This is a genomic window from Streptomyces sp. SID486 (genome assembly GCF_009865385.1).
In the GTDB taxonomy this organism is placed as follows: domain Bacteria; phylum Actinomycetota; class Actinomycetes; order Streptomycetales; family Streptomycetaceae; genus Streptomyces.
This window is the reverse complement of the sequence record NZ_WWJT01000372.1, coordinates 1-44,070: the sequence shown is the minus strand read 5'-3', so window position 1 is coordinate 44,070 and position 44,070 is coordinate 1. Positions and strand designations below refer to the sequence as shown.

Genomic DNA, 44,070 nt, shown 5'->3' with positions numbered 1-44,070 from the left:
CCAGTGTCGGCGGACTGGCGTGCGGCGCCCGTGTCCGGGTTCCGGGGCCAGGGCTGCTCTGCGAGGTCTGCTGCCTGATGCCGCAAATCCAGTGTCGGCGGACTGGCGTGCGGCGCCCGTGTCCGGGTTCCGGGGCCAAGGCTGCTCTGCGAGGTCTGCTGCCTGATGCCGCAAATCCAGTGTCGGCGGACTGACGTCCGGCGCTCCGTGTCCGGGTTCCGCGTCCACCGGCTGGTGTCCGGCGCCTGGGGACAGGTGCCCGTTTCGGGGGCTGTGCGTCGGACGGCCGGTCGGCGGGCGGTGGGGGACCGGACGGGGGATGCGTCCGGCGTGTGTCGCCGGAGTCCGGGGTACTCGGTGCACCCTGATCCCCTCCCCCTCGGCTAGGAGGGCACGAAGTGCATTCGACCAGGACGAGAACCGCCGCGGGCCTGCTGGGAGCCCTAGCGTTCTGCCTCGCGGTTCCCACGACCACGTTCGCGGACCCGGGCACGGACACGGACACGAACCGGGAGCCCACCGCGTACTGCGGCACGGACAAGGCGTCCGGGCTCGCGGTATGGGCCGCCGAGAAGGGGTCCTGCGCGACCGCCCTCCAGGTGGCGTCCGCGTACACCGAGGTCTGGCAGGGATCCACCGGCGCGTCCGTCCGCGCGGCCGGAACCACGTGGAAGTGCCGGGAACGCCAGGGGGATCCCAACCCCTACCAGGAATGCGTCAGCACGAGTGACAGCGGCCGGTGGGTCAGGCTCTCGTCCTGACCGGGAAGCCCGCCGCGGAGGTCCGCCGATGACGTTCACCCGTCCGTCGTGGCCGCCGACCCGGCCGCTCCCGCTCGCGCTGGTCACGGCCGGCACCGCCGTACTCCTCGCGCTCGCCCCGGCAGCCCGCGCCACGCCCGTCACCGCCGCGGGCGCGTGCGACAAGGCCCTGGCGGCGGCCGAGCGGGCGGAACGCGACTACCAGGCGCTGAAGAAGGACCTGGACCGCGTCACCGCCGACGGCGGGCACCCGGACGCCTCCCAGCGGCAGGCACTCGTGGACGCCGAGGCGGAGACCGTCTCCACGGCCTCGCAGGCACAGCGCGTGTGCGGCCCCTGACCCGCCCGGGGCGTGCGGCCCCCTGACCCGGCGGGGGTGTGCAGCTCCTAGGCCCGGCGGGGTGTGCGGCCCCCTGACCCGGCGGGGGTGTGCGGCCCCTGACCCGCCCGGGGTGTGCAGCCCCTTGGCCCGGCCGGCGTATGCGGCCCCCCGACCCGCCCGGCGTATGCGGGCCCTGAGCCGGCCGGGGCGTGCGGCCCCCTGACCCGCTCGGCGTGCGCTGATCGGGGGGACCGCACGGGTGTGCCCGGAGTGGCGGCCCTGGTCCCCCGGGTGTTTCCGGCATGGTCATGTGTTCATGCGACTGCGCACGTCCCTGTCCCTCGGTCTGGCCGCAACCGTCGCCACCGTCACCGCCACCATCACCACCGCCGCAACCGCGACCGCCGCAACCGCGACCGCCGCGACCGCCGCGACTGCCGTCACCGCCGCAACCGCGACCGCCATCACCGCCGCAACCACAACCGCGACCGCCACCACCGCCACCGCGACCGCCACCACCGTCACCCCGCTCCTCCCGGCCGGGGTCGCGCACGCGGTCGCCGAGGCCGCCTGCGCCGCCGCCGACGCGCGGGCCTTCCCGCTGGCCACGCGGATCCGGGGCGGTCCCGGCTCCTACGAGGCCGGCGGCGGATACGGCACCTGGTACATCGACCTCACCAACACCACCCGCACGACCTGTACCGGCATCCACCCGGTCGTGGTTCTCGTCGACGACAAGCGGGCCCTGCGGGCGGGCCAGCCCCAGCTGGACTTCTACGACGGCCCCCGGGCCCGGCCGGTGACCTTCGAGACCACCGACGAGCAGGAACTGGTCGGTGTGCTGGACGGCTCCGGCTTCGCCGGGTTCACCGTGCCGCCCGGCAAGACCGTCAGTGTCCGGGTCCGGCTCGCGCTCACCTCCGACGCCGTACCCGACCATGTCACCGTCAACGTCGCCGCCGTGCAGCGGCGGGGCGGGGACGGGGAGTGGGCGGGGGAGTCGAACGCCTACCGCTTCGCCATCGCCGGGGAGGAGGACACCCAGGACCCCCCGAACGCCCAGGACACCGAGGACACCGAGGACAACGGGGGCACCGAAGACACCCGGCAGGACGCGCAGGACGCGCAGGAGGCCCAGGACGGTCAGGCCACGGGTGACGGGCAGGGCACGAACGATCCCCCGGACCCCCGCGTCCCGCACGACCCCCACGCCTCCCCGGCCCCCCGGGGCACGGCGGACACCCCCGGTCCCCGGACCCCCGAGGACGCCCAGGAGGCCGCCGGGGTGCCCTCGGCCCCCGGCAGTGCCGTACCCACCGGCACCGGCGTCCCCGACTCGTCGCTGTCCCTCGCGAGCAAGGCGCGGGAACTGGCGCGCACCGGGCCGGGGCTCGCCCTCGGGCTGCTCGTCGCCGTCGGTGCCCTGTGCGCCGTGGGTGCGGGCGCGTTCCTGCTGGCCCGCGGCCGCCGCTGAACCGGCTCCCGCTCCCCGTCCGTCCGTCCCGTCTGCGACGATCCCTGCGTGGACTACCCGAACGACCAGGCCCCCGGCGCCCCCGTCCGCTCCGGCATTCCCGAGCACGGGCGCATCCCCAAGTACTACGCGGTGAAGGCACGGATCGCCGCGCTGCTGGAGGAGCTGGGGGAGGACAGCGTCATCCCCACCGAGCGGGACCTGGCCGAGCGCTACGACGTCGCGCGCGAGACCGTGCGGCAGGCCGTACGGGAGCTGGTGCTGGAGGGGCGGCTGCGGCGCCGGGGCCGGGGGACGGTCGTCGCCGGGCCCAAGCTGGCGCAGCCGCTGTCCCTGGCCAGCTACACCGAGGGCGTGCGCCGGCAGGGCCGGACACCCGGTCGTACGCTCGTCACCCTCGACCGGTTCCCGTGCCCGGACGCGCTCGCCGCCGAGACCGGGCTCACCCGGGGCGAACCCGTCTGGCACCTGGAGCGGGTGCTGCTCGCCGACGACGAGCGGGTCGGTCTGGAGAGCACGTACGTCTCCGTGGAGCGGGTGCCGCGGCTGGGCGCCGACTTCGACCCGGACTCCTCCTTCTACTCCTACCTCGAGGACCAGGGCATCGCCTTCGGCGACGCCGACGAGCGGCTGGAGACGGTGCTGGCCACACCCCGTGAGGCGCTGCTCATCGGCACTCCGCCCGCCCTGCCGATGCTGCTGATCCACCGCGTCTCCCGGGACACCGGGGGCCGCCCGCTGGAGCGGGTGCGGTCGCTGTACCGCGGGGACCGGTTCTCCTTCACCACCCACCTCACGGGAGGAAAAGTCCCCTCTCAGGAGTGATGCGAGGGGGTGGTGGGTGCGGAGAGAGGCGGTTTCGCCCGTTTATATATAACGGAAAGATAACGGGTCTAGCCCAAACGTGATGGGTCGTTCACGCTCTCGTTGTCAGCCGGATGTCTCCGGTTCCCGGATCGCGAGGAGCGTTGCCGTCGTGAAAGTGACAGTCGTCGGAGCCGGCGTGGTGGGCACCATGCACGCCTGGCAGGCAGTGGAGCGCGGCCACCAGGTCGTCCAGATCGAGCGTGAGGCCGAGGCGCGCGGCGCCTCCCTGCGCAACTTCGGACAGATCTGGGTCAGCGGGCGCGCCGGTGGGGAAGAGCTGGACGCCGCCCTGCGGGCGCGGGAGCTGTGGGAGGAGATCGGCGGCCGGGTCCCGGCTCTCGGGTTCCGGGCCATCGGATCGCTCACCCCGCTCCGCGGGCCCCTGGAGCTGGCCGTCGCCGAGGCGGCGGTGGCCCGCCCCGACGCCGCCGCCCGCGGCTACAAGCTCCTCACCCCGGGCGAGGCCCGCGCGCTCAACCCCGCCCTGCGCGGTGACTTCGACGCGGCCCTGTTCTGCGAGCGGGACGCGGCCGTGGAACCCCGTACCGCCCAGCTGGCCCTGCGCGAGGAACTGCTGAAGTCGCCGGACTACACCTTCCTGCCCGGCCGCGAGGTGCGCGAGGTGACCGGCGCCGGCACCGTCCGCGACGACCACGGGGACGTGCACCGGGCCGACGCCGTCGTCCTGTGCACCGGCGCCTGGCTCGGCGGGCTGGTGCGCGAGCTGGCCGGACCCGGTCTCCCGGTACGCCGGGTGCGGCTGCAGATGATGCAGACCGAACCGCTCGGCGAGCCGCTGACCACCTCGGTCGCGGACGCCGACAGCTTCCGCTACTACCCGGCCTACGCCTCTGCGGCGCTGGACGAGCTGAACGCCCGGCAGCCGCAGTCCAGGACGGCCGCCGCGCACCGGATGCAGCTGCTCATGGTGCAGCGCGCCGACGGCGCCCTGACCATCGGCGACACCCACGAGTACGAGCACCCCTTCGCCTTCGACACCGTGGAGGAGCCGTACGAGCACCTCACCGGAGTCGTCGAAGCCCTCCTCGGCCGGCCGCTGCCGCGCATCCGGCACCGCTGGGCGGGCGTGTACGCGCAGTGCACCGAACCCGGCCGGGTGGTGCACCGCCAGCAGGTGCACGAGGGGGTGTGGCTGGTCACCGGGCCCGGCGGGCGCGGCATGACCTGCTCCCCCGCGATAGCCGAGACCACCGCGAACGAACTGGGCTGGTGAGCTCCATGGACAACCCGACCGACATCCCGCAGGACATCCGTCTCGTCGTCCTCGACATGGCCGGCACGACCGTCGCCGACGGCGGACTGGTCGAGCGCGCCTTCGAGGCGGCGGCCACCGAGCTGGGCGTCGAGCCCGGCTCCCCCGGACACGCCGAGCACCTCGCCTACGTCCGCGCCACCATGGGCGAGTCCAAGATCTCCGTCTTCCGCCACCTGTTCGGCGACGAGGACCGCGCCCGGCGCGCCAACGGCGCCTTCGAGAAGGCGTACGGCGAACTCGTCGACGCCGGCCTGATCGCGGAGGTCCCCGGGGCCCGCGAGACCATCGAGCGGCTGACCGCAGGCGGCCGTACCGTCGTGCTGACCACGGGCTTCGCCCGCGTCACCCAGGACGCCATCCTGACCGCCCTCGGCTGGCGCGACCTCGTGCCGCTCACCCTGTGCCCGGCCGACGCCGGCGGGCGCGGACGGCCGTACCCGGACATGGTGCTGGAGGCGTTCCTGCGGACGAAGGCGGCCGAGGACGTACGCCAGGTCGCCGTGGCCGGTGACACCTCCTACGACGTGCTCAGCGGCGTACGCGCCGGAGCGGGCCTGGTCGCCGGCGTGCGCACCGGCGCCCACACGGACGCGGAGTTCACCGCCGCCGGCGCCACCCGTGTGCTCGACTCGGTCGCCGACCTGCCGGCACTCCTCGCGGGAGACCGGTGAGATGGGCATCCGCTTCGACTCCGTCACCGTCGCCTACGACGGCAACGTCGTCCTCGACGCTCTCGACCTGACCGTCGAGCCCGGCGAGGTCATGGCGCTGCTCGGGCCGTCGGGCTCCGGCAAGACCACCGCGCTGCGGGCGGTCGCCGGGTTCGTACGGCCCGTGGCCGGGCGGGTGCTCCTCGGCGGCCGGGACGTGACGGACCTGCCGCCGTACCGGCGGGGCATCGGAATGGTCGTGCAGAGCTACGCGCTCTTCCCGCACCTGCGGGTCGACCAGAACGTGGCCTTCGGACTGCGGGCCCGCAAGGTGCCCAAGGGCGAGATCCGGCAACGGGTCGCCGAGGCGATGGAGATGACCGGCATGGCCGGTCACGCCCGCCGGCATCCGCGCGAGCTGTCCGGGGGGCAGCAGCAGCGGGTCGCCATCGCCCGGGCGCTGGCCATCAGGCCGGACGTCATGCTGCTGGACGAACCGCTGTCCGCGCTGGACGCGCAGCTGCGCTCCGGCATGCTCGCCGAACTGGCCCGTCTCCACCGGGAACTGCCCGACCTGTCCATGCTGTACGTCACCCACGACCAGGTCGAGGCGCTGACGCTGGCGGACCGGATCGCGGTCATGGACAAGGCGCGGCTCCAGGCGTGCGGCACGCCGAGGCAGCTGTACCGGGCCCCGGCGAACGAGTTCACGGCGTCCTTCGTCGGCAACGCCAACCTGCTGCCGGTGACCGTCGGCCCGGCGGGCGTCGGTTTCGCGGCGACCGAGCTGAAGGTCGACACGGGGGAGGCGGCCGCGGGCGCGCGGGCCACCCTGTGCGTACGGCCGCATCTGGTCGGCCTCGGGGAGGGCCCCAACCGGCTCACCGGCACCGTCACCGAGATCCAGTGGCGGGGTGCCACGCACCGGCTGTACGTCGAGGTCGACGGCCACTCCGTCATGGCGGACGTGCGGGAGCTGAAGGACCCGCCGGCGCACGGCGCCACCGTGTCCCTGCACTTCGCCGCCGAGGACGCGGTGCTGCTGCCCGCGGGGGTGAGCCATGGCTGAGGCGGTAGGCAGAGCGCGCGCCGTGCCCGGCCGCACCCGCCCCCGCGGCGACAGCCGCACCGCGGACCCGGCCCCGCGTTCCCGCACGGCGCTGCTGTGGGCCCTGCCCCCGGTCGCCGCCCTCGGCCTCTTCTTCCTCTACCCTCTGGCCCTCGTCGTCCGGCAGTCCCTCCGGCCGGACACCGGGGGGACCTCGTTCCGGCCCTACGCCGACGTCTTCGCCTCCGAGGCGTTCCGGCACGCCCTGTGGACCACCGTCTGGCTGGCCCTGGCCTCCACCGCGGGCTGCCTGGTCCTGGGTTCCCTGCTGGCCCTGGTCATCGCGTTCGTGCCGTTCCCGGGGGCGAAGGCGGTGGCGCGGTTCATCGACGTGTACCTGTCCTTCCCGTCCTTCCTGATCACGCTGGCGCTGCTGTTCATCTACGGCACCACCGGCATCCTCGGGTCCTTGCGGTTCCTCACCACGCCCTGGGGCGTGCTGCTGGCGGAGATCACCTACTTCACACCGTTCGTGATGCGCCCGCTGCTCGCCGCCTTCGGGCAGCTCGACACCGCCCAGCTGGAGGCGGCCGGCTCCCTGGGGGCGCGGGCGCCCCGCATCGTGCGGCAGGTGATCCTGCCCGAGGCACTGCCCGCCCTCGCGGCCGGCGGCAGCCTGGTCCTGGTGCTGTGCCTCAACGAGTTCGGGATCGTGCTGTTCACCGGCGCGAAGGGGGTCACCACCCTGCCGATGCTCGTCTACGGCAAGGCGATCCTGGAGTCCGACTACCCGGGCGCCTGCGCGGTCGCCGTCGTCGACGTCCTGATCTCCACGGGCCTGTACGGCCTGTACCGGGTGGTGAGCCGTCGTGCTGGTGCATAGCCGCAAGGCCAGGTGGGCCATGTGGGCGGTCTTCCTCGTCCTGTTCCTGCCGCTGTTCGCGCTGCCCCTGCTGGTCCTCCTCGGCGCCTCCTTCGCCACCCACTGGTCCGGCGTCCTGCCCTCGGGGCCGACCGCCGCCAACTTCCGCACGGCCACCCGGGGCGAGGCCCTCCAGGCCCTCGGCACCAGCCTGGTCACGGCTGCCACCGCCAGCCTGCTCGCACTGACCGCGGGCACCTGGGCCGCGCTGGCCGGAGCGGCCCTGCGGGGGCGGTACCGGCGCCTGCTGGACGCCCTGTTCGTGCTGCCGCTCGCCGTGCCGTCGGTGGTGGTCGGCCTGTCCGTGCTGGTGGCGTACTCGCAGCCGCCGCTGCTGCTCAACGGCACCCGGTGGATCGTGATCGTCGCCCACACCGTGCTGGTCACGGCCTTCGCCCACCAGTCGGTGTCGGCGGCCCTCACCCGCCTGGACCCCTCCTACGAACAGGCCGCCGCCTCCCTCGGCGCCCGGCCCTCCTACGTCCTGCTGCGGGTACGGCTGCCGCTGCTGCTGCCCTCCCTCACCGCCGCCGCCGGCCTCTGCTTCGCCCTGTCCATGGGCGAGCTGAGCGCCACGATGATGCTCTACCCGCCCGACTGGACGCCCCTGCCCGTCCTCGTCCACGCGGCCACCGACCGGGGCGCCCTGTTCACCGGTTCCGCCGTCGCCGTGGTCCTCATGGCCGCGACCCTGCTCGTGCTGTCCGCCGTCTCCCGGGTGCGCACCCGGGCGTCGTACCGCTGACCCTCCTCCCCACCCCCTTACCGAGCCCAGGAGTTGGCCTCGCCATGCCCAGAAACCGCGTCGCGCTCGCCGCAGCCCTCGCCCTCCTCGCCACCCCCGCGCTGTCCGCCTGCGGCGGCTCCTCCGCCGCCTCCGACGCCGACGTCGTCACCGTCTACAGCGCCGACGGCCTCAAGGGCGAGAACGGCGACGGCTGGTACGACAAGGTCTTCGCGGACTTCGAGAAGCAGACCGGCATCAAGGTCGAGTACGTCGAGGGCGGCTCCGGCGAGATGGTGCAGCGCGCCGTCCGCGAGAAGAGCAACCCGCAGGCCGACGTGCTCGTCACCCTGCCGCCCTTCATCCAGCAGGCCGGCCGCAAGGGCCTGCTGCAGAAGTACGCCCCGCAGGGCGCCGACCAGGTCAGCGGGGCCGACAAGGCCGCCGACGGCACCTGGACCTCCGTCGTCGACAACTACTTCGGCTTCGTCTACGACAAGAAGGAGCTGAAGCAGGCGCCCAGGACCTGGGACGAACTGCTCGACGGGAAGTACCGGAACAGGCTCCAGTACTCCACGCCCGGCGTGGCCGGCGACGGCACCGCGGTGCTCGTCAAGGCGATGCACGACTTCGGCGGCAAGGACCAGGCCCTCGCCTACCTGAAGAAGCTCCAGGCCAACAACGTCGGCCCGTCCGCCTCCACCGGCAAGCTCGCCCCCAAGGTCGACAAGGGCGAACTCCTCGTCGCCAACGGCGACGTGCAGATGAACTACGCCCAGACCAAGTCCATGCCCGGCCTCGGCATCTGGTTCCCGGCCGGCCCCGGCGGCAGGCCCAGCACCTTCGCCCTGCCCTACGCGGCCGGCCTGGTCACCAGGGCCCCGCACAGCGGGAACGGCAGGAAGCTGCTCGACTTCATGCTCGGGCGCAGGCAGCAGCAGGAGGTCAGTGAGATCGGCGGCGGCTTCAGCTCCCGCAAGGACGTCAAGGCCACCGACGCCGACGCCATCGCGCTGGCCGGGCTGATGGACGGCGTCGAGGTCTTCGAGCCCGACTGGGACGACATCGACCGGAACCTGACCTCCTACGTCGAGGACTGGAAGTCCGCCACCGGCAGCTGACCCCCTCCCGAAAGCCCGGCCGCGGGTGATCGACGGGGTCAGGATCAGCCGCTCCTGACTAGGCTGGGGGCGTCGGTACGCCGTGGTTCCGGCGCCCCCGCTGCCCGCCCGTACATACGCCAGGAGACGCAACGACAATGGCAGACCGCAAGCCCATCGAGTCATGGCTCACCGACATGGACGGCGTCCTGATCCACGAGGGAGTGCCGATCCCGGGCGCCGAGGCCTTCCTGAAGGCGCTGCGTGAGTCCGGCCGGCCCTTCCTGGTGCTCACCAACAACTCCATCTACACCGCCCGTGACCTGCACGCCCGGCTGCGGCGCATGGGACTGGACGTGCCGGTGGACAACATCTGGACCTCGGCCCTGGCCACCGCGCAGTTCCTGAACGACCAGCGGCCCGGCGGCAGCGCCTACGTCATCGGCGAGGCCGGCCTGACCACCGCGCTGCACGACATCGGCTACATCCTCACCGACCACGAGCCCGACTTCGTCATCCTCGGCGAGACCCGCACCTACTCCTTCGAGGCCCTGACCAAGGCCGTCCGGCTGATCAACGGCGGGGCCCGGTTCATCGCCACCAACCCCGACAACGTCGGCCCCTCCACCGAGGGCGACCTGCCCGCCACCGGATCGGTCGCCGCCCTGATCACCGCGGCCACCGGCAAGAAGCCGTACTTCGTCGGCAAGCCCAACCCGCTGATGATGCGGGCCGGGCTGAACGCGATCGGCGCCCACTCCGAGACCTCCGCGATGATCGGCGACCGCATGGACACCGACGTGCTCGCCGGCCTGGAGGCCGGGATGCGCACCTTCCTGGTGCTCAGCGGCGTCACCGGGCCAAAGGACGTCGACCGCTACCCATTCCGGCCCTCGCAGGTCGTCGACTCCATCGCGGACCTGGTCGACCTGGTGCTGTGAGCCGCGGTCCCGCCCGGCCGAAACCCGCTGTCACCCGTTCGGAGCAGCAGGGCGCCTCCCGAGGATGCGGGGGCGCCCCGGCCGGGGGAGCCTCCTGGTAACTGGAGGTTCACGATGGGCTCACTACGCCTCACTCTCTGTACGGCAACCCTCGCCGCCGCCGCGGTCTGCGCGGCCGCTCCCGCCCACGCGGCGGACGGCGGCTCGGTCACCGTGACCCCCGCCTCCCCGGCACCGGGCACCGACGTCGCCCTGCGGGTCGGCGGCTGCTCCGGTGAGCAGGGCACCGCCACCTCGTCCGCCTTCGTGTCCGACGCCCGGCTGACCGGCGCCGAGGGCATCCTGAACCGTGCCCAGGGCGTGATGAGCGGCGAGACCCGGGTCCGTACCGACCTGGAGCCGGGCGCCTACACGGTGAAGGTCACCTGCTCGGACCGGACGATCACCGGTGCCCTCACGGTCGGCGGGACGGACGGTGCAGGGCCGGCGGAGCCCGTCGGCCCGTTCGGTTCCTCCGCCTCGCCGGTCGCCCCGGTCCCCGCGGGCGGCGGCGGCACGGCGCACTTCGCCACGGTGGCCACCAGCGGCTCAGGTCCCGACACCGGCCAGGCGGTGACCGGGCTGGCCCTCGCCGGGATCGCCGCGGTCGCCGTCGGGCTCCGCGCCCGCCGGAGCCGCGGTACCGGCTGACCGCCGATGTCCGACGACGACCAGGGGCGTACCGGCGGCGCGGGGCGGCTGGTCACCGGCCTGGCCTGGGCGGTGCTGCTGTTCGGGCTGTGGCTGTGGGGCCGCGGGGTGACCGACGGCGGCACTCCGGCCCGCCCCGCCACGGGCGACGTCCTCGCCGTCGGCGGGCTCGCCGGGCTGCCGCGCGCGGAGCGCCCCCTCGGCGACGCCGTGCCCCAGCGCGTCGACATCCCCGCCCTGGGCATCCAGGCGCCGGTGGTGGCCCGCGGCCTGGACGCCCAGGGCGCGGTCGACCCGCCGCCCTACGACCAGCCGGGCGTCGTCGGCTGGTACGGCGCCGGCCCGGGGCCCGGCGCCGCCGGGGCGGCCGTGCTGGTCGGGCACGTCGACACCGAGACCCGGCCGGCCGTGTTCTACCAGCTCAGCACCCTCAAGCCGGGCCGGCGCGTCCGGGTGTTCCGGGCGGACGGGAAGGTCGCCGAGTTCACCGTCGACGACGTGCGGGTGCTGCCCCGCGAGGGCTTCGACGCCCGGCTGGCCTACGGCCCCCGTGAGCCCGGCCGGGCCGAACTCCGGCTGATCACCTGCGGCGGCACCTTCGACCGGGCCACCCGCAGCTACACGGCGAACGTGGTCGTCTCGTCGTACCTCACGGGGACGACCGGCTGAGCGTCCGCGCTCACGGGGACGACCGGCTGAGCGTCCGCGCTCATGGGGACGACCGGCTGAGCGTCCGAGCGGCGGGTCAGCGGTAGGACACGGCCGGCCGGGTCAGGGTCAGCGGTGGGACACGGCCGGCCGGGTCAGGGTCAGCGGGGGGACACGGCCGGCCGGGTCAGGGTCAGCCGGGTGCGGACGCCGCCGAAGTGCTCCCTTATGGCCCGCTCGGCCCGCAGGGAGTCGCCGGAGCGGACGGCGTCCAGGATCTCCCGGTGCTGGCGGCAGGTGACCCTAGGGTCCTGCGGCGCGTCCACCAGGTCCCGCTGCACCCGGTGGAAGGCTTCCCAGAACGCCTCCAGCACCTCGCCCAGCAGTACGTTGTCGAGTCCCCGGTAGAGGGTGGCGTGAAAGGCGCGGTCGGTCTCGGCGAGCCCGGTCCCCTCGGCGGCCTCCCGCTCCATGCGCCGCACGAGCGCCTCCAGCTCCACGAGGTCCGCCTCCGGCAGCCGCCCGGCCAGCCGGGACACCAGCCCGGTCTCCATCGCCTCGCGCAGCTCCAGCAGCTGGAGCAGCGAGTCCTCACCACGGCAGTGGCCGGCGACGGTGCGGAAGGCCAGGCCCTCGATCATCGGTGCGAACGACATCGAGCCGACGTACGTCCCGAACCCGTGCCGGATCTCCACGATCCCCATCGCCTGGAGCGCCTTCAGGGATTCCCGCACCGAGTTCCGGCTGGCCCCCAGCAGCCGCATCAGCTCGGGCTCGGTGGGCAGCGGGGCGCCCGAAGGCAGCCGCTGGTCCACGATCAGCTTCTTGATCCGCTCCTGAAGGTCCCGGGCTGCCATGGCCAGAGGGTAACCGGCCATTCGGGGGAGGGGCAGACGAAAAGCCCCCCGCTTCCGCGAGGGGCTTTCCGGTCGGTGCGCCGCCAGGGACTCGAACCCCGGACCCGCTGATTAAGAGTCAGCTGCTCTAACCAACTGAGCTAGCGGCGCCTGCTGACAGAGAAAACTCTACCCGACCTCCGGGGGTGCTCCCGACCACCGCCGGCTGTCCTGACCGCCGGACGGGGGCCGCGTACATCGTTCGGACCGTCAAAATGCGCGTTGCGAACGCGGTTGGGAAACTGATCAACGTGCACACACGCGGACAAATCACCCCTGAATGTGAGGCAGATCGCATGACCGTTCCGGTGTTCGAGGAAGTCGACCCCGCGAGCGACTGCGACTGTCCCGGATGTGTCCACGGCCGGCGGCCGGCGCCTCGCCCGCTGTCCGGCCGCCACCGTGCGGCCCGCACGGTGGTGGTCCTGGCCGCCGCCTCCGCCGCCCTCGGCACGGTCTCCCCGGCCGCCGCCGTCACCCCCGGCCACTCCCCGCACCGCCAGGCCCTGCCCGGCGACGGCGAGCCCGAGACCCCGCAGGGCAAGAAGGCCCCGCTGCACGGTCCCGTCGGAGGGCCGGTGGGGGTCCCCGCCGTCCCCATCCCCGCCACCACCCGGACCGACATCATCAACCGGGCCAAGGTCTGGGTGGCCGCCAAAGTGCCGTACAGCATGACCGCGTTCTGGTCCGACGGCTACCGCCAGGACTGCTCGGGCTACGTCTCGATGGCCTGGGGCCTGCCGAACAACGAGTGGACGGGCAGCCTCGACCAGTTCGGGACGAAGATCGGCAAGGAGGAGCTGCAGCCCGGCGACATCCTGCTCTACCACAACCCCGACAACCCCGAGAAGGGCTCCCATGTCGTGATCTTCGGTGGCTGGACGGACCACACGCACACCTACTACAAGGTCTACGAGCAGACACCCCCGCACACCCGCAGCCAGACCACCCCCTATCCCTACTGGAGCAACACCAGCAAGTACGTCCCCTACCGGTACAAGGGCCTGCCCCAGAGCGCGGCCGGCGCGAAGGCGTCGGAGCCCTACCCCGGCGCCGCCTACTTCGGCCCCGGCGCCGACAACAGTCACGTGACCCGGCTCGGCCAGATGCTGATCGCCAGGGGTGCGGGCGCCTACTACCCCCACGGCCCGGGGCCGGTCTGGGGCGAGACGGACCGGCGCGCCACCCAGGCGTTCCAGCGGGCGCAGGGCTGGACGGGTGCCGACGCCGACGGGCTGCCCGGCCGGCGCACCTGGGACCTGCTGGCCACGGGCCAGGGCAAGGCCATCGGCCCGGCCGGCCCCGCCTCGCACGGGGTGCCCGGTTACCCCGGCCGGCAGTACTTCCGGCCGGGCGCGGTCAACGACCACGTCACCCGGCTCGGCGCCCAGCTGGTGAAGAAGGGGTTCGGCCGGTTCTACGCGGACGGGCCGGGGCCGGTGTGGGGCGAGTCGGACCGGCGGGCCGTCGAGGCGTTCCAGCGCACCCAGGGCTGGCGGGGCGGCGCGGCGGACGGCTACCCCGGCCCGGAGACCTGGCGCCGCCTGTTCGCCTGATCCCGCTCCGGGGCCGGCCGCCCGGTCCGGCCCCGGACCGTCCCCGTCCATCCGACCCCTGTTCATGACGCGTCTGGCGCGGAGGCTGGAGCACGCATGAGTACGACCACATCCCACACACCGCCCGAATCCGAGGGGCAGTCGGACGGCGCCGGTGCCGGTGCCGGCACCGGCACCCGGCAGGCCCGTCTGATCCAGAACGAGGCCACCACCGAGATCCCCGTCCACCTGCTGTTCCGGGACGATCCCGACCCGGTACAGGTGCCGCTCAGGCCGGCCGTGGTGGCCCGTCGGCAGGGCACCGGCGAGCAGCCCCGGCAGCGTCAGCCGGTGGCGGTGCGCCGCAGGCCGCTGCCGGAGGTCGACCCGGAGCTGGTGGAACGGCCCGCGCGGGTGCTGCCGGGGGCGGCCGGGCTGCTCGCCGGTGCCTGCGGGCTCACCGGCTGCCTGGCCACCACCTGGTGGGCGGGGCTGCTCCCGCCGCTCGCCGCCCAGGCGCTGGGGCTGCCCGCCCACCCGGGCGGCGGCCTCGGTCCCGCGCAGTGGGCCGCGTACACCGGAGCCGGCCTGCTCGGCGCGTTCGGCTTCGGCGGGCTGGCCCGGGGGCGGACCGGACGGGCCTGGGTGCTGGGCCTGTTCGGGCGGTACCGGGGGACGGTCCGGCGCGCCGGGCTGCTGTGGGTGAATCCGCTGGTGCTGCGCCGCCGGGCGGACGTGCGGCTGCGGCACTGGCGCAGCGAGGCGATGCCTGCGGCGGATCCCGACGGGATGGCGCTGCGGGTGGTGCTGCTGGTGGTGTGGCGGGTGCGGGACACCGCGCGGGCCCTGCTCGGTGTCGAGGACCACGAGACGTATCTGCGGGAGTGCGTGGAGGCGGCGCTGGCGAGGGTGCCGGTGGAGCCGGCGGGCGGGACGCGGGGCGGGGCGACGGCGGCGGGGGACGCGCTGACCCGGCTGGTGGCGACGGAGACCGCGCCGGTGGGCCTGGAGGTGTTCTCGGTGCAGCCGGTCCGGGTGGACTACGCCCCCGAGGTGGCCGGCGCCATGCACCGGCGCCGGATCGCCGCGCTGGACGCCCGGCAGCGGGCCACCATGCTCACCTCGGTGGTGGACTCGGTGGAGGACACGGTCACCCGGCTGACCATGCGCGGCCTGGTCGAACTGGACGACTACGAGCGCAAGGTGCTGGTCCGGGACCTGACGGTGGCGTTCTGCTCGGGCCGTGGGGAGCCGGTCTAGTCCAAGTCTCGTGATTGGTATGGACATGTTCAACACGCGGCAATAATCTGGGACTTGGTCTAGACCTACCTGCACGGCTCACCGAACTCCCCACGTTCTCCCCAGGAGCGGCAGCATGCGCACCAAGACCAAAGTGTCCGCGGTCGTGCTGGGCGCGGTCACCGCCGGAGCGTTCGCGCTCTCCACCGGCGGCGCCAGCGGCCACGGCTACACCGACCTCCCCATCAGCAGGCAGAAGCTCTGTCAGAACGGCACCGTGGCGAACTGCGGCCAGATCCAGTGGGAACCGCAGAGCGTCGAGGGCCCCAAGGGCTTCCCGGCCGCCGGGCCCGCCGACGGTCAGATCTGCAACGGCGGACTGAGCCAGTTCGCCCAGCTCAGCGCGCCCAAGACGCCGTCCGGCGCGGCATGGCCCACCACGAAGGTGACGGGTGGTCAGTCCTACACCTTCCGCTGGCAGTTCACCGCCATGCACGCCACGACGGACTTCAGGTACTACGTGACCAAGCCGGGCTGGAACCAGAACCACAACCTCTCCCGCTCGGACCTCAACCTCACCCCGTTCCTGACGGTGCCGTACAACGGCCAGCGCCCGCCGGCCACGCTCAGCCACAGCGGCACGCTGCCGTCCGGCCTGAGCGGGCACCACGTCATCCTCGCGGTGTGGACGGTCGCCGACACGGGCAACGCGTTCTACGCCTGCTCGGACGTCACCTTCTGACCCCCTCGGTGTAGGGTCCGCGTGCGCCGGTGCCGGGTCTTCCGGCAGCCGGCGCACGTATGGATCCCGCAACCGACGTACGGGGGTACAGCGCTGTGGACGCCCTGTTCGACATATCCATGCTGGGCCTGCTCGCCGGCCTGTCCTGGGCCGCCTTCGCCATCGTCCGCCGGACGCGGCAGCGGCGCTCGGCGTGGGAGAGCGGGCTGACCGCGCAGGCCCGTGTCGTGCGGGCGTGGGTGACCACCCAGGTGGTCAACAACGCGGTCCGGCGCGTCCAGTGGCACGAGTACGACTTCACCACCCTCAGCGGCGGCGCCGTCCGCTTCAAGGAGGCCGGCGGCCCGCGGGAGCGCGCCGTGGGCGACTCGGTCCGCGTCCACTACGCCCCGCACGAGCCGGACCGGGCCACCGCCGCCGAGCCGCAGCCCGGCAAGGACGTGGCCGCGGCGGCCGTCTGGCTGACGGTGATCGCCGGCTGCGCGATCTACCTCGTGCACGAGTGGGTCGAACTGTCCCGGTTCTGATACTGAGCTTCCCTTGAGGTCGGTCCCCCCGCCGGCCGGGTACGTTCCTCGCACGCCGGCCCAGCGGGGCGGGCGTGGGACCTCGGGGGGACCTCATGATCGAGCTCTGCTTCTACGTCGTGCCCGGGCTCGTGCTCGCGGCTCTGGCGTTCGCCGCGTACCGGCTGGTCCGCCGCGCGCGCCGGATCGGCCGGACCTGGTCGCACGGCCTGACCGCCGAAGCGCGCTGCCTGCGCACGTACACGACGACCAGCGGGGGCGGCGGCGACACGTCCGTGCACACGAGCTTGCACCACGTCTACGAGTTCTGTGCCCGCGACGGCCGTACCGTCCGCTTCGAGGAGGAGGGCGGCCCGGCGACCGTCCTGGAGGGCGACATCACGACCGTGCGCTACCTCCCGGAGTGCCCCGAGCGGGCCACCGCCCGGCCGCCGGCGCCCGGCAGGCTCGTCGGCGAGGCGGGCTGCGGACTGCTCTTCCTCGGCGTGGCCGGTGCCGTCTGCGTCGGCTTCATCATCCTCGCCCACGGCATCTTCGCCGAGTCGGACGGCCTGCTGCCGTGACCCTCCCTATCTGACGCACCGTCAGTTACCGTGCACACTTATGGAGGCGACACCGCGCACGGTGGCCGCGCTGGTCGCGGCACGCTGGGACGACCACCGGCCCGGGCTGTGGTGCGAGGACCGGATGCTGACGCACCACGAGGCGGCCGCCGGCGCCGCCGCCCGGGCCGCGCTGCTGACCGACCTGCTCCCGCCCGGCGCCGTACCGCACGTAGGGGTGCTCCTCGACAACACCGAGGAGTTCCCGCTCTGGCTCGGCGCCGCGGCCCTCGCCGGCGCGGCCGTCGCCGGGATCAACCCCACCCGCCGGGGCCCCGAACTGGCCCGGGACATCCGGCACACCGAATGCCCCGTCCTTGTCACCGAGCGGGCCCACCTGCCGCTGCTGACCGGGCTCGCCCTGCCCGGCGTGCGGCTGCTCGTCACGGACACCCCGGAGTACGGCACCCTCCTCGCGCCCTACTCCGGCGCCGTGCCCGACCCGTCCCGGGCGGCCCCGGCCGACCGGCTGCTGCTGTACTTCACCTCCGGGTCCACCGGCGCCCCCAAGGCCGCGCTCTGCTCCCAGGGCCGGCTGGCGGCGGCCGGGCAGGCCCTCGTCCGGCAGTTCGGGACGGGCGCGGACGACGTGCACTACGTCTGCATGCCGATGTTCCACGGCAACGCGGTCATCGCCGGCTGGGCGCCGGCGCTGGCGGCCGGCGCCGGGGTGGCACTGCGCCGGCGCTTCTCGGCCTCCGGCTTCCTGCCCGACGTACGCCGCTACGGCGCGACCTACTTCACCTACGTGGGCCGGGCCGTGCAGTACGTCCTGGCCACCGAGCCACGCCCCGACGACCAGGACAATCCGCTGCGCCTCGGCTTCGGGACGGAGGCCGGCGCGGCGGACGCGGCGGCGTTCGAGCGGCGGTTCGGGGTGCGGCTGGAGGAGGGGTACGGCTCCTCCGAGGGCGGGGCGGCCGTCCGGTGGACGCCCGGGACGCCTCCGGGTGCGGTGGGTCCGGCCGGGCCCGGTCTCGCGGTGCTGGACCCGGCCACCGGCCGGGAGTGCCCGCGGGCCCGCTTCGACGGCGCCGGACGGCTGCTGAACGGCCGGGAGGCGATCGGGGAACTGGTCAACCGCGGCCCGAACCCCTTCGAGGGCTACTGGCGCAACCCGGCCGCCGAGGCGGAACGGCGCCGGGCGGGGGCGTACTGGACGGGCGACCTCTTCTACCGCGACACCGGCGGCTACCTCTACTTCGCCGGCCGCGCGGACGACCGGATCCGCGTCGACGGCGAGAACCTGGCCGCCGCGATGATCGAGAACATCGTCGCCCGGTACCCGGGCGCGGACGCCGTCGCCGTCTACGGGGTGCCGGACCCGGTCACCGGCGACCAGGTCATGGCCACCGTCGCCGGGAGCTTCGACCCGGCCGAGTTCGCCGCGTTCCTGCGGGCCCAGCCGGATCTGGGGACGAAGATGGCGCCCCGGTTCGTGCGGGTGGTGGAACGCATGCCGGTGACGGCGACGAACAAGATCGAGCGGGCACGGCTGCGGCGGGAGGGCATCGCGTGCGCGGACCCGGTGTGGTGGCGGCCACCGGGGGAGGAGGGGTACCGGAGGCTGACCCCCGGGGACGCCGAAGGGCCCCCTCGCTGAGGCGAGGAGGCCCTTCGATCACGTGCGCCGCCAGGGACTCGAACCCCGGACCCGCTGATTAAGAGTCAGCTGCTCTAACCAACTGAGCTAGCGGCGCATGACTCTCGCCGACCGCGGCTTTTCGCTTCCGCGGCTGGCGACGAAGAAAATACTACCTGGTCCCACGGGGTGCTCGTGACCACCCTCCGGGTGGCGCCTACAGCGTCAGCGACAGCAGGACCGGCGCCGCGCTGCGGTTCAGCGTGTCCGCGGCCTGCTTCAGCCGGTGCGCGTCCGCCACCGGCAGGGACAGGGCGAGGCAGCCGACCGAGGAGCCCGCGGTGATCGGTACGGCCGCGCAGACGGTACCCACCGCGTACTCCTGCAGGTCGAGCACCGGCACCGTCGGCGGCTGCGACTCCAGGCGGGACAGCAGCAGCTTGTCGCTGGTGATGGTGCGCGAGGTGAGGCGGGCCATCTTGTGCCGGGCGAGGTGGTCGCGGCGGCCGTTGTGGTCCAGCTGGGTCAGCAGGCTCTTGCCGACCGCCGTGGCGTGGGCGGAGCAGCGGAAGTCCACCCACTCGTTGACCGCCGGGGTGGCCGGACCGGCGGCGTACTGGGTGACCCGGACCTCGCCGTCGACGTACCGGCTCATGTAGACGGCCGCGCCGACGGAGTCGCGCAGCCGGTCCAGGGTCTGCTGGAGCTTGTCGCGCAGCGCCCGCTCCCGGTCGTGCGCCGAGGTGAGCCGGCGCAGGGTGTCGCCGGTGACGTACGCCCCGTCGGTAATCTGCTCGACGTAGCCCTCGCGGCGCAGCATCAGCAGCAGGGCGGTGAGGCGCTCGGGGCCGAGACCGGTACGGCGGGCCAGCTCGGTGACGGTGACGCCGGCGGAGTGCCGGGCCACGGTCTCCAGCACGCGCAGCGCGTCCTGGGCGGAGTGGTACGGGGCGGTCGGCTCGATCCTCATGCAGGTCCCCCTCGGCCGCGATCCGGGTCGGCGGATCCTCTCCACGATAGCCGCCGGGAAGGTGCCGGAGGCAGGGGGAAGGCGAGATTACGCACCGCGCACTCGGCCCCCAACTGCGGCGGAGATCCGCTGGCACATGCCAGAGGCATGAGCCAGCGGCCGGACCTCGGCCCTTCCCCTCCGGCCCGCCGGAGCGATCACAGCACGGCGCTGATGAAGTCCCGGGTGCGCTCCTGCTCCGGATCACCGAAGATCTTCTCCGGCGGCCCCGCCTCGATGACCCGTCCCGCGTCGAACATCAGCACCTGGTCGGAGATGTCCCGGGCGAAACCCATCTCGTGGGTCACGCACAGCATCGTGATGTCGGTGCTGCGCGCGATGTCCCGGAGCAGGTCCAGCACGCCGGCGACCAGCTCCGGGTCGAGCGCGGAGGTCACCTCGTCCAGCAGCAGCACCTGGGGCCGCATCGCCAGCGCCCGGGCGACGGCCACCCGCTGCTGCTGGCCGCCGGACAGCCGGGTCGGCCGGGCGTCGCACTTGTCGGCCAGGCCCACCAGGTCCAGCAGCTCCCGGGCCCGCTCCTCCGCCTCGTCCTTCGACAGGCCGAGCACGCGCACCGGGGCCTCGGTGAGGTTGCGCAGCACCGACATGTTCGGGAACAGGTTGAACTGCTGGAACACCATCCCGATCTTCTTGCGGACCTCCCGGACCTCCTTCTCCGGCGCCGGGAACAGCCGCTGCCCGTCCACGGTGATCGTGCCCGCGTCCGGCTTGGCCAGGGTCATCAGCAGCCGCAGGATCGTGGTCTTGCCGGAGCCGGACGGCCCGATCAGGGTGACGTGCCGGCCGGTGTCCACCGACAGGTCGAGGCCGTCGAGGACGGTGTTGTCGCCGAACCGCTTGGTCACGCCCTCCAGGCGTATCAGCTCGGTCGGCGAAGCGGTGCCGGACACGGCCGGCTGCTTGCTGGTCTCAACGGACAAGACGTCGCTCCAGGGTGCGCAGAAGAAGGGAGGCCAGGTACGAGACGACGATGAAGGCGACCCCGATCACCGTCAGGGGCTCGGTGAACTGGAAGTGCTGCTGGGAGACGAGCCGCGCGCGGCCCAGCATCTCCAGCACGCCGATCGTCATCAGCAACGGCGTGTCCTTCAGCATCGAGATGACGTAGTTGCCGAGCGGCGGCACCACCCGGCGCAGCGCCTGCGGCAGGATCACCGCCGTCCAGGTGCGCCCCGTCGGCAGGCTCAGCGCGGTTGCGGCCTCCCACTGGCCCGCCGGCACCGCCTCTATACCGGCCCGGTAGACCTGCATCGTGTACGTCGAGTAGTGCAGCCCGAGCCCGATGACACCGGTGGCCAGCGGGGACAGGGTCACCCCCGCCTCGGGCAGCACGTAGAACAGGAAGAACAGCTGCACCAGCAGCGGGGTGTCCCGCACGAACTCCGTGAAGACCCCCACCGGCCAGCGCACCCACCGGGTGGGTGCGCGCATCAGCAGGGTCCACACCAGTCCCAGCGCGAACGCGATCAGCGACCCCAGGGCCAGCGCCTCCAGGGTGACGACCAGGCCCTTCCAGAAGTAGGGCATGAAGTCGGTGACGGCTCCCCAGTCCCAGGTCATCGGGCCACCCCTGCCTTCAGCCGGCGCTCCAGGCCCCGCATGCCGCGGGTGAGCGCGAACGCGATCACGAAATAGATCAGCAGCAGGTACGAGTAGATCTCGCCGCTCTTCTGGAGGGCCAGGCGCACCAGGTTGCCGCTGAACGCCAGGTCACCCATGCCCGTGATGGACACCAGCGCGGTGCCCTTGAGCAGCTCCACCAGCAGGTTCGAGAAGGACGGGATCATCTCCGGCACCGCCTGCGGCAGCAGGATCAGCCGCAGCCGCTGGAAGGGCGAGAAGCCGAGCGCGATGCCGCCCTCCCGCTGTGCCGGGTCCACCGCCTTCAGGGCGCCGCGCACGATCTCCGCGCCGTAGGCACCGTAGGTGAGGCCCAGCGCGAGCGTGCCGGCCCACATCGGCACCAGCTGCCAGCCGAAGGCGACCGGCAGCACGAAGAACACCCAGAAGATCATCACCAGCGCCGAGATGCCGCGGAACACCTCGGTGTAGAAGGCCGCGACGAAGCGGACCAGCCGGGACCGGTGGGTGCGCGCGGCACCGGCGACGAAGGACACGGCGACGGCGAGCAGCGCGCTGTACACCAGTAGTTGGAGTGTGGTGCCTATGCCCTGCAGGACATGGGCCCAGAGTCCCCGGGTCATGAGCCGCACAACTCCTTCGCGGTCAGGGTCGTCATCTCGGCCCGGGTGAAACCGAAGGGCCGGACGATCCGGTACAGCTCCCCGCTGCGGCGCAGCTTGTGCAGCTCGGCGTTGAAGGCGTCCCTGAGCCGGGTCTCCGTCGGCCGGAACGCGAACGCGCCGCCGTCCGCCTTCGGTTTGCCGTCGACGAGCGCCACGAACGGCTTGGTCGACTCGGCCTTGGCGGAACCCCGCGCGACGAGCCGGACGGTGACGGCGGTGCCCGTGAACAGGTCGACCCGCCCCGACTCCACCGCGTTCAGCCCGGCGACCTGGTCGGGGACGATGACGAGGTCGCTCTCCTTGAAGCCCGCCTCCACGGCGTGCTGGATCTGCGCGTACCCCGTACCGGTGGCGATCTTGGCGTGCCGGCGTAGCGCGTCCGCGTAGGTGTGCAGCCCCAGCGGGTTGCCCTTGCGGACGACGAAGGCGTCGGGCATCCGGTAGTCGGGATCCGCGAAGATCACCTGCTCGCAGCGGTCCGGGGTGACGTACATCCCCGCTGCCACCACGTCGAACTGCTGCGCGTTCAGGCCCGGGATCAGCGAGCCGAACTCGGTCGGCACCGGCTGGACCCGGTCCACCCCCAGCCGCTTGAAGATCACCCTCGCCAGCTCGGGCGCCTCCCCGGTCAGGTTCCCGTCCCTGTCGATGTAGCCGAAGGGAATCTCACCTGCGATCCCGAGGCGTACGACACCCTGGGCACGCAGCCGGTCCAGCAGGTCGCCGCCGTTCTTGCCGGACGACGCCACCCGCGTGCAGCCCGTGGCGCCCAGCGCGCCCGCGGCGCCGAACGCGGCGAGACCCGCGAGCAGCGAGCGCCGGGTGTGTCTGTGTTCCGTCCGTACCGTGTGCAGGTCGTTCCCAAGTGGTGGAGCCATGGCCGCGCGGCTACCCAAGCGCATCCGGGCTATGCACCCTGGTTGTCATGGCCGATCGATTCGTCACCGTCTCGCTCGAACTGCGGGACGCGCACTGCACGGTACGACTGCTGGACGACCGCGCGCCCCTGACCTGCGCGGCAGTGTGGGAGGCACTGCCGCTCTCGGGGGACGTCTACCACGCCAAGTACGCGCGCAACGAGATCTACGCCCTCTTCCCGCCGTTCGCCTCCACGGAACCCCCACTGGAGAACCCGACGGTCACTCCGATTCCCGGCGATCTCTGTTACTTCTCCTTCACCGGCACCGAACTGGGCTCACCCGCCTACGGCTACGACCGCGAGGTCCGCCCGAGCGCCACGGTGGTCGACCTCGCCCTGTTCTACGAGCGCAACAACCTGCTCCTCAACGGCGACGTCGGCTGGGTGCCGGGCATCGTCTGGGGTCAGGTCACCGACGGCCTCGACCGGATGGCCGAGGCGTGCAACGACCTGTGGCGGACGGGGGCGGCGGGCGAGCGGCTCAGCTTCCGGCGGGCCTGACCGTCCCGGTCAGGGGCAGGCCGGTCTCGTACAGGGCGTGCGCCGCCCGCAGCACCAGGTCGTCCCGGTGCCGGGCGGCGACGATCTGCATGCCCACCGGCAGCCCCTCCCCGTCCAGCCCCACGGGGACGCTCGCCGCCGGCTGCTGGGTCAGGTTGAAGGGGTACGTGAACGGCGTCCACCCCGTCCAGCGCCGGTGCGCGGACCCCGCCGGCACCTCCCGGCCCGCCTCGAACGCCGTCACCGGCACCGTCGGCGTCACCAGCAGGTCGTACCGCTCGTGGAAGAGTCCCATCCGCCGCCCGAGGCGCATCCGGACGTCCACCGCGGCCAGGTAGTCCAGCGCGCTCATCCGGGCGCCCTGCGCGCAGATCTCCCGCAGACCCGGATCCAGCCGCTGCCGGCGGTGCGCCGGGAAGCCCTGGGTCAGCCGGGCCGCGCCGGTGAACCACAGGGTGTGGAACGCCTCCACCGGGTCGCTGAAGTCGGGGTCGGCCTCCTCGACGTAGGCCCCGAGACCGGCGAGGGCGGTCACCGCCCGCCGTACCGCCGCGGCCACCGCCGGCCGGACCGCCACCTGGCCGCCGAGCGACGGCGAGTACGCCACCCGCAGCCCCCGCACCCCGCCCCGCAACGCCTCGGTGAAGGAGCCAGGCGCGGCCGGCAGCGCCGACCAGTCCCGCGGGTCGGGCGTGCCGATCACGTCCAGCAGCAGAGCGGCGTCCGCCGCGTCCCGGGTCATCGGGCCCGTGTGCGACAGCGTGCCGAACGCGCTCGCCGGATACAGCGGCACCCTGCCGTACGTCGGCTTCAGCCCGAACACCCCGCAGAACGCCGCCGGGATGCGGATGCTGCCGCCGCCGTCCGTGCCCAGCGACAGCGGGCCCGCGCCGAGGGCCACGGCCGCCGCGCTGCCGCCGCTGGAGCCGCCCGCGGTACGGGTGGGGTCGTGCGGGTTGCGGGTGACGCCGGTCAGCGGGGAGTCGGTGACGCCCTTCCAGCCGTACTCGGGCGTCGTCGTCTTGCCGAGGAACACCGCCCCGTGCTCGCGCAGCCGGGCCACCGGGGGCGCGTCCTCGTCCCAGTCGCCCTGCTCGGAAACGGTGGTGGAGCCGCGCAGGGTGGGGTGGCCGCGCAGCAGCAGGATGTCCTTGACCGTCACCGGCACCCCGTCGACCAGTCCGGCCGGCTCACCGCGCCGCCAGCGCGCCTGCGACTCCCGGGCCCGGGCGAGCGCGTCCTCCTCGGTGAGCCGCACGAACGCGTTCACCTCCGGCCGGCTCTCCCGAGCCCGCTCCAGCGCCTGCTCGGTCACCTCCACCGGGCTGAACTCGCCCTTGCGGTAACCGTCGAGGAGCCGGCCGGCGGTCAGGTCGGTGAGCTGCATGCACCCTCCAGGGGTCAGTGACCGGGTACGTATCCACGTGTCTTGTCGACCACGTTCGGCAGAGACCTGCCCACCGCCCACCGCTCGTACAACTCCACGAACTGAGCGCCCAGTTCGTCCCGCCAGCCGACCGTGTCCCCGCTCATGTGCGGGGACACGATCAGATCGGGCAGCGCCCACAACGGGCTGTCGGCCGGCAGGGGTTCGGCGTCGAACACGTCCAGGGCCGCACCCGCGATCCAGCGCCGGGTCAGCGCCAGGGCGAGGGCCTCCTCGTCGACCAGGCCGCCCCGGCCGACGTTCACGAAGAACGCCGACGGCTGCATCACGCCGAACCGGTGGCTGTCGAACATGCGGTACGTCTGCTCGGTCAGCGGCGCCGCCGCGATCACCCAGTCCGCGCGGGAGATCAGCCGGTCCAGGTCGGCCGGCCCGTGCACCCCGGTCCGCGACACCCGCCCGACCAGCGCCGTCGTCACGCCCAGCGCCTTCAGCGCCCGGACGATCGCCCGGCCGATCGGACCCGAGCCGACCACGCACGCGCGCGTGCCCGCCACCCGGCGGGTCTCCCGGTGCCGCCAGCTCCGCTCCCGCTGGTACTCCAGCGTGCGCGGCAGGTCCTTGGCGACGGCCAGCACGAGGGCCGCGACGTACTCGGCGATCGGCTGGTCGAAGATGCCGCGCGCGTTGGTGACCACCGTGTCCGAGGCGGCCAGCTCCGGGCACATCAGATGGTCCACGCCCGCGCTCGCCGTGTGCACCCAGCGCGGCCTCGGCCCGCCGCCCGGCCACGCCCGGCGCACCGCGTGCGAGGTGAAGTCCCACACCAGCAGCACGTCCGCGGTGGGCAGCCGTTCGGCCAGGTGCGCCGCGTCCGTGCGCACGATCCGCGCACGGCCGGTGAGCCGGCCGAGCCGGGGCGGCGGATCGGCGTCGAGGACCAGGACAGTGGGCGGTGTCGGCGTCATGCGGGGCGACTCCCGGCGTCTGACATGCGCGGATTGACCACGCTCGCACCCGAACCTACCTTCGTCAACACGGGCGTACCCACGATCCGTTGCCCACTCGTCTCCCAGCGTGAGGCCGGTGCCAGCCATGGACGTCTCCTTTCTCGGCGGTCCCCGCCCCCAGCGCGGTGTCGGCGTGGTGGCTCCCTTCGACTTCGCCCTGGACCGCGAGCTGTGGCGCTGGGTGCCCGACGACGTCTCCCTGCATCTGACCCGGACCCCGTTCGTGCCGGTCGAGGTGAGCCTGGACCTGGCCCGGCTGGTCAGTGAGCACGAGACCCTCGGCGAGGCGGTCCGGGCCCTGACCGCCGTCTCCCCCCAGGTCGTCGCCTACGCCTGCACCTCCGGCAGCTTCGTCGACGGCGTCGCCGGCGAGCGCGCCATGTGCGCGGCGCTCAGCCTGGCCGGCGCCCTGCCCGCGCTGACCACCTCGGGAGCGCTGCTGGAGGCGCTGGCGGAGCTGGGCGCCCGGCGGGTCGCGCTGGTCACCCCGTACACCGTGTCCGTCACCCGGGCGCTCCAGGAGTACATCGCCGAGGCCGGCGCCCGGGTCACCGGCTGCGCCTGGATGGGACTGACCCGCCACATCTGGCGGGTGCCGTACCGGGACGTCGTCGCCATGGCGCGCCGCGCGGCCCGGCCGGGCACCGCCGACGCGCTCTTCCTGTCCTGCACCAACCTCCCCACCTACGACGTCATCCCGCAGCTGGAGGCCGAGCTGCGGATGCCGGTGCTCTCGGCCAACCAGGTCACGATGTGGGCGGCGCTGCGCCGGCTGGGTACCCGGGCCGTGGGGCCCTATCAGGCGCTGCTGGACGATGCCGCGCGGGTACGGCCCGTACTGCCCGAAGAACAGCAGGAAGGCTGGACATGACCGCACTCGGATTCCTCTACCCGGGCCACTCCGCCGAGGACGACTATCCGCGCATCGAGCAGCTCCTGGGCAGTGACATCCGACTGGACCTGATCCACACCGACATCGGCGAGGACGCGCACCGGGTGGACGCGCTGCGCGAGATGGGCTCGGCCGAGCGGCTCGCCGCGGGTGTGGAGGGACTGCGGCTGACCGGGGCCGACACGGTGGTGTGGGCGTGCACCAGCGGCGGCTTCGTGCACGGCTGGGAGGGCGCGCAGGAGCAGGTGCGGACCCTGGCCCGGCTGGCCGGGATGCCGGCCTCCTCGACCTCCTTCGCCTTCGTCCACGCGGCCCGGGAGCTGGGCGTACGGCGGGTCGCCGTCGGCGCCACCTACCCCGAGGACGTCGCCGCGCTGTTCGCCGACTTCCTGCGGGCCGGCGGCCTGGAGGTGGCCGGCACCCGGTCCTCCGGGATCGTCACCGCGGCCGAGGTCGGCACCTGGGGGGAGGAGGAGGTGCTGGCGCTGGCCCGGGCCGCGGACGCCTCCGACGCACAGGCCGTGCTGCTGCCGGACACGGCGCTGCACACGGCCGCGCACCTCGGGCTGCTGGAGAAGGCGCTGTCCAAGCCGGTGCTCACGGCCAACCAGGTCACGGTGTGGGAGGGGCTCAGGCTCGCCGACCGGCGGGTGAACGCGCCCACGCTGGGGTCCCTGTTCACCCGCGAGCCCCTGGTGCAGGCGTAGACCGGGCGCCCCTCGGCCCCGGGCTCGCCTCGGCCCCGGGCTCCCCTCGGCTCCGCGCTCCCCTCGGCCCCGGGCCGCTCGTCCCGGTCCCGCGCCACCCGTCCCGGCCGGGCCGCCCGTCCCGGCCCGCCGCTTCGGCCCCGGCCCGCCTGCTTCGGCCCGGCCGCCCGCTTCGGGCCGTACGTCCCCTTGCCCGCTTCGGCCGTACGTCCCCTTGCGCGGGCGCGGGACAATGGACGGTGGCCCGCCCGAAAGCGGTGCCGGCGAACCGTACGAGGAGGAATGAAGACATGGCGGAGCCCACGCCGCGTCGTGACCAGCCGCGGCTACGCCCCGCGCCCCTGCTCTTCGAGCCCGCGGAAGCGGCCTCCGATCCCGAGCACTTCTTCGACCTGGAGTCGGTCGAGGACCCGCGGGAGCTGCTGGCCCGGGCGACGGAGCTGTCCCAGGCGTTCCGCGCGGCGGCCGACCGCGCCGTGGAGTACCAGGCCATGGCGGCGGCCCAACTGGCCGACCCGCGCCGGTTCGACCGGCTCACCCCGGCGGACATCGCCGACCGGGCGGAGTGGACCGAGGACTACGCGAAGAAGATGGTCGAGTTCGGGCGGGACCTGCTGCGCGGCGAGGGGGAGGGGCGGACGTCCGCCGACCCGCTGTAGCGCCGTGCGCCAGCCCGGGGCATATGCCAGGCGGGCAAGATACTCCTCGTCGCCCGCTCCTGTCCCGCGTTTGCGCAACTCAGGGGAACGGTCCGCTCACCGCCTGTACATGTAGATGTCATGAGCAGCGCCCCGAACGTCACCTGTGCCAGCTCCGACGGCGTCGCCTGGCTCGCCTCGGCGGGAACGCACCCCCGGAGCACCCTCGCCCTGTGGCGGGAGCGCCCGGACGCCCCGGTCGTCCTGCCCTGCGGCACCGTCTTCGACGTGGTGAGCGCCCCGGCGGTGTTCGGTCGCAGGATGCTGGACCGGCTGTGGGGCGAGGGGGCGGGATCCGGCCCGGTCGCGGTCTTCCGGGGCCGGACGCTGTTCTTCGCCGCCCCGGGCACGGCCCAGCGGCTGCCCTCGCTGCTGGGCTGGGAGGAGTGGGGGAGCCAGCGGGCGCAGGAGGTGCCGCCACTGCTGTGCCACGGCACGGGGGACGCCGTGACCGTCCCGCCCCTGGCCGGCGACGACGCCGGCGCCGACAGCCCCGGCGGCGCCCGCTGGCTGGTCGCGCCCGACACCCGGCACCCGTGGCTGCCCGGCCCCGAGGTCATGCTCTGGGCGGCCGTCCGGGCCGCCCGGGCAGCCGTACGGATTTCGATTTTTCCTCCCGCCGACCAGGATGCTAAGGTCTACGACGTCAGCAGGCGCCGCTAGCTCAGTTGGTTAGAGCAGCTGACTCTTAATCAGCGGGTCCGGGGTTCGAGTCCCTGGCGGCGCACGATGACGATGGCGATCCACGTTCACGCGAAAGCGCGGACAGGGGTCGCCATCTCTGTTTCCGTGCGGCTTCGCCGCGCGTCGCGGGGCTCGCCACCCGCACCCCCAGCCGGCCGACACCGTGGGCGACGGCCGTGTGACGGCACCGTGGGCGACGGCCGTGTGACGGCACCGTGGGCGACGGTCGTGCGACGGCACCGTGGGCGACGGCCGTGCGACGGCACCGTGGGCGTCGGGCCGCCGAGGGGCGGTGGCGGGCGTCGGTCCTCAGCGTCCGGCCTCGGCCGGGAGGTCAGCCGTCGGCGCCCGGGGTGATCTTCACCGTCCACGCCCCCGACGCCGTACGCCCCTCCGCCTCCACCTTCACGCCCTCCCCGGGCACGGTGAAGCTCTCCCCGAGGGAGACCGGTGCGTCGGCGAGGGGCGGGTAGACCGAGTTCTCCCAGCACGCCTCGGTGTGCGGGTGGGCGTCCACGACCTGGACCGGGCCGTCGCCGGACGCGGATCCGCCGCGCACCCGGTAGACCAGGATCCCCTGCCGGCAGGACGCGTGGTCCCCGCCGGCCGCGCCGCGCGCCTCGAAGGCGAGGACGCTGTCCGGGCCCGTGCGGACGACGGCCAGCTTGGTGCCGTGGCCGAGACCGAAGGCCGGCGCGCCCCCCGTGCCCTGCACCGGCACCCCCGGCCCGGCGGCGAGCGGCTCCAGGGTGAGGCGGGTCGGCGTGGCCCCCCGTACGCACGTCACCTGGCGCGGATCCAGCCAGCCGAGCTTCCACTTGTGCCAGCCGAACAGGTCCGGCGAGAGGCCGAACTGGCTGCCCATCAGGTCCCAGTCGCCGACGTAGGTGTCCCAGTCGCCCTTGCCGTCGACCGGGCGGTGGTAGAGGTCGGGCAGGTCGAAGACGTGGCCGGTCTCGTGGGCGAGGACGAGCCGGTCCGGCGGGTGGTGCTCGAACACCGTGACGACCCGGCGGACATCGGTGCCGTCCAGGCGCTGCGGCGAGTCGAGGTTCACCACCTTGGTGGCGTCCGAGTCCACCCCGGGCGCGTCCGGGTCGGCGACGAAGTACACGACCCGGTAGCGCGAGAAGTCGACCTCCTTGTCCGCCACGGCGAACGCGTCCCGCAGGTAGGCGGCCCGGTCCTCGGCGCTCCAGTCCCGCCTTATGGCGTACGACGACGACGGGCGCGGCATGCGCAGCCAGTGCTTCAGCGGGTGCGGGCGCAGTGTGAACCTGCCGTAGGAGGACTGCGCGTAGAAGGTGCTGGTGGCCGGGAAGTGGTCGGCCGTCAGTTCGGCGGGGGTGGTGCGCGGGGCGGCGTCCGGGAAGGACAGGAAGACCAGCACGGCGTCGAGCGTGCCGGTCGGACGGGTGTACGAGGTGTTCCAGGCGTCCACGCCCTCCGAATGGTGGACCTCGGTGCGGTGCAGGGCGCACGGGGCCGTCGAGAAGGGCTCGGCGGCGGACGGGCCGCTGAGGATCGAGGTCGCGGCGAGCGCCGACATCGTGGTGAACACGGCGGCGGTGCTGCGCAGCTTGGGCACGGACATGACCTCCGGTTGCGGTTCGCGGGATCCGCAACCAGATTGCTGGTATTCATTGGTTTATGCCCTGTTTGCCTGCACCGGAAGAGTGAGCGCGCCCCCCTTCGGGCGCCGGCGCGCTCCGGCGCCCGACACCCCGAAATGCTCACGGAACGTCACAACTGGTCGGGGGTGCGAAGAACCTGTCCAGGTGCGGGCAGAAACGATCTGTCGGAACCTGTGCTCGGTCGGGGACACTGGAGAGTGGCTGGAAGGGCCCGGGGCCAGCCTCTATGATCGGCACACTTTCCGGCACGGACAGAGATCGAGTGCACTGCGGGAGCGAGCGGTGAGCGGAACGTCCGAAGGGCCGACGCCCGCGGCAGACCTCGACCGGTCAGCCGTCACAGACAGTCACTACACCACCTACCACCGTGTCTTCGAGGCCGCCCCGCTCGCCATGGCGGTCGTCTCCCCCGAGGGCTTCGTCGTCAGCGCCAACACCGCCCTCGGGGAGCTGCTCGGCACCGACGCGGCCGCGTTCACCGGGCGGTCCGCCGCCGACCTGGTGGACCTGGCCTCGGACGCCCGCGGCTGGCACGCCTACCGCGAGGTGCTGAGCGGCCGCCAGGCCCGCCTGCGCTGCACCCGCCGGCTGAAACACCCCGAGGGGCACGCGGTGTGGGTCCGGGTCACCGTCGCCCCGCTGGCCGGCGGCGAGCCGGGCGTCCTGCTGTCGGTCGCGGACATCAGCGCCCGCCGCGAACTCCAGGCACAGCTACGGCACTTGCAGATGCACGACCCGGTGACCCGGCTGCCCAACCGCACACTGTTCTTCGAGCGGCTCACGGCCGCGCTGGAGGCGGGGGCGTACGAGCAGGGCGGCACCGGCCGGATCGGCCTGTGCTACCTGGACGTCGACGGCTTCAAGGCCGTCAACGACACCCTGGGCCACCGCTTCGGCGACCGCCTCCTCGCGGCCGTGGCCGAACGCCTGACCCACGTCGCCGACCGGACCGGCTACGCCCGCGCGGCCACGCCTCTGGTGGCCCGGCTCGGCGGCGACGAGTTCGCCCTGCTGGTGGAGGACTCCACCGGCACCGAACAGCTCGCCGACCTCGCCGAGTCCGCGCTGAAGGCCCTGGAGGAGCCCTTCGACCTGGCCGGGCAGCGGCTGTCGCTGACCGCGTCCATCGGCGTCGTCGAGCGGCACGCGGCCGGTACGACGGCCACGGGACTGATGCAGGCGGCCGACACGACCCTGTACTGGGCCAAGGCCGACGGCAAGGGCCGCTGGACGCTGTTCGACCCCGAGCGCAACGCGCACCGCATGACCCGGCAGGCCCTGTCCTCCACGCTGCGGCCCGCCATCGAACGCGGGGAGTTCGCCCTCGAGTACCAGCCGCTGGTGGCCATGGAGGACGGCCGGCTCAACGGCGTCGAAGCCCTGATCCGCTGGCACCACCCGCAGTTCGGCACGCTGACGCCGAATCGGTTCATCGGACTGGCCGAGGAGGACGGCTCGATCGTGCAGCTCGGCCGCTGGGCGCTCGCCACCGCCTGCCGCCAGGCTCGCCGCTGGCAGCTGGACCGCCCCGGCGAGCCGCCCATCTTCGTCAGCGTGAACGTGGCCGTACGCCAGGTGTGGGACTCCGACCTGGTGGCCGACGTAGCGGAGATCCTCGCCGAGACCGGGCTCGCCCCGCACCTGCTCCAGCTGGAACTGACCGAGTCGGCGGTGATGGGCTCCGCCGGGCGGCCGATCCAGGCCCTGCAGGCCCTCAGCGACATGGGCGTGCGCATCGCGATCGACGACTTCGGCACCGGCTACTCCAACCTCGCCTACCTCAGCCGCCTGCCGGTCTCCACCCTGAAGCTGGACGGCTCCTTCGTCCGGGGCTTCCAGTACGAGGAGGCCGCCAAGGGAGGTGTGCCGAACCCGGCCGACGAGGTCATCGTGGAGGCGATGATCCAGCTCGCGCACCGGCTGGGGCTGACGGTCACCGCGGAGTGCGTGGAGACCTCGGCCCAGGCCACCCGGCTGCGCCGGATCGGCTGCGACACCGGGCAGGGCTGGCTGTACTCACGCCCGGTGCCGCCGGATCGTATCTCCGAGCTGCTGCTGGGGACGCAGACCTACGCGGTCGGCAACCCGTAGGCGTCCGCGATCAGCTCGTAGGAGCGCAGCCGCAGGTCGCCGCGGTGCGCGTGCGAGGTGAGCATCAGCTCGTCGGCGCCGGTGCGCTTGCGCAGGTCGTCCAGGCCGGAACGGACCTCGTCGGCCGTGCCGTGCACGATGTTCGTCGTCCAGGAGGCGGCGAACTCCTCCTCCATCGGACTGAACTCGTGCCGCTCGGCCTCCTCCGGGTCGGGGAAGAGGCCCGGCCGGCCGGTGCGCAGCCGGATCATGTTCAGGGCCATCGCCCGGGTCTGCCGGCGGGCCTCCCGCTCGTCGTCCGTGGCGAGGGCCGAGACACCGATGAGGGCGTACGGCTCGGCGAGGAGCGCGGAGGGACGGAAGGTCTGGCGGTACAGGTCCAGGGCCGGGATGGTGTTCTGCGCGGAGAAGTGGTGCGCGAAGGCGAACGGCAGGCCGAGCAGGCCGGCCAGCCGGGCGCTGAAGCCGGAGGAGCCCAGCAGCCACACCGGCGGGCGGTGCGGGGACTGCACGCCGCCCGGGCTGCTGCCCTGCACCGGGCCGGGGATCGCGTGGATCCGCCGGTACGGGTGCCCGTCGGGGAAGTCGTCGTCCAGGAACCGGGTCAGCTCGGCGAGCTGCTGCGGGAAGTCGTCGGCGCCCTCGTTCAGGGTCTCGGTGCGGCGCAGCGCGGCGGCCGTGGCCCCGTCCGTGCCCGGCGCCCGCCCGAGGCCGAGGTCGATCCGCCCCGGGGCCAGCGCCTCCAGCGTGCCGAACTGCTCGGCGATCACCAGCGGGGCGTGGTTGGGCAGCATCACGCCACCCGAGCCGAGCCGGATGCGGTCGGTGTGGGCGGCCAGATGGGCGAGGATCACGGCGGGGGAGGAGGAGGCCACGCCGGGCATGGAGTGGTGTTCGGCGACCCAGTACCGGTGGAATCCCCGGGCCTCCGTCAGCCGGGCGAGCGCGACGCTGGTGCGCAGGGCGTCGGTGGCGGTGCTGCCCGCGCCGACGGTCACCAGGTCCAGCACGGAGAGGGGGACGGGGGCGCTCCCGCGCGTCGTGCCCCGGATCTCGTCTGCCTCGTCTGCCGCCACGGTATGGCCTCCCTGTTCCGAGCCGCCTTGCTCTGTCCTGCGACCCTTAACAGGAGGGAGTCCCCGCTTATTCCACGACCGGGCCCTCCAGAACCGCCCCGGGGCCTGCCGGACCTGCCGGATCTGCCGGGTCTGCTGGGTCTGCCGGGTCTGCCGGGTCTGCAGATCATCCGTACCGAAACCGGTTCGTTCTGGGATGAGCGGTGAGCGGACCCCCTGCGGCGCGGGACTTTGCGGAACTCCGCGGGGCTGCAGAGCGCCGCCGCCGCTGCCATCAGGCGGTGCTCAACCAGGGCTGTGACCGTCCGCCGGATTTTCTATGCCCGGGACATCATGTGCACGGCGGTGCAGCCGCGCTGCGTCGTTTCGTGGTCGGCGAAGGCCTTCAGTGCGAATTCGGCGAACGTCGCGGAGTGGTGCGGGACCGGATAGCTGTCCGTGTCCCTGTCGTACAGGTGGTACAGCACGAACACCGCCGGTTGCGCGGACTGAGGGCACGTCGCGGTGGCCCAGGCATAGTCCCGGTCGCTGCCGGTGGGGCCGTAACCCTTCTTGAGGTGGCCGCGCTCGCTCGTGAGGAAGTCCTTGGCGGCGGCACCGTAGTAGGCGTACAGGCCGTAGCCGGGCTTCCCGGTCTTCGTCACCAGGTAGCAGTTGGTCTGCGGAGCGTCGGGATCCGCTGGGTACTCCATGACCTCAGGAGTGGCGTTCCGGGCCGCCGTCGTACCCCGTAGCGCGACGCACGAGCCCTCGGCCTGTCGCAGCGGCTTGGCCGTGCCGGGCGTGCCGAGCCGTGCGGCGGACAGGCCGGTGAGCCGCTTGCCGGTCTTCGCCTGGCAGCCGAATTTCTCGGCTGTCTTCTGGGCGGTCTCGGTGGTCACCCGGCCGAGTCCGCCCAGAGTCGCACTGTTCGCCGTACCGAGCAGGTCACCGTAGGCAACCAGAGCCTTGCTCTTCTGGTTCACGCAGTCGAGCGCGACCATGACCTGATAGGTGCCGCTGTCGTACCTGACGACGCCGGACCAGCCGTGGCCGAGCGGGGCCGCCTGCGCCTTCACCCCGTTGTAGTCCTCGTCGTACCAGGCGAGGGTCCCGGAGGGGGCCGCCGCACTGCTCCAGCGCAGCTTCAGTTCCAGGGAGCTGCCCTGCGGGCCGGATGCCGAGTTGTGGACGCTGCAGGCGGCCAGGTAATCGCCGTCGCCCTCGTCGTCGGCGCTCAGGTGTGACGAGTGCAGAGCCGTCCGGAGCCCGTCCTGGGCCAGGGTGCCGTCGCAGGCCCGGTCCAGTGAGCGGTCGTCACTGCCCGCGTCGAAGGCCCCGGTGCCGTGGAGCACGAGCCCCAGAAGCGCCAGAGCCAGCAGGCACGCCCCTGCGCACCACCCGGCGTGTATACGTCGGAACCCGGATTTCATCTGCATCGTGCTCATTCTGGCGGGGGACGTTCGGTGCCGTGCCAGCGGTCGGCGCGAAGCGTGCTCAGCGCCGGTCGCTGTCCGCCGCTTCCAGCTTGGTCCGCTTGGTCCGCCGGTCCGCCGCCTATTGGGCGGGAGTCAATGGGAGAGGGACAGGCGCGTGATATCCGAGCTACGCCCGGTTTCCTGAGAAGCGGTCGCCAGGCTCCGCGCCTCGGACGCGAAGCGGAGCGCTTCCGCTGTCTGCTCGGCGTGCTCGGCGTGCTCGGCCGAGAGCATGCCCACATGTACGAACGGTGCGCCCCGGTGGGTGACCATCGGTCGAAGGTGTCGCTGGATGCGTTCAGGGAGGCCGAGAGCGGCCAGCGCTTCACGGAGTGCGTTGGTGGCTCTGTCCGCGCGACTGCGGCTGTCCCGCCACGTCTGCATGTCCATCAGTGCGCCCCCGCCTGGTGCTGGCGCAACCTGACGTTGCTGTCGGACACTGCGCTGTAGTCACCCGTGGAACGAGCGTTCTCCCTGGCGACCGAATGGGAAAGGCAAGTCGGGCAGCCGGGAATAGCCGAAGGTTCGCACGGCAACTCGGACAGATGCGTCCCTTCAGTGGGAATGCCTCCGGGTCCCGCGTTTTTCCGTTCACTCTCCATGAGTCCATCATGGCGTCTCAAAGAGCCCGCGTGGAGAGCTAGTTACGTTGACGCATAAAACCGCCGGCTGCCTGTTCCAGGAAGGCGGAAGCGTCGTCACCAGTCAACGCGTGCGACCAGAAGAGTTCGAACAAACTAAGGTGCTGGGTTATGTCCCGCGGGTCACGCAATACGACTTCACCGGAGAAAAGTTCGACGGTTACAAGGCGTTCGTCGTAGACCACGAAGATGTTCATAGGGGTGCCGGGAACGTGCACCCCCTGTGGGACTATCCCGATCGCGACGTTGGGTTTCCTGTTGATCTCGGCCATGTGCGAGCACTGGGCTGCCATGGCCTCGATGCTTGCCCGTTGCCACTTGACGGCTTGTTCGGTCATCAGGAACCAGAACGAGCGCGATGGGTCGTCCAGGATGGCCTGACGGTCCATACGGGCCTGTACGGCCCGTGCGACGTCCCTGGCCGGGTCACTGGTCACCGTGGGCGAAAGAGTCTCGACGGCGTACTCACGCACGTGCAGCAGGCCTGTGGGGATGGCTGGGAGGAAGTGCCGCATCACCCGCGAGGAAGACTCAAGGGCCCTTAGCTCGGCTTGCTTGTGATAGAGGCCGACGCGCGCATAGGCACGCCAGGATGCATAGTCCACATTGGCTCTGCGTGCCAGTCGAAGGAGTTCGTCGGCCACCTCGTCAGGCACGGCGAGCGCTTTGAGGATGCGCTCGACATCGATGACCGTTGGCAGGGCACGACCGGTCTCAATACGGCTGATCTTCGTTTGGCTCATGTTGCAGCGCAACGCCAGGCGTTCGCCGCTGAGGCCGGAAGCGCGACGGAGACCTCGAAGGGCCTCCGCCAGATCCTTCCGTTCCCGTGCTTGCGTCTCAGGTTCGATAGGCACTGAACGGTACGGCACTTTCTAGCGCGAGATCCCGCCACGCGAGATACTTACCGATGTCCGGGTCCTGGATCAGTTCCCGATCGATCTGCGTTCCGTCGGGACGGTAGTTGAGATGCACCACGGTCGTTTCGTCGAACAGCCAGAAATCTTGCTCCGGCAGCCCGGGGTTCGGCCGATCCGTCAGATCAACTATCCGGTAATCCTCCCCGGCCGCGAGTTTCCGGGGATGCACCATTCGAACAGGTACCGGCTGTACGGCGTGAGCGGGCGGCGCACGATCTTGGCACGGGTCATCGTTCGCCCGGCCGCCGCATGGTCCCGGATCGTCTGGTGCCATGGCGCGTTGAAGCCCTCCGGCATCGACGCGCCGGCGAGGAAGTCACGGACCGTCTCACCCTCGGCAGGCATGGTGTAGGTCTGGTGGACTTCCAGCCGGAACGCGGAGCGTTTGAAGTCGCGGAAGTACGCCTGCCACTCGTCACCGTCCAGCAGTACGGGGCTAGAGCCATCCACGGGCACGCGCGGCCTCCTTGAGGATGTCTTCAGGGATCAGTACGACCGACTCACCTTCCGGCGTCGGGTGGACCACGTCGTAACCCTGGACGGCCAACATGCCCGGCTCCGGGGTGGAGTACACGGTAGGGCAGTCGCCGTTCCCGCACTTGTCGTCACCGCCGCTCCTGCACGGCCCGCCAGCACTTATCAGCAGTTCGTCCACTGAGACCCCTCCGGTCTGTGTGGTCGGCAAGTTACGGGCCGTCATACACGAGGGGCGAGAGTGGCCCCTCGTCCAGTCACGAAGTCGCATAGACCCGTGGGTGTGAGTCACCGGCCGATACTGCCTGAGCAGGTAGGACGGCGGCTGGTCACGCGCACGGTGCATGACCGGCCACCGCAAGCCCATGGCACCGTGGCACGTCAGGGCCGCCAGGCCACCCGGTGTTCGCCCAGGTGTGAGAGGACCGCGTGGTTCGCCTCCCAGCCGTCCGGGAACTTCACCAGCGTGCCCAGCTGGACCGGTTCCGTGGCGGGGTAGTCGTCCAGCAGGTCGCTCACGCCGGCGCGGCAGACCACGATGCACGCGTGGCGGTGGCGGGAGGCCAGGACGCACAGCCGGCCGGTCTCCAGGTGGAACGCGGTGGCGTCGGGGCGGCCGGAGAGCGGGTGCAGGACGACCGTGACGTCGTACTCCCGGCCCTGCAGACGGTTCGCCGTGTCCACCGTGACGTCCGGCACCCCCAGTCCGGCCAGGGCCGCGCGGACCGCCGCCGCCTGGTCGCGGTGGGCCGTACCCACCGCCACGCGGTCGGCGCTCAGGGGCGTGGGGGCGGGGGAACGCTCCGAGGTCGCCGCACCACCCCGGTCCAGCAGCCGGCGCACCACCGCGGCCACCGCCCGGACCGCCTCCGGGTCCGTGCGCGGGGTGTGCCGGGCGGGCAGCTCCAGCAGCCCCCAGCCGGACTCCGCGGCCTCGTCGATCACCCGGTCCGGGCCGGAGCCGTCGGAGGGAACGGCGAAGGCCAGGCGGCGGTCGCCGTGGGCCGTGCCGCTGCGGAACGGGGTGTACGGGTAGAAGGCGTCCGAGACCAGCGGTGCCGCGGAGGCGGGCAGCCGCCAGGAGACGGGCAGGCGGTGCTGGGGCAGGCCCGGGTTGTGCGCCAGCAGCGTGCTGACCGCGGAGGCCGACGGGTCGTACGACAGCCCCGCCCACTGCTCGCTGCCCACGATCGCGAACGGGTCCAGCTGCCCGGGATCGCCCACGAACAGCGCCCGCTCGAACAGACCCGCCACGGCGAGCAGGGAGTCCGAGCGCATCTGGTACGCCTCGTCCACGATCGCGTGCCGCCAGGGCTCGTCCGCCTTCACGTGCGCCCACTTCGCGGCGGTGGACAGCACGACCGGCAGGCCGTTCAGCTCGGCCGCCTTCGCCGACGTACGGACCTGCGGCAGCTCGTCCAGCGCCTTGTCGTAGGCGTCGGCGTCGCTGCTGTGCAGCCGGCCGACGGGCAGCTCCGGGTTCTTCTCGGCCAGGCGCAGCACCAGGTCGTCGACCTGGGCGTTCGTCTGGGCCACCACCATCAGCGGGCGCCCGGCGCCGGCCAGTTCCAGGGCCGCCCGCACCACCAGCGTCGACTTGCCCGCGCCCGGCGGCGAGTCCACCACCACGCCCCGCTCGGTGCCGTGCAGCGTGTCGCGCAGGATCGCGTCGGTCGCCCGGCCCGCCGCGGCTGCGGGGTCGAAGTCGACGGTCGTCACAGCACGTCCTCCTCGGTCACCGTGTCGGGCGCCTCCGGCCGCGGCTCGCCCGGCGGCCCGCCGTGCGTCCAGGGCGTCTCCTCCGGCTCGGGCAGCTTCGCGCCGCCGCGCTGCTCGTGTTCGAACACCGTGAAGCAGACCCGGTCGCCCTTCTCCGGCACCGAACCGGGTTCCGGTTCCCTGCCGCGGCCCATCTTGTCCAGGATCCGCAGCACCAGCACACCGTCGCCCTCGGGGCCGACGAACTCCGCCGCCTGCGGCCTGCCGTCCAGCGAGCGGTACACCTTCGCCCGCTCCGCCAGATGCGGCCGGTCCTCCGTGCGCACCGTCACCAGCGGGCGCGGGCTCGGCCGCTTGCCCTCGCTGTACGCCGGTACGACATCGGTCACCTCGCCCGCGAACGCCTCCCCGGCCAGCCGCCGCCCCGCCATCACCAGCGGGTCGTCCAGCGCCTCCTGGGCCTCCAGACGGGCCTGTTCGCGCTCGCGCGTGGCCAGCTTGTTCGCCGCCGTCACCGCGTCGTCCCGGCGCGGCTGCGGGGGCTCCCCGGCCAGCACCCGGTCCCGGTGCCCGGTGAACGACCAGCGGTCCCGGGTCCAGCGCCCCTCGACATGCCCGCCCGCGGGCAACTCCCGCAGCAGGTCCAGGCCCCGCCACACCGCGTCCCAGGTGGGCCGGGTGCGGCTCTCGACGAGGTCGCGGACGTCCCGCTCGGCCAGGGTGAGCGCGGCCAGCCGGCCGTCGGCCTCCAGCGGGTCCTCGGCGGCGGCCAGGGCCGTACGCGCGCGGTCGTAGCGTTCGATCGCCGGGGCCAGCAGTCTGTTGTCGAACGCCGGGTCGGTGGCCGGGCCGGCCGGCGGGCACAGCAGCTGCCCGGCCGCGTCCCGCTCCAGCTCGGCCCGGCGGGCGGCCTCGGCGCCGCTGAGCCCAGCGGGCGGGTCGATCCAGGCGAGCAGCGCGCCCAGGTGCTGGTCCTCGAGCCCGGACTGGCCGGTCGCCCAGTGCCGGGCCAGCACCTCGGTCAGGGCGAGCAGCAGCGAGGATCCGGGCACCCGGGCCCGCTCGCCGTAGTGGGTCAGCCAGCGGCCGAGCAACGGCACCCGGGGCGGCGCCGGATAGGGGGCGTCCGGGTCCTGCTCGGCGGTGCGCCGGAACCGCATCGAGCGGCCCAGCAGCCGCACCAGGTCCAGGCCCGCGCGGCTCGGCACGATCAGCTGGGGCGCGTCCGCGCACAGCTCGGCCGCCACCTTGACCCGCTTGCCGGTCTCCGGGTCGGTCTCGGTGCGCTCGGCCGCCTCCACGGACTCCGCGTGGGCGTCGATGTACGGCAGGACGATGTCGGCCAGCTCGGCGAGGAACGTGAAGCGCAGATCGCGGTCCCGGGGCTGCGGTACGGCCAGCAGCCGGGGCGCGTCCCGGTCGGTGCCGACCAGCGCGCCGAGCGGGGCACCGGTCTCACCGGCGGTGATCAGCGGCACGAACACCAGCGGGCGGTCGGACAGATGCCGGTGCCGGACGGTCGCGGCGGGCTGCGCCCGGCCGGTGCCGACCGCCTCCAGCCGGGCGAGGGTGGTGATCAGGGACACGCGGTCACCGCCGTGCGTCCGGCGGCCGCCGTGGCCGATGCCTCCGCGGCCTCCCGGCGGGCTTCCGCGGCGTCCCGCAGGGCCTCCGCGCGCAGGGCCGCGGCCCGGCGCAGCGCGGCCACCGCCGGGTCGTCCGGGTCGCCGGACTCGCCGCGGGCCGCCGAGAGGACCTCCTCGACCGTGGCCAGGCCGCCCAGTTCGGCCCGCAGGGGCCGGCCGAGACGGGTGACCACGCCGGCCTCGCGGGCCCGGTCCCGGCAGTGGAAGGCCAGTTCGCAGGCGGACAGGCACTCCGGCGCGTACGTCGCGGGCACCGCCTCCACGGCCGCGGTCAGCTCCTGGGCGGGCCGGTCGGGCGCGAAACACGTGCCCTCGGGCAGTGCGCCGGCCAGCTCCTCGATACGGGTGAGCCGGGCCAGCTGGCGTGCGGTGACCGCGCGCTGCTTGCGGACGTCCACGGCACAGCCCGCCGCCAGGTTGGAGAAGTCCTTGGGGCACACCAGCAGCACCCGGTGGTGCACCCGCGGGGCCGGGTCCAGCCGCGCGGCGACCTCCTCCAGCGCCAGCACGTACACCGCCGCCTGCCGGGCCGCCGCGCCCGCCTTCGCCGGGTCCGCGGAGCCGTCCACCATCGGGAAGGACTTGATCTCCACCACCGACCAGCTGCCGTCGGGATGCACCACCACGGCGTCCGGCTCCAGGAAGGCGGGTGAGCCCGCCACGTCCAGGACGAGCATCGGATGGTCCAGCAGCGTCCAGCCGCCGGCCCGCACGGCCTCGCGCAGCGCCAGCGCCGTACGCGCCGTGCGCCCCTCGGGGCCCTGTGCGCTCAGGTCCGGCACGGCGGCGCCTTCCGGCTCCTCGGCACCGGGGTCCAGGTGGGTGTGCGCCAGCCGCAGCAGCTCCGCGCCGCCGTCCGCCTTCACCCGCGCCTCGAACGCGTTGCCCCGGGTCAGCGCGAACTGCGACTGCCCGAAGCCGGACGGTGAGCCCAGCGCGGTGGCCAGCCGTGCCTTGTCCACCCCGGCGCCGTCCAGGACCGCCCGGCGGGCGCACCCCGGGTTGGCGGCGAGCGCCGCGAGGGCGCGTGCGTCCAGGGACCTGGCGGGTACGTCGGGACCGCGCAGCTCAGCGAGCCGGTGCCGGAGCGCTTTCTCCCGCGTCGGTGGGGGAGGCGTCCGGTCCGGCCGCGGCGTCGTGCTGCGACTCGCGCTGCCGTGGAATTCGCTCACCCGCGGAAGTCTGGCATCCGGCACTGACAATCGGGGAACCCGTCCCGTCCGCGACCGGTGCCGTGCGCCGCGACAGGCGGGTCCGGACCAGGTCGGCGGCCCGCATCACGCGCGGCGCCAGCAGGAGGCCGACGCCCATCACGGCGACGCCCGCGACCGCGTCCAGGAAGTAGTGGTTGGCGGTGCCCATGACCACGAGCGCGGTCATCAGCGGGTAGACGACGCCGAAGACCTTCGCCACGCGGGTGCCGCCGTACCGCCACAGCATCACCCCGCACCACAGCGCCCAGCCCACGTGCAGGCTCGGCATCGCCGCGTACTGGTTGGTCATGCCGCCCATGCCGCGCGGGGCGCTGGCCTCGCCGCCCCACCAGCCGTACGAGCTGTACTGCGCCATCGTGTCCACGAAGCCGTGGCCGGCCGAGAGCAGCCGGGGCGGGCAGGTCGGCAGCAGCGTGAAGCCGATCAGACCGATGAAGGTGGACGTCATCAGCCAGGTGCGGGCCGCGCGGTAGTGCCGGGCACGCGCGTGGAAGAGCCAGACGAGGACGGCGGGCGTGACCAGGTAGTGCAGCGAGGCGTACCAGAAGTCGGCCGGCACCCCGAGCCAGGACTCCCGCGTGAACAGCCGGTTCAGCGGGTGCTCGGCGTTGAGGTGCAGTGCCTTCTCGATGCGCAGGATCGTCAGGCCGTGGTCGACGGCGCTGGTGACGTCACCGCGCGCGAGGAGCCGTCCGGCCGAGTAGCAGCCGTAGACCAGCAGGATCAGCGGCAGCTCGGTCCACCAGCGCAGCCGGGATCGTGGGGCCACCTCGGTGCCCGGTGTCTCGGTCTGCGGCAATCCGATCGCCCTCCCCCTTCTGCTGTGCGGTGCGCCCCCGCGGGCGACCGTGCCACTTTACGGCGTCCCTGCGACACCCATGCGGGCGCTCCGGTCACACCTGGGCGCGCGCTCAGCCCTCGAAGACGCCGGGAGCGCCCGCACGGTTGCCTGGCAGGGGGGTGCGCGATGATGGAGGGACCGCATCCAGTTGTCGTCCCGGTGGCGTCCGTGTGACGTCACTCTCCCGGAGAGGTCTCTCATGGCACCGCGCATCCTGCTGGCCCGCCACGGACAGACGGCGTGGTCGCTGTCCGGCAAGCACACCGGCAGGACCGACGTGCCGCTGCTGGAAGAGGGCAGGCGCGGGGCCAAGCTGCTCGGGGAACGGCTGCACCGCGCTCCGCTGGACGGCCTGGCGGGCGCGGAGGTGCGCACGAGTCCGCTGTCGCGCGCGCGGGAGACGTGCGAGCTCGCCGGGTTCGGCGAGCGGGCCGAGCGCTGGGACACGCTGATGGAGTGGGACTACGGCGCGTACGAGGGGATGACCCCGGCCGAGATCCAGGCGGTCCGGCCGGGCTGGCTGATCTGGCGGGACGGGGTCCCCGGGGGCGAGACCCTCGCCGAGGTCACCGCGCGCGCGGACGAGGTGGTGTCCTGGGCCCGCTCCGCCGACCGCGACGTCCTGGTCTTCGCCCACGGCCACATCCTGCGGTCCATCGGCGCGCGGTGGCTGGGGCTGCCCCTCGACTTCGCGGCCCGGATCCGCCTGAACCCGACCTCGCTGTCCGTCCTGGGCTGGGCCTACGGCGAACCGGCCATCGAGAGCTGGAACGACGTGGGGCACCTGGCGGGCTGAACCCCCGCCCAGCCGTAGCGCGCGCGTGCCGGTCCGGGAACGCCGACACACCCGATGCCCGCCGGTGCGGCAGCAGCGCCCCAGCCGTAGCCGCCCGTACCGCCTGGCCGTAGCCGCCCGTACCGCCTGGCCGTAGCCGCCCGTACCGCCTGGCCGTAGCCGCCCGTACCGCCCGGCCGTAGCCGCCCAGCCGCGGCGCGCGCGTGCCGGTCCGGGAACGCCGACACACCCGATGCCCGCCGGTGCGGCAGCAGCGCCCCAGCCGTAGCCGCCCGTACCGCCTGGCCGTAGCCGCCCGTACCGCCTGGCCGTAGCCGCCCGTACCGCCTGGCCGTAGCCGCCCGTACCGCCCGGCCGTAGCCGCCCAGCCGCGGCGCGCGCGTGCCGGTCCGGGAACGCCGACACACCCGATGCCCGCCGGTGCGGCAGCAGCGCCCCAGCCGTAGCCGCCCGTACCGCCTGGCCGTAGCCGCCCGTACCGCCTGGCCGTAGCCGCCCGTACCGCCTGGCCGTAGCCGCCCGTACCGCCCGGCCGTAGCCGCCCAGCCGCGGCGCGCGCGTGCCGGTCCGGGAACGCCGACACACCCGATGCCCGCCGGTGCGGCAGCAGCGCCCCAGCCGTAGCCGCCCGTACCGCCTGGCCGTAGCCGCCCGTACCGCCTGGCCGTAGCCGCCCGTACCGCCTGGCCGTAGCCGCCCGTACCGCCCGGCCGTAGCCGCCCAGCCGCGGCGCGCGCGTGCCGGTCCGGGAACGCCGACACACCCGATGCCCGCCGGTGCGGCAGCAGCGCCCCAGCCGTAGCCGCCCGTACCGCCTGGCCGTAGCCGCCCGTACCGCCTGGCCGTAGCCGCCCGTACCGCCTGGCCGTAGCCGCCCGTACCGCCCGGCCGTAGCCGCCCAGCCGCGGCGCGCGCGTGCCGGTCCGGGAACGCCGACA

General features: G+C 73.2%; 42 protein-coding genes, 3 tRNA genes and 2 pseudogenes. 27 read left to right on the top strand and 20 right to left on the bottom strand.

Going from position 1 to position 44,070, the window contains the following annotated elements; all coding sequences use genetic code 11:
* The first annotated feature begins 398 nt into the window (after positions 1-398).
* The 13 genes from GT045_RS17270 (at position 399) to GT045_RS17210 (ending at position 11,444) form a co-directional block, all read left to right on the top strand.
* Positions 399-761, top strand: coding sequence for a hypothetical protein (locus tag GT045_RS17270; protein ID WP_161334720.1), 363 nt, complete (start codon positions 399-401; stop codon positions 759-761).
* A 28-nt stretch (positions 762-789) separates the two neighbouring features.
* Positions 790-1,101 (top strand): hypothetical protein, encoded by a 312-nt coding sequence (locus GT045_RS17265; RefSeq protein ID WP_161334719.1) that lies wholly within the window; start codon positions 790-792, stop codon positions 1,099-1,101.
* A gap of 298 nt (positions 1,102-1,399) precedes the next feature.
* Positions 1,400-2,557, top strand: a complete 1,158-nt coding sequence (locus GT045_RS40705; RefSeq protein ID WP_161334718.1) for a hypothetical protein — start codon at positions 1,400-1,402, stop codon at positions 2,555-2,557.
* Between the two features lie 48 nt (positions 2,558-2,605).
* Positions 2,606-3,382: a GntR family transcriptional regulator gene (locus GT045_RS17255; protein WP_161334717.1), complete on the top strand. Its 777-nt coding sequence runs from the start codon at positions 2,606-2,608 to the stop codon at positions 3,380-3,382.
* Positions 3,383-3,533: 151 nt separating this feature from the next.
* Positions 3,534-4,658, top strand: coding sequence for a TIGR03364 family FAD-dependent oxidoreductase (locus GT045_RS17250; RefSeq protein WP_161295376.1), 1,125 nt, complete (start codon positions 3,534-3,536; stop codon positions 4,656-4,658).
* A 5-nt stretch (positions 4,659-4,663) separates the two neighbouring features.
* Positions 4,664-5,371 (top strand): phosphonatase-like hydrolase, encoded by a 708-nt coding sequence (locus GT045_RS17245; protein WP_161334716.1) that lies wholly within the window; start codon positions 4,664-4,666, stop codon positions 5,369-5,371.
* A gap of 1 nt (position 5,372) precedes the next feature.
* A complete protein-coding gene (locus GT045_RS17240; protein ID WP_161334715.1) occupies positions 5,373-6,419 on the top strand; it encodes an ABC transporter ATP-binding protein in 1,047 nt (348 codons plus the stop codon).
* Positions 6,412-7,281, top strand: a complete 870-nt coding sequence (locus tag GT045_RS17235; protein ID WP_161334714.1) for a 2-aminoethylphosphonate ABC transporter permease subunit — start codon at positions 6,412-6,414, stop codon at positions 7,279-7,281. The genes GT045_RS17240 and GT045_RS17235 overlap by 8 nt, the downstream gene beginning before the upstream one ends.
* Positions 7,268-8,065: an ABC transporter permease subunit gene (locus GT045_RS17230; RefSeq protein ID WP_345942671.1), complete on the top strand. Its 798-nt coding sequence runs from the start codon at positions 7,268-7,270 to the stop codon at positions 8,063-8,065. The genes GT045_RS17235 and GT045_RS17230 overlap by 14 nt, the downstream gene beginning before the upstream one ends.
* Positions 8,066-8,109: 44 nt before the next feature.
* Positions 8,110-9,165: a 2-aminoethylphosphonate ABC transporter substrate-binding protein gene (locus GT045_RS17225; RefSeq protein WP_161295384.1), complete on the top strand. Its 1,056-nt coding sequence runs from the start codon at positions 8,110-8,112 to the stop codon at positions 9,163-9,165.
* Between the two features lie 137 nt (positions 9,166-9,302).
* The gene (locus tag GT045_RS17220; protein WP_161334713.1) at positions 9,303-10,085 is read left to right on the top strand and encodes an HAD-IIA family hydrolase; all 783 of its coding nucleotides are present in this window, start codon (positions 9,303-9,305) and stop codon (positions 10,083-10,085) included.
* Positions 10,086-10,199: 114 nt separating this feature from the next.
* Positions 10,200-10,775 (top strand): hypothetical protein, encoded by a 576-nt coding sequence (locus GT045_RS17215; RefSeq protein WP_161334712.1) that lies wholly within the window; start codon positions 10,200-10,202, stop codon positions 10,773-10,775.
* A 6-nt stretch (positions 10,776-10,781) separates the two neighbouring features.
* Positions 10,782-11,444, top strand: coding sequence for a class F sortase (locus tag GT045_RS17210; protein WP_161334711.1), 663 nt, complete (start codon positions 10,782-10,784; stop codon positions 11,442-11,444).
* Positions 11,445-11,584: 140 nt separating this feature from the next.
* Here GT045_RS17210 and GT045_RS17205 read toward each other — a convergent pair whose 3' ends face one another.
* Together GT045_RS17205 and GT045_RS17200 are read right to left on the bottom strand one after the other, a co-directional pair.
* Entirely contained in the window at positions 11,585-12,280 is a 696-nt protein-coding gene (locus GT045_RS17205; RefSeq protein ID WP_161334710.1) for a FadR/GntR family transcriptional regulator, read from the bottom strand.
* Positions 12,281-12,356: 76 nt separating this feature from the next.
* Positions 12,357-12,430 (bottom strand) — tRNA-Lys (locus GT045_RS17200).
* Between the two features lie 185 nt (positions 12,431-12,615).
* Between GT045_RS17200 and GT045_RS17195 the strand changes: the two genes are divergently transcribed.
* From GT045_RS17195 to GT045_RS17170, 6 genes and pseudogenes are all read left to right on the top strand, one after another.
* Entirely contained in the window at positions 12,616-13,875 is a 1,260-nt protein-coding gene (locus GT045_RS17195) for a peptidoglycan-binding protein (protein ID WP_161334709.1), read from the top strand.
* A gap of 96 nt (positions 13,876-13,971) precedes the next feature.
* Complete coding sequence (locus GT045_RS17190) at positions 13,972-15,114, top strand: SPFH domain-containing protein (RefSeq protein WP_161334708.1); 1,143 nt, start codon at positions 13,972-13,974, stop codon at positions 15,112-15,114.
* A 115-nt stretch (positions 15,115-15,229) separates the two neighbouring features.
* On the top strand, positions 15,230-15,835 hold the full coding sequence (locus tag GT045_RS17185) for a lytic polysaccharide monooxygenase (RefSeq protein WP_161287603.1): 606 nt from the start codon (positions 15,230-15,232) through the stop codon (positions 15,833-15,835).
* Positions 15,836-15,894: 59 nt separating this feature from the next.
* On the top strand, positions 15,895-16,362 hold the full coding sequence (locus tag GT045_RS17180; protein WP_237538662.1) for a hypothetical protein: 468 nt from the start codon (positions 15,895-15,897) through the stop codon (positions 16,360-16,362).
* Between the two features lie 98 nt (positions 16,363-16,460).
* Positions 16,461-16,925 (top strand): DUF3592 domain-containing protein, encoded by a 465-nt coding sequence (locus GT045_RS17175; RefSeq protein ID WP_161334724.1) that lies wholly within the window; start codon positions 16,461-16,463, stop codon positions 16,923-16,925.
* A gap of 40 nt (positions 16,926-16,965) precedes the next feature.
* A pseudogene (locus tag GT045_RS17170) lies at positions 16,966-18,625 on the top strand (AMP-binding protein).
* Here GT045_RS17170 and GT045_RS17165 read toward each other — a convergent pair.
* The 6 genes from GT045_RS17165 to ehuB all read right to left on the bottom strand — a co-directional run bounded on the left by GT045_RS17165 (position 18,591) and on the right by ehuB (position 22,703).
* Positions 18,591-18,664, bottom strand: a tRNA-Lys gene (locus GT045_RS17165). The pseudogene GT045_RS17170 and the gene GT045_RS17165 sit on opposite strands and share 35 nt — an antisense overlap.
* 99 nt (positions 18,665-18,763) lie before the next feature.
* Positions 18,764-19,516 carry an IclR family transcriptional regulator C-terminal domain-containing protein gene (locus tag GT045_RS17160; RefSeq protein ID WP_161334706.1) on the bottom strand — a complete coding sequence of 251 codons (753 nt, stop codon included), beginning with the start codon at positions 19,514-19,516 and terminating at the stop codon, positions 18,764-18,766.
* Positions 19,517-19,713: 197 nt separating this feature from the next.
* A complete protein-coding gene (gene ehuA / locus GT045_RS17155; protein ID WP_161334705.1) occupies positions 19,714-20,499 on the bottom strand; it encodes an ectoine/hydroxyectoine ABC transporter ATP-binding protein EhuA in 786 nt (261 codons plus the stop codon).
* Complete coding sequence (gene ehuD / locus GT045_RS17150; RefSeq protein ID WP_161334704.1) at positions 20,489-21,139, bottom strand: ectoine/hydroxyectoine ABC transporter permease subunit EhuD; 651 nt, start codon at positions 21,137-21,139, stop codon at positions 20,489-20,491. Before ehuD ends, ehuA begins: the two co-directional genes overlap by 11 nt.
* The gene (ehuC, locus tag GT045_RS17145; protein WP_161292288.1) at positions 21,136-21,783 is read right to left on the bottom strand and encodes an ectoine/hydroxyectoine ABC transporter permease subunit EhuC; all 648 of its coding nucleotides are present in this window, start codon (positions 21,781-21,783) and stop codon (positions 21,136-21,138) included. The genes ehuD and ehuC overlap by 4 nt, the downstream gene beginning before the upstream one ends.
* On the bottom strand, positions 21,780-22,703 hold the full coding sequence (gene ehuB / locus GT045_RS17140; RefSeq protein WP_202528303.1) for an ectoine/hydroxyectoine ABC transporter substrate-binding protein EhuB: 924 nt from the start codon (positions 22,701-22,703) through the stop codon (positions 21,780-21,782). Before ehuB ends, ehuC begins: the two co-directional genes overlap by 4 nt.
* A 47-nt stretch (positions 22,704-22,750) precedes the next feature.
* On the opposite strand from ehuB, the gene GT045_RS17135 reads away from it, so the two are divergent.
* On the top strand, positions 22,751-23,245 hold the full coding sequence (locus tag GT045_RS17135; protein WP_161292290.1) for a DUF3830 family protein: 495 nt from the start codon (positions 22,751-22,753) through the stop codon (positions 23,243-23,245).
* On the opposite strand, the gene GT045_RS17130 is transcribed toward GT045_RS17135, so the two are convergent.
* Positions 23,226-24,632: an amidase gene (locus GT045_RS17130; RefSeq protein WP_161334703.1), complete on the bottom strand. Its 1,407-nt coding sequence runs from the start codon at positions 24,630-24,632 to the stop codon at positions 23,226-23,228. The two genes, GT045_RS17135 and GT045_RS17130, sit on opposite strands and share 20 nt — an antisense overlap.
* Positions 24,633-24,646: 14 nt before the next feature.
* A complete protein-coding gene (locus tag GT045_RS17125; RefSeq protein WP_161292294.1) occupies positions 24,647-25,600 on the bottom strand; it encodes a D-2-hydroxyacid dehydrogenase in 954 nt (317 codons plus the stop codon).
* Between the two features lie 127 nt (positions 25,601-25,727).
* Here GT045_RS17125 and GT045_RS17120 point away from each other — a divergent pair, with 127 nt between their 5' ends.
* The 5 genes from GT045_RS17120 to GT045_RS17100 all read left to right on the top strand — a co-directional run bounded on the left by GT045_RS17120 (position 25,728) and on the right by GT045_RS17100 (position 28,666).
* Positions 25,728-26,513: an aspartate/glutamate racemase family protein gene (locus GT045_RS17120; protein ID WP_161292296.1), complete on the top strand. Its 786-nt coding sequence runs from the start codon at positions 25,728-25,730 to the stop codon at positions 26,511-26,513.
* Positions 26,510-27,241, top strand: a complete 732-nt coding sequence (locus GT045_RS17115; protein WP_161292298.1) for an aspartate/glutamate racemase family protein — start codon at positions 26,510-26,512, stop codon at positions 27,239-27,241. The genes GT045_RS17120 and GT045_RS17115 overlap by 4 nt, the downstream gene beginning before the upstream one ends.
* Positions 27,242-27,531: 290 nt before the next feature.
* Complete coding sequence (locus GT045_RS17110) at positions 27,532-27,900, top strand: hypothetical protein (RefSeq protein WP_161291422.1); 369 nt, start codon at positions 27,532-27,534, stop codon at positions 27,898-27,900.
* Positions 27,901-28,020: 120 nt separating this feature from the next.
* Positions 28,021-28,602: a bifunctional DNA primase/polymerase gene (locus GT045_RS17105; RefSeq protein WP_161334702.1), complete on the top strand. Its 582-nt coding sequence runs from the start codon at positions 28,021-28,023 to the stop codon at positions 28,600-28,602.
* Positions 28,593-28,666, top strand: a tRNA-Lys gene (locus tag GT045_RS17100). Before GT045_RS17105 ends, GT045_RS17100 begins: the two co-directional genes overlap by 10 nt.
* Positions 28,667-28,957: 291 nt before the next feature.
* Here the strand turns inward: GT045_RS17100 and GT045_RS17095 are convergent.
* Positions 28,958-30,217, bottom strand: coding sequence for a M6 family metalloprotease domain-containing protein (locus GT045_RS17095; protein WP_161334701.1), 1,260 nt, complete (start codon positions 30,215-30,217; stop codon positions 28,958-28,960).
* 322 nt (positions 30,218-30,539) lie between these two features.
* On the opposite strand from GT045_RS17095, the gene GT045_RS17090 reads away from it, so the two are divergent.
* On the top strand, positions 30,540-32,348 hold the full coding sequence (locus GT045_RS17090; RefSeq protein WP_161334700.1) for a bifunctional diguanylate cyclase/phosphodiesterase: 1,809 nt from the start codon (positions 30,540-30,542) through the stop codon (positions 32,346-32,348).
* Here the strand turns inward: GT045_RS17090 and GT045_RS17085 are convergent.
* The 9 genes and pseudogenes from GT045_RS17085 to GT045_RS17045 all read right to left on the bottom strand — a co-directional run bounded on the left by GT045_RS17085 (position 32,327) and on the right by GT045_RS17045 (position 42,294).
* The gene (locus tag GT045_RS17085) at positions 32,327-33,424 is read right to left on the bottom strand and encodes an LLM class flavin-dependent oxidoreductase (RefSeq protein WP_161334699.1); all 1,098 of its coding nucleotides are present in this window, start codon (positions 33,422-33,424) and stop codon (positions 32,327-32,329) included. The two genes, GT045_RS17090 and GT045_RS17085, sit on opposite strands and share 22 nt — an antisense overlap.
* Before the next feature lie 317 nt (positions 33,425-33,741).
* Positions 33,742-34,758 (bottom strand): hypothetical protein, encoded by a 1,017-nt coding sequence (locus tag GT045_RS17080; protein WP_161334698.1) that lies wholly within the window; start codon positions 34,756-34,758, stop codon positions 33,742-33,744.
* 763 nt (positions 34,759-35,521) lie between these two features.
* A complete protein-coding gene (locus GT045_RS17075) occupies positions 35,522-36,379 on the bottom strand; it encodes a helix-turn-helix transcriptional regulator (RefSeq protein ID WP_345942669.1) in 858 nt (285 codons plus the stop codon).
* Positions 36,363-36,892 (bottom strand): annotated as a pseudogene (locus tag GT045_RS17070) (DUF6879 family protein). Before GT045_RS17070 ends, GT045_RS17075 begins: the two are co-directional and overlap by 17 nt.
* Entirely contained in the window at positions 36,879-37,097 is a 219-nt protein-coding gene (locus tag GT045_RS17065; protein WP_345942668.1) for a hypothetical protein, read from the bottom strand. Before GT045_RS17065 ends, GT045_RS17070 begins: the two are co-directional and overlap by 14 nt.
* A 200-nt stretch (positions 37,098-37,297) precedes the next feature.
* On the bottom strand, positions 37,298-38,635 hold the full coding sequence (locus tag GT045_RS17060) for an AAA family ATPase (protein ID WP_161334697.1): 1,338 nt from the start codon (positions 38,633-38,635) through the stop codon (positions 37,298-37,300).
* Positions 38,632-40,221 carry a hypothetical protein gene (locus tag GT045_RS17055; RefSeq protein ID WP_161334696.1) on the bottom strand — a complete coding sequence of 530 codons (1,590 nt, stop codon included), beginning with the start codon at positions 40,219-40,221 and terminating at the stop codon, positions 38,632-38,634. Before GT045_RS17055 ends, GT045_RS17060 begins: the two co-directional genes overlap by 4 nt.
* The gene (locus GT045_RS17050; RefSeq protein WP_161334721.1) at positions 40,212-41,348 is read right to left on the bottom strand and encodes a hypothetical protein; all 1,137 of its coding nucleotides are present in this window, start codon (positions 41,346-41,348) and stop codon (positions 40,212-40,214) included. The genes GT045_RS17055 and GT045_RS17050 overlap by 10 nt, the downstream gene beginning before the upstream one ends.
* Position 41,349: 1 nt before the next feature.
* Positions 41,350-42,294 (bottom strand): phosphatase PAP2 family protein, encoded by a 945-nt coding sequence (locus GT045_RS17045; RefSeq protein WP_161292075.1) that lies wholly within the window; start codon positions 42,292-42,294, stop codon positions 41,350-41,352.
* 241 nt (positions 42,295-42,535) lie between these two features.
* Here GT045_RS17045 and GT045_RS17040 point away from each other — a divergent pair, with 241 nt between their 5' ends.
* On the top strand, positions 42,536-43,132 hold the full coding sequence (locus GT045_RS17040) for a histidine phosphatase family protein (protein WP_161334695.1): 597 nt from the start codon (positions 42,536-42,538) through the stop codon (positions 43,130-43,132).
* Positions 43,133-44,070 lie beyond the last annotated feature (938 nt).

What these genes read in the sequence shown, in the direction of transcription:
- GT045_RS17125 (WP_161292294.1), bottom strand. Translation starts at nt 25,600, where the DNA reads ATGACGCCGACACCGCCCACTGTCCTGGTCCTCGACGCCGATCCGCCG.
- GT045_RS17095 (WP_161334701.1), bottom strand. Translation starts at nt 30,217, where the DNA reads ATGTCCGTGCCCAAGCTGCGCAGCACCGCCGCCGTGTTCACCACGATG.
- GT045_RS17180 (WP_237538662.1), top strand. Translation starts at nt 15,895, where the DNA reads ATGGATCCCGCAACCGACGTACGGGGGTACAGCGCTGTGGACGCCCTG.
- GT045_RS17105 (WP_161334702.1), top strand. Translation starts at nt 28,021, where the DNA reads ATGAGCAGCGCCCCGAACGTCACCTGTGCCAGCTCCGACGGCGTCGCC.
- ehuB (WP_202528303.1), bottom strand. Translation starts at nt 22,703, where the DNA reads ATGGCTCCACCACTTGGGAACGACCTGCACACGGTACGGACGGAACAC.
- GT045_RS17225 (WP_161295384.1), top strand. Translation starts at nt 8,110, where the DNA reads ATGCCCAGAAACCGCGTCGCGCTCGCCGCAGCCCTCGCCCTCCTCGCC.
- GT045_RS40705 (WP_161334718.1), top strand. Translation starts at nt 1,400, where the DNA reads ATGCGACTGCGCACGTCCCTGTCCCTCGGTCTGGCCGCAACCGTCGCC.
- GT045_RS17160 (WP_161334706.1), bottom strand. Translation starts at nt 19,516, where the DNA reads ATGAGGATCGAGCCGACCGCCCCGTACCACTCCGCCCAGGACGCGCTG.
- GT045_RS17130 (WP_161334703.1), bottom strand. Translation starts at nt 24,632, where the DNA reads ATGCAGCTCACCGACCTGACCGCCGGCCGGCTCCTCGACGGTTACCGC.
- ehuC (WP_161292288.1), bottom strand. Translation starts at nt 21,783, where the DNA reads ATGACCCGGGGACTCTGGGCCCATGTCCTGCAGGGCATAGGCACCACA.
- GT045_RS17040 (WP_161334695.1), top strand. Translation starts at nt 42,536, where the DNA reads ATGGCACCGCGCATCCTGCTGGCCCGCCACGGACAGACGGCGTGGTCG.
- GT045_RS17195 (WP_161334709.1), top strand. Translation starts at nt 12,616, where the DNA reads ATGACCGTTCCGGTGTTCGAGGAAGTCGACCCCGCGAGCGACTGCGAC.
- GT045_RS17215 (WP_161334712.1), top strand. Translation starts at nt 10,200, where the DNA reads ATGGGCTCACTACGCCTCACTCTCTGTACGGCAACCCTCGCCGCCGCC.
- GT045_RS17110 (WP_161291422.1), top strand. Translation starts at nt 27,532, where the DNA reads ATGGCGGAGCCCACGCCGCGTCGTGACCAGCCGCGGCTACGCCCCGCG.
- GT045_RS17220 (WP_161334713.1), top strand. Translation starts at nt 9,303, where the DNA reads ATGGCAGACCGCAAGCCCATCGAGTCATGGCTCACCGACATGGACGGC.
- GT045_RS17190 (WP_161334708.1), top strand. Translation starts at nt 13,972, where the DNA reads ATGAGTACGACCACATCCCACACACCGCCCGAATCCGAGGGGCAGTCG.
- GT045_RS17210 (WP_161334711.1), top strand. Translation starts at nt 10,782, where the DNA reads ATGTCCGACGACGACCAGGGGCGTACCGGCGGCGCGGGGCGGCTGGTC.
- GT045_RS17185 (WP_161287603.1), top strand. Translation starts at nt 15,230, where the DNA reads ATGCGCACCAAGACCAAAGTGTCCGCGGTCGTGCTGGGCGCGGTCACC.
- GT045_RS17245 (WP_161334716.1), top strand. Translation starts at nt 4,664, where the DNA reads ATGGACAACCCGACCGACATCCCGCAGGACATCCGTCTCGTCGTCCTC.
- GT045_RS17265 (WP_161334719.1), top strand. Translation starts at nt 790, where the DNA reads ATGACGTTCACCCGTCCGTCGTGGCCGCCGACCCGGCCGCTCCCGCTC.
- GT045_RS17115 (WP_161292298.1), top strand. Translation starts at nt 26,510, where the DNA reads ATGACCGCACTCGGATTCCTCTACCCGGGCCACTCCGCCGAGGACGAC.
- ehuD (WP_161334704.1), bottom strand. Translation starts at nt 21,139, where the DNA reads ATGACCTGGGACTGGGGAGCCGTCACCGACTTCATGCCCTACTTCTGG.
- GT045_RS17205 (WP_161334710.1), bottom strand. Translation starts at nt 12,280, where the DNA reads ATGGCAGCCCGGGACCTTCAGGAGCGGATCAAGAAGCTGATCGTGGAC.
- GT045_RS17120 (WP_161292296.1), top strand. Translation starts at nt 25,728, where the DNA reads ATGGACGTCTCCTTTCTCGGCGGTCCCCGCCCCCAGCGCGGTGTCGGC.
- GT045_RS17235 (WP_161334714.1), top strand. Translation starts at nt 6,412, where the DNA reads ATGGCTGAGGCGGTAGGCAGAGCGCGCGCCGTGCCCGGCCGCACCCGC.
- GT045_RS17240 (WP_161334715.1), top strand. Translation starts at nt 5,373, where the DNA reads ATGGGCATCCGCTTCGACTCCGTCACCGTCGCCTACGACGGCAACGTC.
- GT045_RS17135 (WP_161292290.1), top strand. Translation starts at nt 22,751, where the DNA reads ATGGCCGATCGATTCGTCACCGTCTCGCTCGAACTGCGGGACGCGCAC.